31 protein-coding genes and 1 tRNA gene are annotated in these 47183 nt (G+C 68.6%); 15 read left to right on the plus strand and 17 right to left on the minus strand.

What is annotated here, in order from left to right; translation table 11 throughout:
- Positions 1-1236 (minus strand): heparan-alpha-glucosaminide N-acetyltransferase domain-containing protein (locus G6O54_RS28040; RefSeq protein ID WP_165230934.1); only part of this gene is annotated, 1236 nt, incomplete at its 3' end.
- A 218-nt stretch (positions 1237-1454) separates the two neighbouring features.
- Between G6O54_RS28040 and menC the strand changes: the two genes are divergently transcribed.
- The 3 genes from menC to G6O54_RS28055 are packed head-to-tail and all read left to right on the plus strand — an operon-like array spanning position 1455 to position 4627.
- A complete protein-coding gene (gene menC / locus G6O54_RS28045; RefSeq protein WP_165230937.1) occupies positions 1455-2579 on the plus strand; it encodes an o-succinylbenzoate synthase in 1125 nt (374 codons plus the stop codon).
- A gap of 33 nt (positions 2580-2612) precedes the next feature.
- Complete coding sequence (locus tag G6O54_RS28050) at positions 2613-3725, plus strand: M20 family metallopeptidase (RefSeq protein ID WP_250847130.1); 1113 nt, start codon at positions 2613-2615, stop codon at positions 3723-3725.
- Positions 3726-3736: 11 nt separating this feature from the next.
- The gene (locus G6O54_RS28055) at positions 3737-4627 is read left to right on the plus strand and encodes a hypothetical protein (RefSeq protein WP_250847131.1); all 891 of its coding nucleotides are present in this window, start codon (positions 3737-3739) and stop codon (positions 4625-4627) included.
- A gap of 28 nt (positions 4628-4655) precedes the next feature.
- On the opposite strand, the gene G6O54_RS28060 is transcribed toward G6O54_RS28055, so the two are convergent.
- On the minus strand, positions 4656-7052 hold the full coding sequence (locus tag G6O54_RS28060; RefSeq protein ID WP_165230943.1) for an arylsulfatase: 2397 nt from the start codon (positions 7050-7052) through the stop codon (positions 4656-4658).
- 191 nt (positions 7053-7243) lie between these two features.
- Between G6O54_RS28060 and G6O54_RS28065 the strand changes: the two genes are divergently transcribed.
- The 8 genes from G6O54_RS28065 (at position 7244) to G6O54_RS28100 (ending at position 17287) form a co-directional block, all read left to right on the plus strand.
- Entirely contained in the window at positions 7244-8020 is a 777-nt protein-coding gene (locus G6O54_RS28065; protein WP_165230946.1) for a hypothetical protein, read from the plus strand.
- A complete protein-coding gene (locus tag G6O54_RS28070) occupies positions 8017-9147 on the plus strand; it encodes a zinc ribbon domain-containing protein (protein ID WP_165230949.1) in 1131 nt (376 codons plus the stop codon). The genes G6O54_RS28065 and G6O54_RS28070 overlap by 4 nt, the downstream gene beginning before the upstream one ends.
- Positions 9148-9194: 47 nt before the next feature.
- Positions 9195-9268, plus strand: a tRNA-Val gene (locus G6O54_RS28075).
- A gap of 224 nt (positions 9269-9492) precedes the next feature.
- Positions 9493-11523 carry a primary-amine oxidase gene (locus tag G6O54_RS28080; RefSeq protein ID WP_165230952.1) on the plus strand — a complete coding sequence of 677 codons (2031 nt, stop codon included), beginning with the start codon at positions 9493-9495 and terminating at the stop codon, positions 11521-11523.
- A 26-nt stretch (positions 11524-11549) separates the two neighbouring features.
- On the plus strand, positions 11550-12671 hold the full coding sequence (locus G6O54_RS28085) for a family 20 glycosylhydrolase (protein WP_165230955.1): 1122 nt from the start codon (positions 11550-11552) through the stop codon (positions 12669-12671).
- Between the two features lie 39 nt (positions 12672-12710).
- On the plus strand, positions 12711-13799 hold the full coding sequence (locus G6O54_RS28090; protein ID WP_165230958.1) for a WD40/YVTN/BNR-like repeat-containing protein: 1089 nt from the start codon (positions 12711-12713) through the stop codon (positions 13797-13799).
- A 28-nt stretch (positions 13800-13827) separates the two neighbouring features.
- Positions 13828-14526, plus strand: a complete 699-nt coding sequence (locus G6O54_RS28095; RefSeq protein WP_205679068.1) for a glycosyltransferase family 2 protein — start codon at positions 13828-13830, stop codon at positions 14524-14526.
- Between the two features lie 166 nt (positions 14527-14692).
- Positions 14693-17287 (plus strand): beta strand repeat-containing protein, encoded by a 2595-nt coding sequence (locus tag G6O54_RS28100; protein WP_165230961.1) that lies wholly within the window; start codon positions 14693-14695, stop codon positions 17285-17287.
- Between the two features lie 4 nt (positions 17288-17291).
- Here G6O54_RS28100 and G6O54_RS28105 read toward each other — a convergent pair whose 3' ends face one another.
- From G6O54_RS28105 to G6O54_RS28115, 3 genes are all read right to left on the minus strand, one after another.
- Positions 17292-18803 (minus strand): hypothetical protein, encoded by a 1512-nt coding sequence (locus G6O54_RS28105; protein ID WP_165230964.1) that lies wholly within the window; start codon positions 18801-18803, stop codon positions 17292-17294.
- 301 nt (positions 18804-19104) lie between these two features.
- A complete protein-coding gene (tssH, locus tag G6O54_RS28110) occupies positions 19105-21801 on the minus strand; it encodes a type VI secretion system ATPase TssH (protein ID WP_165230967.1) in 2697 nt (898 codons plus the stop codon).
- A 159-nt stretch (positions 21802-21960) separates the two neighbouring features.
- Entirely contained in the window at positions 21961-22185 is a 225-nt protein-coding gene (locus tag G6O54_RS28115) for a hypothetical protein (RefSeq protein WP_165230970.1), read from the minus strand.
- A 139-nt stretch (positions 22186-22324) separates the two neighbouring features.
- Here G6O54_RS28115 and G6O54_RS28120 point away from each other — a divergent pair, with 139 nt between their 5' ends.
- Positions 22325-23590, plus strand: coding sequence for a hypothetical protein (locus G6O54_RS28120; protein ID WP_250847132.1), 1266 nt, complete (start codon positions 22325-22327; stop codon positions 23588-23590).
- 111 nt (positions 23591-23701) lie between these two features.
- Entirely contained in the window at positions 23702-27169 is a 3468-nt protein-coding gene (locus G6O54_RS28125) for a WD40 repeat domain-containing protein (RefSeq protein ID WP_165230973.1), read from the plus strand.
- Here G6O54_RS28125 and G6O54_RS28130 read toward each other — a convergent pair.
- The 10 genes from G6O54_RS28130 to tssA all read right to left on the minus strand — a co-directional run bounded on the left by G6O54_RS28130 (position 27166) and on the right by tssA (position 42966).
- The gene (locus G6O54_RS28130; RefSeq protein ID WP_165230976.1) at positions 27166-31596 is read right to left on the minus strand and encodes a WD40 repeat domain-containing protein; all 4431 of its coding nucleotides are present in this window, start codon (positions 31594-31596) and stop codon (positions 27166-27168) included. The genes G6O54_RS28125 and G6O54_RS28130 overlap by 4 nt on opposite strands.
- 51 nt (positions 31597-31647) lie before the next feature.
- Entirely contained in the window at positions 31648-34035 is a 2388-nt protein-coding gene (locus G6O54_RS28135; RefSeq protein ID WP_165230979.1) for a bifunctional serine/threonine-protein kinase/formylglycine-generating enzyme family protein, read from the minus strand.
- A 160-nt stretch (positions 34036-34195) separates the two neighbouring features.
- Entirely contained in the window at positions 34196-35407 is a 1212-nt protein-coding gene (gene tssG, locus G6O54_RS28140; protein WP_165230982.1) for a type VI secretion system baseplate subunit TssG, read from the minus strand.
- Between the two features lie 18 nt (positions 35408-35425).
- Positions 35426-37285 carry a type VI secretion system baseplate subunit TssF gene (gene tssF / locus G6O54_RS28145; RefSeq protein WP_165230985.1) on the minus strand — a complete coding sequence of 620 codons (1860 nt, stop codon included), beginning with the start codon at positions 37283-37285 and terminating at the stop codon, positions 35426-35428.
- A gap of 1 nt (position 37286) precedes the next feature.
- A complete protein-coding gene (tssE, locus tag G6O54_RS28150; protein WP_165230987.1) occupies positions 37287-37769 on the minus strand; it encodes a type VI secretion system baseplate subunit TssE in 483 nt (160 codons plus the stop codon).
- Positions 37770-37813: 44 nt separating this feature from the next.
- Entirely contained in the window at positions 37814-38602 is a 789-nt protein-coding gene (locus G6O54_RS28155) for a type VI secretion system accessory protein TagJ (RefSeq protein ID WP_165230990.1), read from the minus strand.
- A gap of 151 nt (positions 38603-38753) precedes the next feature.
- Complete coding sequence (locus tag G6O54_RS28160) at positions 38754-39248, minus strand: Hcp family type VI secretion system effector (RefSeq protein ID WP_165230993.1); 495 nt, start codon at positions 39246-39248, stop codon at positions 38754-38756.
- A 240-nt stretch (positions 39249-39488) separates the two neighbouring features.
- On the minus strand, positions 39489-40973 hold the full coding sequence (gene tssC, locus G6O54_RS28165; protein WP_165230996.1) for a type VI secretion system contractile sheath large subunit: 1485 nt from the start codon (positions 40971-40973) through the stop codon (positions 39489-39491).
- On the minus strand, positions 40970-41494 hold the full coding sequence (tssB, locus tag G6O54_RS28170) for a type VI secretion system contractile sheath small subunit (protein WP_165230999.1): 525 nt from the start codon (positions 41492-41494) through the stop codon (positions 40970-40972). Before tssB ends, tssC begins: the two co-directional genes overlap by 4 nt.
- A 410-nt stretch (positions 41495-41904) precedes the next feature.
- Entirely contained in the window at positions 41905-42966 is a 1062-nt protein-coding gene (gene tssA, locus G6O54_RS28175) for a type VI secretion system protein TssA (protein WP_165231002.1), read from the minus strand.
- 335 nt (positions 42967-43301) lie between these two features.
- On the opposite strand from tssA, the gene G6O54_RS28180 reads away from it, so the two are divergent.
- Both G6O54_RS28180 and G6O54_RS28185 read left to right on the plus strand, forming a co-directional pair.
- Positions 43302-44762 carry an AlkA N-terminal domain-containing protein gene (locus G6O54_RS28180; RefSeq protein ID WP_165231005.1) on the plus strand — a complete coding sequence of 487 codons (1461 nt, stop codon included), beginning with the start codon at positions 43302-43304 and terminating at the stop codon, positions 44760-44762.
- A 4-nt stretch (positions 44763-44766) separates the two neighbouring features.
- Entirely contained in the window at positions 44767-45279 is a 513-nt protein-coding gene (locus tag G6O54_RS28185) for a methylated-DNA--[protein]-cysteine S-methyltransferase (RefSeq protein WP_165231008.1), read from the plus strand.
- Positions 45280-45421: 142 nt separating this feature from the next.
- Here the strand turns inward: G6O54_RS28185 and G6O54_RS28190 are convergent, their stop codons facing one another.
- Complete coding sequence (locus G6O54_RS28190) at positions 45422-45763, minus strand: hypothetical protein (protein WP_165231011.1); 342 nt, start codon at positions 45761-45763, stop codon at positions 45422-45424.
- 255 nt (positions 45764-46018) lie between these two features.
- Positions 46019-47032: an IS630 family transposase gene (locus tag G6O54_RS28195; RefSeq protein ID WP_165231014.1), complete on the minus strand. Its 1014-nt coding sequence runs from the start codon at positions 47030-47032 to the stop codon at positions 46019-46021.
- Between the last annotated feature and the right edge of the window lie 151 nt (positions 47033-47183).

Consider the following 47183-nt stretch of genomic DNA (forward strand, 5'->3'; position numbering starts at 1 on the left):
CCTCAGGTAGAAATTGTGCTTTTCCAGGTATCGGACGAACGAATAGCTGATCGCGAAGAAGACGGCAAGCCCCACCAGACAGTACCAGAGCGGCGAGTCCTTGGGCACGACGGCGAGCACTGCGCCCTCGACCGCGTGATGCAGGATGTAGGCCGCCAGCGGATTCTGGCCGAGGGTCCGGAAGAGGCCGAGCTGCCAGCCCTTGACGTCGCAAAGCGGGATGAAGAACGCGTAGAGGGCCAGCGAGAAGCCCGAGGAGAAGAGGCAGAACGGGACGCTCACCACCTTCTTGTTCATCTCCCAGTAGTTGTCCGGCCGGATCTCGCGCGGCGGGGGCTCCATGAACGGGGGGGTGGCCAGGAGGGAGCCGATCGACCGCCCGGCCAGGTTCTGGAACGGCGGGATGACCGGGCTCGCCGCGACGTCCTTGCCCAGCACCTCCACCGTCCCCTTGTCCGTGTCGTAGAGCGTGGCCAGGCAGTTCAGCCCGTAGCCGGCGAGCATCAGGCCGACGCCCAGGGCGAACTGCAATCCGGCGGCTCGGCCGACCGATTCGCCGGTCATCCAGTCGTAGGTGAGCGTGCCGAAGAGCATGGGCACGGCCCAGCCGATGATGCCGAAGAAGCCGCCGTCCCAGGCCGACTTGCCGGTCAGGCCGAGCAGCGAGTCGAGCCCGTTCGGCTTGCCGTAGACGAACGCGAAGTTGAACCAGTACGAGATTGCCAGGTGCACGACCAGGCAGGCGGCGATCATCCCCACCCGCACCTTCGTGCCCTTCGCGATCACGGGCATGAGGAAGATCTGGGTCACGCCGATGATCGCCAGCGTCTCCCAGAGGTCGGACTTGAGCGTCACCAGCAGGAACCTCCAGACGCCGCCGTCGGCGAAGTCCGCCCAGTGCTTCACCTCCAGGTCCTCGTGCCCGTACATGATCAGGGAGATGAGCACCAGCGCCAGGCTGCGGATGAAGAACTTCCGGTAGGTTGCCGCCGGGCCGTCCCGGTCGAGCCTCCGGAGCACCGCCAGCCGATAGGAGAAGCCGGCCGCGAACATGAAGCTCGGCATGATGGTGTCGGCATAGCTGAAATAGATGCCGTGATGCTTGAGCACGGCCGGCATCGCCGCCAGCCCGCCCACGAAGTTGACCACGAACATCCCGGCGACGGTGTAGCCCCGGAACTGGTCCATGGAGACGATCCGCGGGCTCGACTTCTGGGGACCGGGGACGTCCGACATTCGTGGGCGCCTCATCGCAGGATTCGTGATGTCGCGGGCGGCCGGCGGACTTCGCCGGGAAGGGAACGCAGAGCGTAATCGGCGCGGCAGCCGGGGTCAACGTGGGCGCGGCCGAACACGAACCGCGCTCTTGATGGCGAGCGCCGCCGAGCCTAGCATCGAGACAGTCGGCGACGGATCGACCTGCACGCGTCTTCCTCCTCGGACACGTCCCCTCCATGCGAATCGATCGGATTGAGCTGCGACTGGTTCGGCTCCCCCTCGTGCGTCCCTTCCAGACCAGCTCGAGCCGGAAGGCCCACCTGGACCACATCCTGATCCGCGCGGTCATGGCGGACGGCCAGCAGGGATGGGGTGAATGCGCCAGCCCATCCGACCCCTTCTATTGCCCGGAGACCGTGGAGACCTGCTGGCACATCCTCCACGACTTCCTGGCTCCGATGTGCCTGTGGCGGGACTGGTCCTCGATCGAGGAGCTCGTCGGCCTCTACCGGAACGTGAAGGGGAACGCCTTCGCGCGATCCGGCCTGGAGATGGCCTGCTGGGATGCGCTCTCCCGCGACCAGGGCCGGCCGCTCCACGAGCTGCTGGGGGGCACCCGCGCCGAGATCCTCTCGGGGGTCAGCCTGGGTATCGAGCGGGACCTGCCCACCCTCTTCGATCGCATCGACCAGTTCGTGGCCGAGGGCTACCGCCGGGTCAAGCTCAAGATCGGGCCGGGGTGGGACGTGGAGGTGGTCCGGAAGGTCCGGGAGCGGCATCCCTCGCTGCCGCTCCAGGTGGACGCCAACTCGGCCTATACGCTGGACGACGTCGAGACGCTCCGGCGGCTCGACGACTTCGACCTGCTCCTGATCGAGCAGCCGCTGGCGCACGACGACATCGTCGACCACGCCCGGTTGCAGCGAGCCCTGAAGACGCCGGTCTGCCTGGACGAGAGCATCCACTCCGCGGCCGACGCGCGGAAGGCGATCGAGCTGGGAGCCTGCAAGGTGATCAACATCAAGGTGAGCCGGCTGGGCGGACTCCTCGAGGCGAGGCGGGTCCACGACCTTTGCCTCGAGCGAGGGATCCCCGTCTGGTGCGGCGGGATGCACGAATTCGGGATCGGCCGCGCGGCCAATCTCGCGATCGCCAGCCTGCCGGGCTTCACCCTACCGGGCGACGTCTCGGGCTCCGACAAGTACTATCGACGCGACCTCGTCGAGCCGCCCATCCTGGCGACTCGCGGGGCGATCGCCGTGCGCAACGTCCCGGGCCTCGGCGCCGAGCCGATCCTCGAACGAATCGACGAGGCGACGCTGCGAACGGCGATCCTGGACGCCGGACCAACCAAGGGCTGAAGACCGATGGACGACCCGACGATCCTTGAGGCGATGCGACGAAAAGGCACCTCGATCCTCGCCGAGCTGCGAGCCTTCGCCTCCTGGGAGACGCCCAGCGGCGACAAGGCGGCCGTCGATCACATGGGAAGCAGGGTCGCCGCCCGCTGGACGGAACTCGGGGGGGCCGTCGAGATCGTCCCCAACGAACGCGGCGGGGACCACCTCATTGGCAGGTTCTTCGGCGAGTCCGACGCCCCCCCCGCGCTCGTTCTGGGACACATCGACACCGTCTGGCCACTCGGCACGCTCGCCAGGATGCCGGTCGTCGGCTATGGGGACCAGCTCCGCGGCCCGGGCGTCTACGACATGAAGGCCGGCCTCGCCATGCTCCACGCCGCCCTCGAGTGGCTCCGCGAGTCGGCCATCCGGCCGCCCCGGCCGATCACCGCGCTCTTCACCGCGGACGAGGAGATCGGCAGCCCCACGTCTCGCGGCCTGATCGAGTCGCTGGCCCGCGAGTCCGCCCACGCCCTGGTGCTCGAGCCGCCGCTCGCCGACGGCGGCCTGAAGACGGCTCGCAAGGGGGTGGGCCGATTCACGATCCGCGTCGAGGGGAGGGCCGCGCACGCGGGCGTCGCCCCGGAACAGGGCGTGAGTGCGATCCTGGAGCTGGCCCACCAGGTCATCCGGGCCCACGATCTCAACGACGCGGCGGCCGGGACGACCGTCAACGTCGGCGTGGTCCGCGGGGGCACGACCTCGAATGTGGTCCCCGCCGAGGCGGAAGCGGTCGTGGACGTCCGGGCGACGACGATCGCTGCGGCCAAGGTCGTCGAACGGGCGCTGCTCTCGCTCCGACCGATCACGCCCGGCGCGAAGGTGGTCGTCGAGGGGGGATTCAACCGACCGCCGATGGAGCGGACGCCGGCGATCGCGGCCCTCTTCGAGCAGGCCGCGGAGATCGGCTTAGGGCTCGGCCTGAAGCTGACGGAAGGGTCCACCGGCGGGGGGAGCGACGGCAATTTCACGGCCGCGATCGGCCTCCCGACGCTGGATGGCCTGGGAGCATTCGGGGGCGGAGCCCACGCAGACCATGAGCACATCCTCATTTCATCCCTGCCCGAACGCGCCGCGCTCCTTGCGGCCCTGCTTTTGAAGCTCTGAGGGAACAAACCATGCCACAGCCCTGGTCCGGAAAGATGGCGGAAGAGTTCGTCCAGGAGATCGAGCTGGAGCCCGACGTCACCATCCGGCGCGCGGCCAGCCCGGAGGACTACCGGGAATGCCAGGCCGCGCAGCGAGCGGCCTGGGGGGTGAAGGAGGACAGCTACCTGGTCCCGATCGCCACGATGGTCGGGGCCAACCTGCACGGGGGGATCGTCCTGGGAGCCTTCCTCCCCGACGGCCGTGCCGTGGGGATGTCATTCGGCTTCCTCGGGATCGTGGGCGAGCGCGTCGCCCTCTACTCGCAATTGACGGGCGTCATCCCCGAGTACCAGTCGAAGGGGGTGGGCTACGCCCTCAAGATGGTCCAGAAATACATCGCCCTGGCCGAGGGCGTCGAGCGGATCGCCTGGGCGTTCGACCCGCTTCAGGCCGGCAACGCCCACTTCAACCTGGAGCGGCTCGGCGCGCGGATCCGGCGCTACGTCGACAACATGTACGGCCCCCGCACCGACGAGATCAACGCCGGCGCCCCCACGGACCGCGTGATCGCGGAATGGGAGATCGGCGCGAGCGCCCCGGCCCGCAAGCCGATCTCGGCCCCGGTCGCCGCCCACCTGCCGCGGGTCCTCGAGTCGTCCCGCCGCCCGGATGGCCTCCGCGTCCCCGGGGCCTTCCGGCCCGAGCCGCACGCCCCGATGGTCCTGCTGGAGATCCCCCGACGAATCGGCGAGCTCCGACGCGATCACCCGGAGCTTGCCGAACGGTGGAGGGGCGCCGTCCGCGAGGCACTCCTCGCCTCATTCCAGGCCGGCTACGAGGCGTCGGGCTTCTTCCGCGAGACCAACGGGGCGGACCGTCACGACTACTACATCCTGGACCGTCGCAAGCCCGGCTCCTGACGGACGAGGAGCCGGGCGTCCCGTTCGATCACCGGAGTTCGACCTCCACCCTCCCGATCCCGCCGGTGAAGGCGAAGGGGAGCTTGTAGTTGAAGTCGATCGCCGAGCCGGTGTCCATCCCGACGTCCACGCCCTCGCCGAGCGAGAACTGGAGCGGGATCGTCTTCGGCAACTTGCCCTCTCCGACCGGCTTACCGTTGGCCGTGAGGGTCACCGTCGCGGGCTTCCCGCGCTCGCCGGGCTTGCCTTCATAGGCCAGATGCATCACCAGGGAGAGCTTCCCCTTCGGCAGGTCCTGGGTCGAGATCGTGTACCGCTCGAGGGCCAGCATGTTGTAGACGAAGTGGGCCTTCCCGTCCTTCAGGTAGATGCCGTAGCCCCCCGTGAGTCCGCCGTGGGTGAAGATCATCCCCTCGGCACCTTGATCCGGGATGTCGATCTGCATGGTGACCGTGAAGGACTTGTTGAGCACCGGCGGAGCGGCACCGTCGGGCAGCGCGATCTGGCCGGGGTAATAGACGTAGCGATCCCGCTTGCCGGCCAGCCTGGGCCGGCCCTGAAGCTCGGCGTTCAACCTCTCCACCGCGCGCCAGTCGAGCGGCAGCACGTCGTGCGTCTCGGCTTCCTTCCAGAACAAGGCCTCGAGCTCCTTGATCTTCTCGGGGTGCTGATCGGCGAGGTCCTCGGCCTGGGAGAAATCCCTCGACACGTCGTAGAGCTCCCACTTCGCGGCCAGAGGGTCGAACTCGCCGCGAGTGGGGGCCCACGGGACGAAGCTCCGGCTCGACGCCATCCAGCCGTCGTGGTAGATCCCCCGGTTGACCAGCAGCTCGAAGTACTGGGTCGTGCGAGTCTCCGGGGCATCCTTCTCCGCGAAGGTCCCGAGGAAGCTCGTGCCCTCGATCGGCTTCTGCTCGATGCCGTTGAGGACCGTCGGAGGAGTGATCCCGATGGCCTCGTAGAGCGTCGGCACGATGTCGATGACGTGGAGGAACTGGGACCGCAACCCGCCCCGGTCCTTGATCCGCGCCGGCCATGAGATGATCATCGGGTTCCGGGTCCCGCCGAAATGGCTGGCGACCTGCTTGGTCCACTGGAACGGCGTGTTCATCGCGTGGGCCCACGCGCTGGGGAAGTGGTTGAACCACTTCGGCCCGCCGATCTCGTCGATGTGCGCGAGATTCTGCTCCCACTTCTCGCCGAGCCCATTGAAGAAGATGTTCTCGTTCAGGCTCCCCTCGAGTCCCCCCTCGGCGCTGGCTCCGTTGTCGCCCACGATGTAGATGATGATCGTGTTGTCGGCGCCGGGCAGTTGCTTGACGGCATCGACGACGCGGCCCATGTGGTGGTCGACGTGGGCCGCATATCCGGCGAACACCTCCATCATCCGGGCGTAGACCTTCTTCTGGCCGTCGCTCAGCGTATCCCACGCGGGCAGCCCTTCGCTGCGGGCCGTGAGCTTCGTACCCGGCGGGACGACGCCCTTCTCGATCTGACGCCGGAGCGTCGCCTCTCGATAGGCGTCCCAGCCGTCGTCGAACTTCCCCCTGAACCGGTCGATCCACTCCTGCGGCGCGTGGTGCGGCGAGTGATTCGCGCCCGGCGCGACGTACAGGAAGAACGGCTTGTCCGGCGCGATGCTCGTGGACCGTCGGACCCAGTCGATGGCCCGGTCCGCCAGATCCTCCGTCAGGTGATATTTCGGATCTTGGCTCTTCGGGACCAGGTTGCGGTTCTCGAACAGGATCGGGTCCCAGTGGTTCATGTCGCCGGCATTGAAGCCGTAGAAGTAGTCGAACCCCAGCCCGTTGGCCCAGCGATCGAAGGGCCCGACCGAGCTCGTTTCCCAGGCGGGCGTGTTGTGATTCTTGCCGATCCAGGCGGTCATGTAGCCATTCTGCCGGAGCACCTCGCCGATCGTCCCGCAACTTCGCGGCAGGACGCAGGTGTAGCCGTCGTAACCGGTGGCCGCCTCGGTGATGATGCCGGTGGCGGCCGTGTGGTGGTTCCGGCCGGTGATCAGGGCGGCTCTCGTCGGGCTGCACAGCGAGGTCGTGTGGAAGCGGTTGTACCTCACCCCTTCCTTCGCGAGTTTCTCGAGCGTGGGCGACGGCACGCCACCGCCGAAGGTCGCGTATTGCCCGAACCCGGTGTCGTCGAGCAGGATCACCACGACGTTCGGCGCCCCTTTCGGCGCGACGACCGGCTGCGGAAACCGGGGCGGGTCGGACTCCTTGTAGGTCTTCCCGACCTTCCCGCTGAATCGGAAATCGGGCCGAGGCAGTATCTTCGGGGTGGCCGCCTCGGGAGATCTCGCCTCGTGTTCCTGGGCGAACAACTCGGCGAAATGACCGGGCGGGGCCAGCAAACAGGCGGCCGCTCCGACCACGAGGGTCAGGGGCCAGGTGCAAATCGGACGTGTCATCCGGCGACTCCCGGGATGGGGAAAGATGAAGGCATCGATTGCTCGCGCTCCGAGCGTCTGATGGGTGGAACACGCGCACGGGTCTTCGATCGACTCGTCCTCGACAACTTGCACGAAGATCCTTCTCGTCGTCCTCGGTACAATGCGACGACAACAGCCTATTTACACCCGAGCGAAGAATCCAGCGCGTTATGAATGATCGAGCCCTCGATTCCGATCGATACGCAAACCTTCGCCGGGGAGGCGCCGGGCTTGGGCGGCTGGCCGCCTGGCTGCCTGTCGGGTTCATCCTGCTCGGAGCCGGCCTGTTCCTCGACCAGGCGCGCGACTTGGTCTCCGACGGCCAGTTCACGACGGGCGAGCGGCGGGTGATGGGGATCATCGCGATCGCGACGTTCGGCGGATGCGGGCTCGCGGGCTGGGTCCTGGCCCGGCTTTTCCGCACCGTCTCGGGTCTCCTCGAAGTCCTCGCCGATACGGCCGAGGCATCGTGGCGGACCGGTGACCTGATCGAGCAGAACCTCGTGCCGATCCTCGGACGGATCGCGCTGGCCATGGAGGAAGCCCGGGGGATGGCCGACCGATCGGGTGAGACCCCCGCCGATTCGACCACCGAGCAGCAGCTCCTGGCCGAGCTGGCGGCCGCCCGCGCGGCCGGCCGGGCAGGGCGGGCGATCGAGATCCGGGACGCGTTGACGCGCCACCTCCGGGGCGAGCGCTTGCACCGGCTCGATCGGGAGCTCGCCCTCTGGCTGCTGAAGCTCGTCGAGGCGAGGGTCCGGGCGGACTCCGTGGACCTCGAGCTCGCCGCCTGGGTGGCGCGGGCGGTCGATAGCTTCGGCGACATGCCCGAGGCCATGCCGCTCCGCCAGTCGCTCCCCGGGCTCAGGCGTCGCGGCGAGGAGAGATCGGCCGGGGCGACTTTCCCCCAGGCGAGACGCTCGAGCACGAGCCGGGAGCGACCATGAGCACGCGTGTCCGCTGTACCGCCTGCAAGACCGCCTTTCTCGCGGCCGACGAGCCGCCCGGCGGGGTCGTCGAATGCCCCAAATGCGGATCCCGCCACCGACTGCCGGGGACCTCGGCGCCATCTCCGACCCGCCCCGTCCAGCCGCCGGTGCCGCCCCCGTCCGCGGAGATGTCCAACGTTTTCGTCCCGTCGACCGAGGCGACGGGCCGGACCAGCCGCAAGCGATGGCTCCTGCTGCTGTTGATCCCGGCCATCCTCGTCCCCATCGCCGCGGCGGTCCTGGTGGCCTGGCCCCGGCTCAAGCCGCGCCCGCTGGATGCCGTCGAGCGCGTGGCCGACTCCTATCTCCGGGCGATCGCCAAGTCCGACGAGCCGGCGCAGCAGCGGCTCGGAGTCGTGGAAGATCCGCCCGCGATCCGCGCGTACCGCGATCTCCGGCGCAATCGTTCGCGCGATCGGACCCTCAAGGGCTCATTCGCCCCGCTCGGCCGGCTCCATGCGAAGATCGCGTCCAGTTACGCATACGATCCCGCGATCGGCCGGTTCACCCCGAAGAACCCGCTGGGCGCCGCGGGCGAGACGCTGGACGCCGTCCAGGCCGCTCGGGAGGACGCGGAGAAGTCCGGCCTCTACGACAAGATGGCCAGCGGCGATCCGGACGACATCTTCGACGCGGCGGAGGGCCTGGGGAAGGTCTTCACCAAGCTGGCCGACGGTGCCCTCGCCCCGAAGAAGATCCTCCCCACCTACAAGATGCTCGTCGAGGACGCGAAGCCCCCGATCCCCGCCGACGCGAAGGAGCTGGCCTCCGCGGTCGGAGACGACCCGAAGACCTGGGACGCCCTGCTCAAGCGCCCCTTCTCGACGCTCAAGTCGGACGGCCCATTCGTCCTCGACCGCGCCGAGGTTGAGGCCCTCGGCGAGGATCGCCTGTCCTCGCTCGGGGATCCGCCCACGCCCTTGAAGCTTTCGCTGATCCGGTTCCGCCTCGAGGGGATCGACACCGGCTGGCGCGTCGTGTCGATCCGCCGCGTTCTCCCAGGCGACGAGGCCAGGATGCCCCCGGACGCCCCGCCGGTCTCCCCCGGCGAAGCGGCCAGGTCGCCCGGCCAGCTCGACCACTGACATTCGCGAATCCGCGCGGTACAATCCCCCGCGTAACTCGATCTGTAGGGCGATTAGCTCAGTTGGTTAGAGCGTCTGCTTTACACGCAGAATGTCGGGGGTTCGAGTCCCTCATCGCCCATTGACGGCGGGCGGGCCAGGCCCGATCTTGCCGTGACGCCAGGTTCCGGTCCGCATCCGTGCCGCTCACGTCATAAAACCTGACGCCGAGGAGCAATCCTCGGCGGCGGAGAGCCGCTATACTCGCGCTCTCTCGTCGGGCCTCTCCCTTCCGCCCGGTTCCTCCCGAGAGTCATCCGAATCCCGGCGCGACGGCTCGCCGTTCCCACTCCAGGACGAATCGAAATGCTCAGGACCAGTCCCTCGGCAATCCTGCTGGTCGCATCGGTCTGGGTTGCGAGCGTCGCGTTGGAGGTCCCGGTCGCATCGGCCCAGGCCCCGTCGGCATCGGCCGAGCCGACGACCGGGAAGGACGGATCCAAGAAGTCCATCGAAGCGTCGCCGAGGCACCCCCTCGACCCGCTCTCGCCGGACGAGATCCGGGCGGCCGTCGCGCGGCTCCGGAAGGACAAGGACCTGCCGGAGTCGATCCGCTTCGTGAGCATCATGCTGGCCGAGCCGGCGAAGTCCGCGGTCCTGGAAGCCACCCCCGCGAAGATGCCGGCGAGGGAGGCCCGGATCGTCCTCCTCGACCGGGCGAAAGGGGAGGGCTACGAGGCCACGGTCGACCTGACGTCCGACCGCGTCGCGTCGTTCCGCACGCTGCCGGCCGGGATCCAGCCGCCGATCATGATGGACGAGTTTTCCGAATGCGAGGAGGCCGCGAGGAAGTCTCCCGCTTTCCGGGAGGCAATGAAAAAGCGCGGGATCGAGGACGTCAGCCTGGTCATGGTCGACGCCTGGTCGGCCGGCCACTACGGCAACGAGCGGCCCGAGGACAGGGGGCGTCGCCTCGTCCGTGCGCTGAGCTGGAACCGGAACAGCCCGCTCGACAACGGATATGCCCACCCGATCGAGGGGGTCATCACCGTGATCGACCTGAACCGCAAGGAGGTGGTCCGGGTCGAGGATCTCGGCGTCGTGCCGATCCCTCAGAAGCCCGCCTACTGGGCGCGGGATGCCGTCAAGCCGGCGAAGAGCGACCTCAGGCCCCTGGACATCCGCCAGCCGGACGGGCCGAGCTTCACCATCCAGGGGAGCGAGGTCCGCTGGCAGAAGTGGGGGCTGCGCGTCGGATTCAACGCGCGGGAGGGCCTGGTGCTGCACCGCGTCTCCTACGACGCGAGGCCGATCCTCTACCGGGCCTCGATCGCGGAGATGGTCGTGCCCTACGGCGACCCGAAGGAGACCGCCTACCGCAAGAACGTCTTCGACATCGGCGAGTACGGCGTCGGCATGCTGGCGAACTCGCTGGCCCTGGGCTGCGACTGCCTGGGCACTATTCGCTACCTGGACGGACACCTGGCCGACAATCATGGCCGCGTCGTGACGATCAAGAACGCCATCTGCATCCACGAGGAGGATTACGGGCTCCTCTGGAAGCACACCGACTGGCGGACGGGGCAATCCGAGGCCCGCCGCTCGCGTCGGCTCGCGGTCTCGATGATCGCCAACGTGGGAAACTATGATTACGGATTCTACTGGTACTTCTACCTCGACGGCACGATCCAGATGGAGGTGAAGCTGACCGGGATCGTCAACACCCAGGCCCTCCGGCCGGGCGAGACGAGCCGGTTCGGGACCGAGGTGGCCCCCAGGGTGCTCGCGCCGACTCATCAGCATTTCTTCAGCGCCCGGCTGGACCTCGACGTGGACGGACAGGCCAATCGCGTCCAGGAGGTCAACATGAAGGCCGCGCCAGAGGGGCCGGAGAATCCCCACGGGGGCGCGTTCTTCCTCGACGTCGCCCCGCTCTCCCGCGAATCGCAGGCCCAGCGCGGCACCGACCCGTCGTCGGCACGGTTCTGGCGCGTGATCAACCCGACCAGGACCAACGCGCTGGGCGGCCCGGTCGGGTATCGCCTCTGCCCGGGCGAGAATTCGCGGCCCTTCAGCCTGCCCGGTTCGGCGCTCCTGAAGCGCGCGGGCTTCCTGACGAGGAGCCTCTGGGCGACCCCCTATCGGAGCGACGAGCGCTATCCGGCCGGCGATTACCCGAATCAGAACGCCGAGGACCAGGGGCTCTCGAGCTGGACGCGGGCCGACCGCAACCTGGATGACGCCGATGTCGTGCTCTGGTATACCTTCGGGCATACCCACGCGCCTCGGATCGAGGACTGGCCGGTCATGCCCGTCGCCTCGATCGGATTCATGCTGAGGCCCGACGGGTTCTTCGACGGCAACCCCGCACTGGATCTCCCTCCTCCATTGAACTGAGCCGGATGACTAGACGGAGAAATGCAATGGCGCGAGTCCCGTTCGCCCTTGGGCTCTTCCTTCTCGCCGCGGTCGGTGCCCGGGCCGCGGACACACCCGGGTCGGGCCCGCCGGTCCGGGGGCTCTTCATCGCGGCGCCGAGCCCGGGCCGGGTCGATGAGTTCGTCAAGTTCATCGACGAGGAGCTTGCGCCGCGGGGCGTGAACACGCTGATCCTGGGCGTGAATTACGAATACCAGTTCGCCAGTCGATCCGAGATGGCCGATCCCCACGGGCTCTCGAAGGGCGACGTCGCCAAGCTGGTGGCGAGCTGCCGGAAGGCGAAGATCCATCTCATTCCCCAGATCAACCTCCTGGGCCACCAGTCCTGGGCGGATCACCTGGGCCGGCTCCTCTCGGTCCACCCGGAGCTCGACGAGACGCCCTGGGTGAAGCTGGCCCCGAACGTCAAGTGGCCCAATCCGGACCGGCTCTACTGCAAGAGCTACTGCCCCCGCCATCCGCAGGTTCACGAGATCGTCTTCCCGCTGATCGACGAGATCTGCGACGCCTTCGAGTCCGACGCCTTCCACGCGGGGCTCGACGAGGTCTTCTACCTCGGCGAGGAGAAATGCCCGCGGTGCGGCAAGGCCGACAAGGCGGAGCTGTTCGCCGACGAGGTGAAGGCCATCCGCGACCGGCTTGCCAGCAAGAACCGGAAGCTCTGGATCTGGGGCGACCGACTGCTGGACGGCGACACGACGGGACTGGGCGAGTGGGAGGCCAGCACCAATCAGACCTCTCGCGCGATCGACCTGGTTCCGAAGGACATCATCATCTGCGACTGGCACTACGAGCAGGCGGCACCCACGCCCTCTCTCTTCGCACTGAAGGGGCTGAGCGTGGTCGCCTGCCCCTGGCGGAAGAGCGACGTCGCGCTCCGCCAGCTTCGCGACATGCAAGACATTCGCGGCCAGTCTCCCGCCCCGACGCGCGACCGCCTGCTGGGCGTGATGCAGACGTCCTGGAACGGCTGCGACAGCTTCCTGGACGAGTTCTACGGCCGGAAGAAACCCGCCGCCACCGAGAAGCCCCGCAGGCCGAGGGGATCCGAGGTCGAGTGCTTCAAGGCCCTCGCCGACGCCTGGAAGTCGAAGCCGAGCTCGTAGGCGTCGCGTCCCCTCGTCTCCGATCTCGGGGAATCTCACGTGGACGAACCCAAGTCCTCCGCGATCCGATTCGCGGCGAGCCTGATCATGGTCCTCGCCGCGACGACCGTGGCGCGGGCCCAGCCCCGCTGGGAATCCCAGCGGTCGGGCACCCAGGCGAGGCTGCGTGGGGTCGCGGCCGTCAGCCCGTCGATCGCCTGGGCGAGCGGCGCGAAGGGGACGATCCTCCGGACGCTCGACGCCGGGGCCACCTGGACGCCGCGACGAGTCCCGGACTCCGAGGGGCTGGATTTTCGCGACCTCCACGCGATCGACGACCGGACCGCGTTCGTGCTCTCGATCGGCCCCGGGGAGCTCTCGCGGATCCTGAAGTCGTCCGACGGCGGAGCCACGTGGACGCTCTCATACGGGAACAGGGACCCTCGCGTCTTCCTGGACGCCATCGCCTTCTGGGATGAGGCACGAGGCATCGCCCTGGGCGATCCCGTCGACGGCCGGTTCACGATCCTGATCACCGACGACGGCGGCCGGACCTGGTCGGGCATCCCGCCGAACGGGATGCCGAGGGCGATGGAAGGGGAGGGGGCCTTCGCCGCGAGCGGCACCTGCCTGGTCGTCGGTCCGGGGGGACTCGCCTGGTTCGGCACCGGTGGCGCCAGGGTCGCAAGGGTCTTCCGATCATCGGACCGCGGGCGGACCTGGACCGTGGCGGAAACGCCGATCGTCGCCGGTACCGCGTCGTCGGGCATCTTCTCCGTCTCCTTCCGGGATGAGCGTCACGGGATCGCGGTCGGGGGAGACTACCGGGCCACGGACCGGGGGGGGCACGTCGTGGCGGTCACGGCCGACGGCGGCGGCACCTGGACGGAGCCGAAGGGGCCGGGGCCGCGGGCATTCCGGTCGGCGGTGGTCCATCTGCCGGGCGAGGGTCCCCCCGCCGCGATCGCCGCGGGGCCGTCGGGCTCCGAGATCTCCCTCGACGATGGCGAGTCGTGGCATGCCCTCCCGGATGACGGTTTCCACGCCCTCGGCCTGGCGCGGGGGGACCGCCGAGACCGGTGCGTCGGGTGGGGTGTCGGCGAGGATGGCCGGATCGCTCGGATCCGGATCGGCCCCGAATCGCCCTGAGCACCCCGTAAGGAGGCAGTCGCAAGCCATGGACAACTCCCGTTGCGTCGTGCTGGTCCCAGCCGGCCGGGCGATCGAGCCGCATTGCGATTATTCCCTCCGCCAGCTCGAGGGGGCCGGATACGCCGTCCGGCGGCTCTTCGGCTTCGCCCAGGTCGACGTCGCCCGAAATCGGCTCGCCTCGGAGGCGCTGGCGGACGGATTCGAGGAGCTGATGTGGATCGATTCCGACATCGCCTTCGAGCCTGCATCCGTGGAAAGGCTGCGCGGCCACGGCCTGCCGATCTGCTGCGGCGTCTATCCCAAGAAGATCGAGAAGGCCTGGTCGTCCCATTTCGCCGACGAAGGGGCCACAATCACGTTCGGCCAGGGGGGCGGTCTGGTTGAGTTGCGATACGCGGCGGCGGGATTCCTGCACCTCCGGAGGCAGGTCTTCTCGGAGATGGAGGCACGCCTGGGATTGCCCCGATGCCGGGAGGCGAACGGGGCGACCACGGTGCCCTACTTCCTGCCGATGGTGATCCCGTCGGAGTCGGGGCATGTCTACCTTGGCGAGGATTTCGCCTTCAGCGAGCGGGCCCGCCGATCCGGCTTCCGCATCATGGCCGACACCACGATCCGCCTCCAGCACATCGGGATCTACGGCTATAGCTGGGAAGACGTCGCGGGCGGCTTGCCCCGCCTCGCAACGGCCAGGATCCGCCCGGGCGGGCCGTCGGACGTTTAGCCGGGCCGGCACTCGTCGATCCTTGCCCCGGCCATCTCCGGAATAAAACCCGCTCATGATTTGACTCTGAGTGGGCATCGGCTAACCTTGGGTGACCCATCAGGCGCGGGCTCGTCTCGCCGGCGAGCGGTCACGGATGCAGAAACCTTCCCGGGGGAGGACGGCCGTGTTCGGAACGAGACCGCAGGCGCACCGGCATGCGCCACGTCGCCGGGGCTATCGCCCGCTCGTCCTCGATTGCGAGGCTCGCCTCCTCCTGGCCGTCATCCCGGTCACCACGACCGCCGACTTCGCGGAGCCCGGATCGCTCCGGTATGCCCTGAGCACCAGCGAATCGGGCGATGAGATCGTCTTTCAAATCCCGACCAACGACAACGGTTACAACCCCGCGACTCAGTCCTGGACCATCACGGTCCTGACGCCCCTCCCGACCGTCTTCACATCCTTCCTGACGATCGACGGGCTCAGCCAGCAATCGCAGACGGGGGCGAGCACGACCCACCCGGCCATCGAGATCACGCCGGGTCCGCTGGCGTCCGGCGACGGCCTGAAGCTGATCGGCGGCCACAACGTCATCCGCGGACTCGTCCTCAACGAGTTCTCCGGCCATGGCCTCTCCATGAGCGGGTCGGGAGCGGACGGGAACCTCGTCACGGGGAACTACATCGGGACCGACGTGACGGGCACCGTCGCGCGTCCCAACGCGGAGAGTGGCATCCTCGTCGCGTCGTCCAGCAACACGATCGGCGGCACCGCGGCGAGCCAGCGAAACGTTGTCTCGGGCAACGGAGGAGATGGGATCACCATCCAGAGGAGCGGGGGGAACTCGGCGACGAATAACACGTTGCTGGGGAATTTCGTCGGCACCAATGCCACCGGCACCGCGGCGCTGGGCAACGCGGTCGCCGGGCTACGCGTCCAGACCGACTCGAACACGGTGGGCGGGCTGGGGAGCGGGGGGGGCAACCTGATCGCGGCCAACCGCAAGGAAGGGGCCTTCGTCCAGGGGGGGGCGAACACCTTCCTGGGCAACCTCATCGGCACCAATGCCGCGGGCGCGACGGGGTTGGGGAACGGCCTTTCCGGCATCACTCTCCAGGATTCCGCGACGAACACGGTGCGAGGGAACGTCATCTCCGGCAACGGGGTGGACGGAGGATCGGGGATCGCGATCGTCGGTTCCGGAGCCCAGCAGAACGCGGTGCAGGGGAACCTGATCGGGCTCAACCCGGCGGGGACCGCGGCGGTGGCCAATGGCGGGCCCGGAGTGCTCCTCTTCGACCAACCGTCCCGAAACCTGATCGGCGGCACGGGGGCGGGCGATGGAAACGTGATCTCCGGGAATCAGGCCCAGGGCATCGACGTCGAATCGTCGAACCAGAACACGATCCAGAACAACGCGATCGGCACCGACGCCGCCCGGAAGTCGGCCGTCCCGAATTCCGTCCAGGGCATCGAAATCGTCGACTCCTCGGGGACGATCGTCCGCGGGAACCTGATCTCGGGGAACGGCACCTCGAGCGTGGCCGCGAACGGCATCCGAATCCGGGGCTCCGGCTCGACCAAGAATCTCATCGAATCCAACTTCATCGGCACCGACGGCACGGGCCAGGCGGCGATCCCGAACGCCAATGACGGCATCGTCCTGACGAGGGCGACCGTCGGGAACACACTGAGCGGCAACCTGATCTCGGGGAACGGACGACACGGCATCGAGGTCGACGGGGCCGACGTCCAGGGCACGACGATCACCGACAACAGGATCGGGCTCAACCTGGCCGGGGACGCGGCCCTCGGGAATCATCTCGACGGCATCCTGATCGGTGGTGCCTCGAACACGACCGTGGGCCCGGGGAACATCATCTCCGGGAATGGCACGAACGGCGAGCAGGGGGCCGGCGTGAACATCACGGGCTCCGGCGCATCGGGAAACGTCGTCCAGGGCAACCTCATCGGCACGGACGCGACCGGTACGCGAGCGGTGGGGAACTCCTCGATCGGCGTCTTCCTTGGCGATGGATCGGTCTCCAACATCATCGGGCCGGGGAACGTGATCACCGGCAACGGCGCCGGCACCGATGAAGGGGTCGGCGTCTACGTCTACGGCCCCAACTCCACCGGGAATCAGGTCCTGAACAACCGGATCGGGACCGATGCCTCCGGCCTCAACGGCTTGCAGGGATCCGTGATCGGCGTGCTGGTGAACGGCTCGCCGAGCAACCTGATCCGGGGGAACCAGGTCTCAGGGAACCGGATCATCGGCGTCGAGATCGCGGGCGCGACCGCCTCGGCGAACCGAATCCTGGGCAACTTCATCGGACTCGACTCGACCGGCGGGGCCGGCATCGGCAACGGATTCGACGGCATCTTCATCAACAACGCGCCCAGCAACCTGATCGGCGGGCCCGCCTCGGGCGACGGCAACTTCATCGCGGCCAGCGGCTCTGTCGGCGTGCAGCTCTTCGGGAGCGGGGCAACCGGCAACATCGTCCAGGGGAATGCCCTCGGGCTCAACGTTTCGGGGCGTCCCACCCTGCCGAATCGTCGAGGCGGGATCTTCGTGAACACGACGGTTCGCTCGAACACGATCGGCGGGCGAGACTCCGGCGAGCCGAACTCGGGCCAGGCGACGCCGATCGTGGGGGCGGTGGCGACGGGCCGGACGGCCAGCGTCGCGGTCACCGCGGTTCCTCCCGCGGCCAGGAAGTTCCGCCGGCTCGCCCGCTCTTACCGGACGGCCCCCCGTCCGCACCGAGGCTGAGCGATCAGAAGACCGGCGGCGTGATCGGCAGCGTTCGTCCCCGGGCACCGAACGGGATGTTCAGCATCAGGGCGAACTCGCCGTCGAAGGGGGTCGGTCCGGTGACCGGACGGACGTAGCCGGTCGAGATCGTGGCCCGGTTGGCGATCCCGACGTTGAGGCCGAAGGTGAGGTCGACGACCGTCGGGGTGCTGCCGACGTATTGCGGCTGGAAGCCTGCCCAGTTCAGCGGCTGGTTGAGGTGCGTCTCGAAGGCCGGCACGATGGCCGAGATCAGCGCCCGAGGATCCCGAGAGCGGTAGAGGAAATAGCCGATCGAGATGTCGAAGTAGTACATCGTCGCCAGCTTCTGGTGGGCGGGCACGGCGATCGAGGTGAAGCCCTGCACGTACGCCCGGTCCATCGTGTAGATGTAGCCGAGGAAGGGCTGGATCTCGAAGGCGTTGATCCCCTCGAGCGACGGATAGCCCGCGAAGGCCCTGGGCCCGGTGGGGAAGCTCAGGTCGAGCCCGCCGGAGAGCAAGTTGCCCCGATCGTCCGCATAGAAGGCGTACTTGACGAACGAGCTGAGATCGCCGACCGACGTGTGCGCCCCGTGGAGATTCTGCAGCCCGCTCTGGATGGTCAGCGTGTTCACGGGGAGGCGGAAGCCGATCGAGGCCTGCTGGTCCAGGAACGTCTTCTCGAAGCCGAAGGTCTCGTTGTAGACCTGCATGTTCTTGATCGGCGCCTGGAGGATGCTGTTCAGCCCCGAGTTGACCCCGTCGAAGTAGTTGAAGTTGACCCAGACGCGATCCACGGGGCGCGGATACTGGTTGTCGGCGATCTTGAAGGCGCGGACGGCGGGGACGATCGCGGCGACGGAACGACCGGCCAGGAATCCCGGGCCGGCGCCGGCACGCGGCACGCCCGGAGGGAGTGGCGTCGGGATCCCCGGGAACCGCGCGGCCTGTCGCGCGAAGAGCGGGCCCCGGTCGCCGAACATCGGGAACGAGGAAGCGGCGGCCTCGCTCCCGCCGCCGAACCCAGGCCCGGCCATCCCGGCCGCCGAGGCGAAGGCCTCCGCCGCGGCATTGGGAGCCGGCCCCGGTGCCGGTGTCGGCGATCCCGGCTGAGGGGCGGCCGGCGGCGCCGCGGCGCCGGCATCCGCCATCCCGGGCGCCACGCCCTGCGGCGGCAACTCGCCCGGGATGGGAGACGTGGAATAGGGACCCGCCGCAGGGGGCTGACCGGTGAGCCCCTGGCCGGCCAGGCCGGCCGGGCCGGCGGGAACCTGCGGTGAAGGACGCTGACTGATCCATCCCACCACGCCGCGTCTGGCGGCCGGGGCCTCCTGGAACGGATTCTTCAGGTCACCGATCGGTAACCGGGCCGGCCGGCCGCCGGCCGGGGCTGGCCCCTGAGCCTGGGGGCTGGGCCATGCCGGCCCTCCGTCCTGGGCATGAACAGAGGCACAGAAGTAGGCCGCCCAGGCCAGCGTCGCCAGCCCTGCGGGTGCTTTCCGGTCCTGTCTCATCTGAGTCTTCCCTCCGGTGAGATCGTCTGGCGATCCGATTCCGGCTCCGACCCGGGCTCTTCCCGGGCGTTCGGACATCCCACGCCACGACCGGACGGGCGGTGAGGGGATCGTCCCCCGCTGCCCCAGGGCGCGTCCATGCCGTTTCCGTAACTAGTATCGGATCAACACATCGCGCTCATGATCCGGAATAAACCAATATCGGGGAATTGCCGGATCATGACGAAACGTCCGAGCCAACCAGGATTTCGGGCCTGGGTGGTTGCGTGAGGCGGGGGGACGCTCGGACGGGGAGGTGCCCTCAATCGATCGCGTAGGTGAACGCCCCCTGGTCGTCGACCGAGACGTCGACGCGAGAGATGGTCCGGCCGGTGGCCATGCGGCCGAGGATCTCCTGCGAGATCTCCGGCAGGAGGGTCCGGGTCAGGATGTGGTCCACATTGCGGGCGCCGGTCTCGACCTCACGGCAGCGGCCGACGATGCTGTCGATGAGCGCGTCGGAGTAGTTGAACCGGGCGTTGTGGTTCTCGGCCATCCGCCGCGCCACCCGGCCGAGCTGAAGCTTGATGATCTGACGCATGACGTCGTCGGTGATGGGGTAGAACGGGATCACGATCAGGCGGCCCAGGAAGGCCTGCTTGAAGATCTGGACGCCCCGCTCCGACTTGGCGGCGAGCAGGTCCGGGCGAACGGCCTCCGCCAGGATCTCCGGCGTGGGGGTCGTGTCCGGGTCCTTGCAGAGCTTGATCAGGGTCTCGGTCCCCACGTTCGAGGTCAGCAGGATCACGGTGTTCTTGAAGTCGATCTCGCGGCCCTCGCCGTCTTCCAGGGTCCCCTTGTCGAAGACCTGGAAGAAGAGCTCCAGGACGTCCGGGTGGGCCTTTTCGACCTCGTCCAGCAGCACCACGCTGTAGGGCCGTCGGCGGACGGCTTCGGTCAGCACGCCGCCCTCGCCGTAGCCGACGTAGCCCGGCGGTGAGCCTTTCAGGCTCGAGACCGTGTGGGCCTCCTGGTACTCCGACATGTTGATCGTGATCAGGTTCCGCTCGCCGCCGTAGAGCGAGTCGGCCAGGGCCAGGGCGGTCTCGGTCTTGCCGACGCCGCTGGAGCCGACGAAGAGGAAGACGCCGATCGGCCGCCGCGGGTCCGTGAGGTTGGCCCGCGCCGTGCGGATCCGCTGGGCGATCGCGTCCAGGGCGTGCGACTGGCCGATCACGCGCTCGCCCAGCTTCTTGCCGAGGTTCAGCACGGTCTGGATCTCGTTCGCCAGCATCTTGCCGACGGGTATGCCCGTCCAGCCGGCGATGACCTCGGCGATGGTCTGCGAATCGACCGAGACCTGGAGCAGGGGAGTCTCACCCTGCAATCCCCGGAGCGCGGCGATCTTTTCCTGGAGGTCGGCCTGCATCGCGGCCAGCTCGGGAGAGGGCTCGAAGGGGGCGTCCTTGCCAGCGTGCTTGGCCCGCTCGTCCTGATCGGCCGCCTCGATCTTCGCGGCCAGCTCCTGGATCTCCTTGACCCGGGCCTTCTCATCCTCCCAGCGCTTCTCCAGGGCGGCCAGGCGAGAGCGCTCGTCCTCGAGCGACTGCTTCAGCTCGGCGATCCGGTCCTGGTTGGCGATGCCGGTGGCCCGTTCGCGCTCGAGGATCTCGATCTCCACCTGGAGGTGATCGATCTGGCGGCGGCTGTCCTCTACGGCCGGCGGGATGGCGTTCTGGCCGATCGCCACCCGGGCACATGCCGTGTCCAGCAGGCTGACCGACTTGTCCGGGAGCTGGCGGGCGGGGATGTACCGATGGGAGAGCTTGACGGCGCTGTCCACGGCCTCGTCGAGGATGCGGACCCCGTGGTGCTTCTCGAGGATCTTCGTCAGGCCGCGCATCATCCGGACGGCGACGTCCTCCGTCGGCTCCTCGACCTTGACGACCTGGAACCGGCGGGTGAGGGCGGCGTCCTTCTCGAAGTACTTCTTGTATTCGGCCCAGGTCGTGGCGGCGATCGTGCGGAGCTCGCCGCGCGCCAGCGCCGGCTTCAGGAGGTTGGCGGCGTCATTCTGCCCGGCGGCCCCCCCCGCGCCGATCATGGTGTGGGCCTCGTCGATGAAGAGGATGATCGGGACCGGGGACGCCTTCACCTCGGCGATGACCTCCTTGAGGCGGTTCTCGAACTCGCCCTTCACCCCCGCGCCCGCCTGGAGCAGCCCCAGGTCGAGCGTCCGGAGCACGACGTTCCGGAGCGACGGGGGCACGTCCCCCTCGGCGATCCGCCGGGCCAGGCCCTCGACGACGGCCGTCTTGCCGACGCCGGCCTCGCCGGTGAGGATCGGATTGTTCTGGCGGCGGCGGATGAGGATGTCCACCATCTGGCGGACCTCCGGCTCGCGGCCGATGACCGGATCGATCTGCCCCTTCTTCGCCTTCTCCGTGAGGTTCACCGTGAACTGATCGAGCGACGGCGTCTTCGAGACCGCGCCCGGCTGACCGGCCGGCGTGCCGGCCGGGGCGGCCACCGCGCCGGCCTCGTCCTCCGGCGAGCCCTGCACCAGGCGGATGAGGTTCGGCTGGAGGAGTTCGGTCTTGATCTTCGCCAGCTCGGGCGCGGAGTCGCGGGCGAGCCGTCCCAGCTCGTCGTCGTCGAGCAGGGCCAGGAAGAGCACCCCCGAGCGGATCTGACGCGACTGGTACTGGACGGAGGCCAGCACCCAGGCCGCGCGGAGCCACTGCTCGATCTTGTACGAGAGCGACGGCGTCCGCTGATTGCCCGTCCGCAGCTTGTTGAGGGCATTCGTCAACTCGGCCGTCAGCCGGGATGGATCCACCTCGAAGTGCTTGAGGATCCTCGTGACGTCGGTGTCCGGCAGCTCGACGAGCTTGAACAGCCAGTGCTCGGGCTCGACGCTCGGATTGGTCCGCGAGAGGCAGAGGCCCGCCGCGGCCTGGAGCGCGTTGAGGCACGTCTTGTTCAGAGTCTTCACCAGGGCCGACGACTCGACACCCATCGCGAACGCTCCTCGATGATCCCGGGCGACCTGCCAGTGAACGTGATGCCTGAGGATCGTAGACGGACGGCGCGAGCGATGCAATCAAGAAGCCGACGATGCAGAGGCCGCGACGACCCAATCCCCTGACGTCATATCCGGATTTCGGTCGCGGGACCGTCATGCCTTCGCGGGGGAAACCTCGAAGGGTGCGGTCGAGCGTGAACGCCAGACGCGGACGATGCCCCAGCCGGCTCCGAGCCAGGTGGGCGACTCGGTCGCGAAGACCGGCGGGTGGGCCACCGTGAAGTAGTCGAGGCAGATCCTCGCGGTGACCTGGTCGTGGAGAATCCCGTAGAGGACCGCCGTGGCGATGCAGACCACCACAACACCCAGTGCTTGCATGAGTCCGACCCCCGAATTTGCCCGGATCGTGCGATTTGTATCAAGGGTATCGATTTTTCCGCCGATAAGCAGGGATGTCCGGGCTCTTGCCCCGCGCCCGCGGAGTCGAGCCGGGCCCGTACTGTAACGGCGGGGACGCATGGTCGAGCGGCGGGGTCGGAGAGGGCGACGAGGCGGATGGGCGCGCGGGCTGATCGTCCTGCTGGCGGCGGCGGGTGCGTGTGGCTGTCTCGGGCCCAGGGCCGTCAAGTTCAGCCGGCTCCGCTACAACGAGGCCTATCGGGACACGAACGACGAGCAGCTCCTGCTCAACATCGTCCGGCTTCGGTACGCCGACTCGCCGGTCTTCATCGACCTGCCCAACATCACCAGCCAGTTCGAGGTCGCCGGCAGCGGGAACTATCAGGGCGGCTACGGCCTCCAGTTCCCGGGACGTACCAGTCTCGGTGTCGGGGGAGTGACCGCGCGCGACACCCCCACCCTCAGCTATCACCCCCGCGAGGGTCGCGAGATCGCCCGCGCCTTGCTGACGCCCCTCTCGGCCGACTTCTTCAGCCTGGTCACACTCGGGGCGAACATCGAGCAGCTCCTGATGCTGACGATCAACGACTTCAACGACGTCCGGAACGCCACCCAGGCGACGGTGCTCTCCCCGCGGACCCCGGATGACAACGCCCGGTTCCGCGAGGGTGCCCAACTGCTGGCCTCGCTCATCGAGCGGGACGCGATGGAGCTGCTCATCGGCACCACCGAGGATGACGAGGACTCCTCGGAGGCGGTCCCGTCCAGCTCGGTCCGCGGGACCGACCTGCTGAACGCGGCCAAGGACGGCTATGTCTTCCGCTCTCGCGGCCAGAACAAGGTGACGCTGGTCAAGCGCGAGCGGGGCCTCATCCTCAAGGTGCGCCCGAATTACGTCAATTCGCCGGACCTGCGACGGCTGGCGGAAATCTACCGATTCGCGCCCGGCCGCCGGATCTATCAGGTGAAGTCCGAGCTGAGCGCCGACGCCACCGCGCGCGAGCCGGGCCCGCTCGGTGAGGATGGCGCGACGATTTACATCAACCTCCGGTCCGTCCTCCAGGTCCTGACGTTCCTGTCCAAGGGGGTCTGCGTGCCGGCGGAGCACGTCGAGTGCGGGATCGCGCCCACGACGCGCGGGCCGGACGGGATGCCGTTCGACTGGACCGTCGTGACCCGCGGTTTCTTCTTCGTCCATTCGGATCGGCACCGGCCGAAGCGATCCGAGGTGGCCATCCAGTACCGCGGCTACTGGTTCTACATCGCCCCCAACGACGTGAGCTCTCGGGCCTCGCTGGCGATCCTGGAGATGCTCTTCGCCCTCGAGGAATCCGAGGAGAAGCCGGGTGGGCCGCTCCTGACCCTCCCCGTCGGCGGCGGCTGAGCCGGGTCGTGTCGGCCTCGATTCTGGACCGGAAGATGTCACAATTCCTTCCGGAACGAGTGAATCTGAGGCATGATAAGGCGATCCGTGTCGACATCCAGGAGCAAGACCATGCGCCGCGTCGATCTCGTGCGAAGGTCCTCTCCGCATCCCGGCCGGGGCTCGATCCCTCGAATCGCGGCGATCGGTCTCCTCGGCCTCGGGCTGGCGGCGGGCGCGGCGGTCGGCCAGGATGAGGTGAGGAACTATCGGAAGCCGGTCCTGGTGGTGGAAACCGGGGGGCATCACGCACGGGTCCGGAGCCTGCTCTGGCAAGGTGAGGCGACGCTCCTTTCCGGGGGCGAGGACAAGACGGTCAAGGTCTGGGACCTTCAGGACCGGCCTCGGCTGGCCCGGACGCTCCGCCCGATGATCTGGCGCGGGGCTGCCGGGACGATCTACGCGATGGCGCTGAGCCGGCCCGATCCCCAGGGCCAGTCCTTCCTGGCCGTGGCCGGGATCGGCGTCGAATCGCGCCGCGGCGACATGACGATCTTCCGCTTCCCCGGCTCCGACGGCGGCGGCGAGCCGGGTAGCGGCACGAGGCAATCGACGGGCGAGGTCTTCCGGCGGCTCATGCCCCCGCCCGAGGGCAACCCCGCGGCACGGGGTCATACCAGGCCGGTGCTCGGCCTGGCCTTCGATCCGGCGGGGCGGACGATGGCCTCGTGCGCCGCGGACGGCACGGCGATCCTCTGGGATGTGCCGGCCTTCACGCCCCGGGCGGTCCTTGCCGGCCACGAGGGGCAGGTGCGGGCGGTCGCGTTCAGCCCGGACGGCGGCCGCGTGGCGACGACCGGCGCGGATGGCACGACCCGCCTCTGGGACGCCGCGACGGGAGCCGCCCTGGACCGTTACCCCGCCAATGATCGGGGACCGTCCGCGATCAACACGCTGGCCTTCGGCCCGTCGTCCATCGTCATCGGCCGCGAGGCCGGAGAGGTCTTCCGATTCGACGCCCGCGGCCTGACGCAGTTCCCGATCGGGCAGATTCCGATGCAGGCCGGACGCGGGCCGATCGAGTTCCTCGCGTTCAGTCCGGACGGCACGCGGCTGGCGATCTGCCTCAAGTCCGACCGGGCCGATCCCATCGATCCGCCCGGGATGGCGTCGGTCGTCGAGATTCGCCAGATGCCGGCAGGAGACCTCCTCCGGAGCTTTCCCGTCCCCGGCCAGGTCCTCGCCTGCGCCTTCAGCCCGTCGGGGAGACGGCTCGCGTTCGCCGGCGGCCACTCCGCGTCGGTCTTCGTGCACGACATGACCAGGCTTGATGCCGCCCCGGCCGAGTTGAAGGGGACGGGCAGTACCCCCTTCGACCTGGCCTTCACCGCGGATAGCCGGACGATCACCTTCGTCCGCGACCGGGGGGGCCCGAATGCTCCCGCCCAACGGGTCGCATTCGACCTGGCCGGGCGGATCACCCGCCGGCTGGATCCCCGCGAGCCGCTCTCCGGTCCGATCCCGGCCGTGGAGGGCTGGAGCCTCCGCGGCAACCTCGGGACCTTCGTCCTCGAGGCCGTGAATCAGGACGGCCGCGTGAACCGCCTGATCATGAGCCGGGCCACGGATCGGAACTGGTGGTGCTCCACCATGATCCCCGCCGGCCCCGGTCATCCCCGGGCGACGGTGGCCGTCGGCTGCGAGGCCGGGGTCGCCGTCTTCGACCTGGCGACCGGCGAACGGACGCGGTACTTCGCCGCCCATAGCAGCCCGGTCGTCTCCGTCGTCCCGTCTCCGGACGGGAAGTGGCTGGCGAGCAGCTCCGTCGACCAGACGATCCAGTTCTATCCGCTGGAGGGCTGCGACGTCCGGCCGGCCCTTGGTGCGACCTTCGTCCCGCGACCCGACGGGACCTGGATGACGACCGAGGTCCAGCCCCGCGGCTTTGCGGCCGCCTTCGGCCTCCTCCGCGGCGACGTCATCAAGGAAATCGGCGTGCAGCGCCCCCCCGCGCCCGAGGAGATCAGCAAGCCGGACCAGATCGAGGCGTTCCTCGATCGGGCGAGGCTCGCCGTGCCGTCGCTGGACGTCGTGGCCTTCAAGGTCCGGCGACGGATCCTCCTGCCTCCTCCCTTCGGGATGGTCGAGGTGGAGATGCCCCAGCGCGGCACCAGCAAGCGGAACTCCGCGGCCCTCTCGCTGATCCTGGGGACGGATCGTGAGTGGGTCTGCTGGACTCCGCAGGGCTTCTACGATACGTCGATCGCCGGCGACGCGCGCCATCTCGGCTGGCACATCAACCCGGACTATCGGGCGAGCCGGTCGACGGATTTCGTCCCGATCGGCACCTATGCCGCGACGATGCTCCAGCCGAGGGTGCTGGAGCAGGTCTGGGGCCTGGGCAGCATCGATCGAGCGGCCGCCGCGCTCGGCATGCCCGCGGGCCTGCCGACGTTCGACCTGCTGGCGTTCGAGCGGCAGCCGCCCGCGATCGAATTCGCGCCCGTCCGCGGCGGCGTCCGGCTCCCCGCGCCGGGGATCCTCTGGACGTTGAGCCAGCCCGATCCGAGCGTGGAGGTCCGGATCGCGGCCCCGGCCTGGTCGCAGGTCACGGCGAGGCGGATCATCGTCGACGGCGAGGCGATCAACCTCCGGCCGCTCGCGGCCCCGGCGACCGTCGTGCAGGAATCGGTCAAGCTTCAGCTCCAGCCGCGGCGGCGGGTCAGGCTGGCGGTCGAGGCGACCAGCGTCGATCGGACGCGGCGGTCCGACTGGGTGGACATGATCTACCTGCCTCCCCCAGTCCCGCCGCCGGCCCCGCCCCGCCCGAAGCCGGGCCGGCTCGTCGTCCTGGCGGTCGGGAATGGGCTCACGAGGAACCCGGACCTCCTCCCCGCCGTCCCGTTTGCGGACTCGGACGCCGTGACCATGGCCGGGGCGATCTCCGGTCATCTCGTCACCCGGGATGGCGATCCGTGCGACCGCGGACGACCGGAGGACTCGATCATCCTGGCGGGAGCCGATGCGGATTCCCGGCGGGTCAACCAGTCGCTCCGGGGGCTCTTTCAACGGATCAACGCCAAGCAGCTACGCCGTGAAGACGTCATCGCCGTGGTGATCGCCTCCCACGTCCTGAGCTTCGGCAACGAAACGCACGTCGCCGTCGCGGATAGCGCCCTCAACGGCGGCGGAGCGATCCAGCCCTCCATCCCCGCGACCGAGATCTCCGACATCCTGGGCCGGTTGAGCGACTACGGCTGCCGGGTCCTGGTCTTCGTGGACGGCGTCCATCAGCTCCCCGAGGGGGCGCCCCGATCGGACGTGAAGGCCTGGATCCGCGACCTCCGCGAGAATCGCGGCGTCATCTGCTTCGTGGCCTCCAAGGAGGGCCCCAGCGACACCAGCCGGCTGTCCGGGCAGGGCGTCTTCGCGCAGGGGGTCGTCGCCGGCCTCCAGGGCGTGGGCAATGCGTCCTACTCGCTCGAGGATTTCCGGCTTCGCCTCGTGCAGCAGGTCAGGGACCTGAGCGAGCGCGTCCAGGAAGCCGACGGATTCTATCCCGACTCCGTCGACCCGCAGGACGTCCTCGGCAAGCCTTAACGGGCATCCTCGCCGGCCCGAGACGCGTTCGGCCGGTTCACGGGCACCAGGGCGAATGGGCTGCCGAATGTCTGGAGCAGGGGGTTCTGGACCAGCCGATCGCGACTCGTCCGCGGGCGGCCGCCGGACACGCGAGCCTCGCGGGTCGCGACGATCTCCGGGAAGACGCCGGAGATCTCCCTCAGGTGATCGTCCACGAACGCGATCAGCTCCGCGGTCGTGAGGACCTGGTCGCCGTCTCGATCGGCATCGGCGGGCAGATTCAGCTTCCGGATCTCGTCAGGATCGTCGGCCGTGTCCAGCTCGCCGAGCCCTCGGAGCAGCGTGTAGGTGAACAACCCGTGGCCGAGCGGATCCACCTCGAGGGCCGGCTCGTTCCGCCTCGCCGCCAGCAGATAGCTGGTCCGCGTCTTGCGGTTCTGGATCTCGCTCCACTTCTGGATCTGGAGCACCTGCGGGTCGTTGAGGATCGATTGCGCCTGGCAGGCGTCCACGATGACCAGGCGGTCCAGCGCATTGAGGCGCCCGAGGTTGAGGGCCAGGAAAGCATAGGGGAGGACGGAGTCCGGATCGGGTGCGGCACCGCTCGCGGGCCGGGGGGCATCGCCCCGCATGGCGACCAGCTCCGGCGCGTCGTCCGGGAACGGATACCTGGGCAGGAGCAGGCAGAAACGATCGTCGAAGACGCCGGTGTGGCCGGCCAGGAAGACGACGACCTTGTCCTGCGGCCTCTCCGCCACGACCTTCCGGATCTGGTCGAAGGCATCCTCGATCGTCGTTTCGTTGACCTCGGCGTCCGGCAGGTAGGCACGGACGCCCATCGTCCCCTTGCCGTCCTTGCCCCGCTTCTGGAGGACGTCCGCGAGACTCCTCGCGTCCGGCTTCGCGTACTTGAGCTGACGCTTCGAATACGCCCCCACACCCAGCGCCACGACATGAACCCGGCCCGGCTCCATCGGCCCGTCGTAGACGACCTTGATCGGATCGGAGATGCTCGCGTAAGACCCGTCGCGGCTCGCCATGACGCTGAATCGGTTCTCTCCCTTCACGAGCCGCACGTCCACCCGGAACTCGGAGGGGAACGGGCGCCTGGCCGGGTCCAGGCCGGTGGGGATGGGCCGATCGTTGTGGTAGAGGGCCAGCTCGCTCCAGTTCGCATCGCCGAGCGTCACCCGCAGGGTCGTCCGCTCGATCGAGGGGTCCGGTCGAGCCGGCTCCAGGATGGAGATCGGGGGCGCCTCCTCGAGCGGGTTGGGCCGGGGAGCCTGGCCGACCAGCAAGGACTCGCCGAGCCCGAACCGATAGAGCGTCTCCTCGTATCGCTCCATGGCGTCGGCCCTCGCCCCCCGGCGGAAATGGACGAGCTTCTGACCGCTCGTGGACGCGTCGAAGAAGCCGTCGGGCGTGTAGAAGACCCATTCCACCCGGGGAAGGTCCTTGCCCGTTTCGTCCGGACCCGGCACGCTCGCCGTGAAGGTCCCCCAGAGGGACTTCTGCTTCAGGTCCCAGAACCGAACCGTCGTGTCGTCGCTGGCGCTGATCAGGATCGAGGTATCCGGCCAAGCGATCAGGTCGTTGATCTGCTCGAAGTGGTGCGGGCGGAGAGCATTCAGGTCGTCGACGGCCCGGGGTGCTCCCTCCAGCGTCCCGAGCCAGATCGAGTTCCCGTCGCCGGCAGCCGCCAGCCGCGTCCCCTTCTCGGTAAAGGCCAGCGCGTGGACCTTGCCCGAGAAATAGAGCTCGACGAGCCGGGGGACCTCCAGGCGGGCCCTGCCGGCCTCCCAGCTCCAGAGGTCCACCTGGCCGTCCTGACGTCCCGTGACGAGCTGGCGCGACCCCGGCCGGATTGCGACGGCCGTCACGCTCGCGGAGCCGGCGTTGGGATCCTCGAACACGACCTCCGGCGTCTTCCTCTCGCCGGGCTCCGTCAGGTCCCAGAGCCTGGCGGCCGACGAGTTGCCGGCCGTTGCCAGATGCAGGCCGTCGGCCGAGAAGTCCAGGCTGACCGCGGCGTCCTGGAGGCCGGTGATCCAGTGGGTCAGCTCGCCGGACCTCGCATCCCAGACGCAGACGAGCGGGCGCTGGGCCGGATTGGCCGTCGCGGCGATCCGCTTCGCATCGGGGCTGACGACGATCCCCTCGAGCAGGACCCGCGGCGGGATCGTGAAGCTCCCTCGGGTTCGCGAGAATGCCGCGGGGTCGGTCAGGAAGCGGGATCGCTCCCGATCGCGACGGACGCGGACGAGCTTTCCCGCGGTCGACCGCTCGCCCGGGCCGGCCGCGAGGACCATTTCGTCATCGGACAGCATGGCACCCGACTTCCACGACCCGGGGAGCCTCCGGCTGGTCCGCTCCTTCAGGTCCCAGAGCGTCGCCCACCCAGCCCCGGAGACGAGGAGGAGGGACCGCCGCGAGCCGCTCGTGGAAACCTGGGTCACCTTCCCGGTGCTCCGTTCCACCGTCCATCCCCGTGGCGCGACGCCGCGATTCGCGGGCTCGATCTCTCGGGCGGCGACGCGGCCCGTGAGTCCCCCCACGACCAGGAGGTCGCCCTCGCCGGAGAGGGCCACGGACGCCGCCCCGGCCAGCGGGTCGGAGAGGACGACGCGAGGCGCATCGGCACCGTCCAGCCGCCAGACGTGGAGCGCCCCCGTCCCCGCATCGCAGGCGGCCAGGTAGCGCCCGTTCGAGGAGAAGGAGGTGCAGGCCGCGGGCCGGTCGCGGAGATCGATGACCCGGCGCGATCCGTCCGCGGCCGGCGGAGCGATCGCCCGCAGCCCCGCGTCATGGCCGACCGTCAGCCAGCCCGTCGAGGCGAGGCGGATCCGCCGGGCCGCGGCCCCGGTCGCGACCTCGGAGCGGCTCCGCTTCGCGACCTCGATCAGTACGATCCGACCGTCCGCGTCGCCGGTTGCTAGGACCTTGCCCGCGGGATCGACGGCGATGGCCAGCGGCGGCTTGCCCTCCTTTTCCAGCGGCCTTCCTTCGCCCCCCTGGGCGTCGAAGAGACGGATCGAACCGTCCTCCAGGAGGGCTGCCACGACGCCGGGAGCCGTGCCGCCACCGCCGCAGGCCACGTCGCGGACGCGGACACCCTCGGCCGGCCAGGGCGTTGTCGCAAGGGGCGATGTAGTGAGTTTGGTCAGGATGGCGTTCGCATCGCGATCGATGGTAATCACGGACTCCCCGTCGGGGAGCATGGCGAGGACCTCGACCCGCCGGTCGTGAGGCGGCCGGGCAGGGTCGACGACCTGAAACGAGGGCAGCTCGGCGACGTGCAGGCTCCCTCGTCCTCCGGCCATCGCGAGCCGCCGATCCCCGCGGCCGAGCCCGAGCGCGGTCGCTCCGACGGACATCCCGGTCCAGACGTTGAGCAGCGACCCGTCGGCCAGCGACCAGGCGCGGACCGTGGAGTCCATGCTCGCGCTGAACACCATGCCCTGATCCCCGGCGCAGGCCAGGGCCGTGATGCGATCCGCGTGGCCCGTCTGGAGGAGCATCTCGGGGCGGGGCGGCTTCGCCACCTTGCCGAACTCAACCTGCCAGAGGTTCACGTCCGCGGGCACGGCGCCGGCGGACTGGAATCCCTGGTTCGAGAGTCGGGCGTCCTGTCGGAGCTGCTGGAGGGCCTCGGCCAGGTTCGGCCGGGTACTCGGGTCGCCGAGTCCCTTCAGCAGGGCGTCGGTGAACGCCACCGAGGGCTCGACCGCCCGGCCGAAACCCATCGGCCGGTCGGAGGCCAGCCAGACCTGGACTCCCGGCCAACGGGTCAGGCGTCGCAACCAGGCCTTGCCGGCCGCCTCCCCGGGCTGGCGCGGGTCCGCGGGGGCCTGGGCTTGCCCCGGATCGACCCCGACCCCGGTCCCCAGGAAGCAGACGACCCGGATCTTCTTGAGGGCGCAGCGGTCGACCACGCGGTCGAGCGACCAGCCGGTGGTGTTCAGGCTCGCCTTGACTGCATCGTTGGGGAGGAGGAAATGCTCGACGATCGGCTCCGATCGCGGCGTCGGCCGCGAGACCACGCTCCCGGCCTGGCCCGCGAAGTAGAGGACCACGAGGTCACCCGCCGCGGCCCGCTTGTCGAGCCATTTCTCGATGGCCCAGTCCAGGTTCTTGCGGGTCGGCAGGATGATCGCCGACGGGTGGTCCACGGAGCCGGGATCCCTGGTCCCGAAGTCCTGCAGGAGCAACTGATGCTCCTCGTCCCAGCCCGCCTCGCGGAACCATTTGAGGACCCGGGCCGATTGCCGGTAGGCGGACTCTCCTTCCGGGATGGCCGGATCCGTGTACTTGCTCACCCCGACGATCACCGCCCAGACCTGCGGCGGACGCGTCCGTTTCGGTCCATCGGCCCGGGCCCGGGTCGCGACCGTGGCGAGCATCGCCGTCGCCAGCATCCACCCCGCCAGGGCCACGCGAGTCTTCATGGTCGGGTCTCCGGAACGTGCGAGCCCAGAAGGTTCAGAGGACTCCGGCCGTCAATCCCCCGACGTCGGATCGGGGGGGCATTCCAGGACGAGGCGGAAGCCCACCTCCGGCGAGGATTCGTCCGCCTTGAACCGGTCGCGAAAGAACGTCCTGGACATCGTCGCCGACTGCTGGAACGAGCTCCCCCGGACGGCCACCGAGACCGCGCCGCCTTCCCCGTCGCTGGACAGCGGCGAGCAAGGTTCGTCCAGGGGGTTCTCCTTCGTGTTCTCGGACACGATGAACTCCGAGTAGGGCCTGTAGCCGTCGCGGCAGAGTTCGCGGACATTGCCGGCCATGTCGAAGATGTGATCGGCGGTGACATCCTTCTCGAAGCTCCCCACGAACGCGGTCCCGGAAAGGATGCCCACGTTCGCCCTCGATCGATTGCCGACGCGTCGAGCTCCTTCTTTCCCCCACGGATAGATGTTCTCGTCCTGCCCCGACTTGGCCGCGAGCTCCCACTGCGCCTCGGTTGGCAAGAGGCCGTTCATCGTCCTCGCGAACCGGGCCGCCGCGTGATAGGCGATCTTGGCCGCCGGCAGGCGAGCGGCATCGGCCGCGGGCTTGATCCTGGTCTGCCCGTCGGTGGTGTACAGGTCTCGCCAGTCCGCGAACAGCTCACGCTGGTCGGGGTGCTCCATCACATAGGCTTCGATCTCCGCGTTCGTGACCTCCTTCTCCTGAATGTAGAACGATTTCACGCGGACCCAGTGGGGCTTGATCGGATTCCCGAGGCCGTCGGTGTCGGGCGGCGTCTTCAGGTCGCCCCGGCGGTAGGTCAGCCCGTGGATCCGGATGAACCGGACCCCGTCCGACTTGCGGATCACGACCCGGGGCCAGCGGCCCACGTTGTCGACCACCTTGTCGGGCTCGTAGCCCTCCGGCAGGTAGAGGCCCTCCCCGATCCGTTCGAAGACGATGCCCCCCTCGACTCGCTCGATCCGCGCGGGCTCGCCGCCATCCTCGGGGGCGGCCTTTCCGGGCAGGTTTCGGTAGCCGGCGGGCAGGCTCGATCGCGGCGCCGGCTTCACCGGCGGGGGCGTGGGTGGTGTCGGCGGTTCGGCGACGGGCGGGGAATCCACCTCGTCTCGTCCCGACCGCCCGGGAGAGGGCCAGAACGCGAACCCGAGGCCGCCCACCAGCAGGAGCACCGTCGCGCACGCGGCCGCCGGGACGATCCAGGCCGGCCGCGCGGGCGCTCCGCCAATCGCCTCGCGGAATCGGCGTGCGACTTCCTGGGCGCTCGACGGCCGACGGCTGGGGTCCTTCTCGAGGCACTGCATGACCAGCCGCTCGATGGCCGGCGGGACGTCGCGGCCGGGGTTGGCCTGCTTCATCGTCCGGGGGGTCTCGGTCAGGTGGGCGGCCATCATCCCGCGGGGATCGCGCGAGGTGAAGGGGATCTTGGCGGTCAGCAACTGGTAGAGGATCACCCCGACCGAATAAAGGTCGCTGCGACTGTCGAGCTCCTTCTCCCCGTGCTTGCCCCACCCGCCGCGGACCTGCTCCGGGCTCATGAACGCCGGGGTGCCCAGCACGTCCCCCACGTTCGTCAGCGTCGCCTCCTGGTTCGAATCGTCCTCGACCATCTTGGCGATGCCGAAGTCCAGGACCTTGATGTTCTGGCCGGGCGGCTTGCCGTCCTGGACCATGATGTTGGACGGCTTGAGATCGCGATGGATGATCGGCTTGGGCTTGCCGGTCTCCTCATCGAGGTGGCCGTGCGCCTGGTGGAGCACGGCGCAGAGCTGGTCCAGGATGGACGCGATCTGCTCGAGCGGGAATGGCTTCTCCTTGTGCTCGTCGATCAGCTTGTCCAGGCTCCGGCCGCGGACGTACTCCATCTCGATGTAGCCGATCGACTGCGACCGCTTGAAGTCGTGGACGACGATGGCGTTGGGATGCTCGAGCTTCGCCATCAGCCGGGCCTCGCGGCGGAACCGCCGCCAGCCCTTGTCATTGTGGGCGATCTGGGGCTTCAGGAGCTTGAGGGCGCACTTCCGGCCCAGCTCCACGTTGTCCACCAGCCAGACATCACCCATTCCCCCCTCGCCGAGCTTCTCCACGAGCCGATACTTGCCGAAGATCATCTGCCCCTTGGCGATCTTCGGCGGCGGCAGGAGGTCCCACTCGTCGGATCGGTCCGCCGACGGCCGCTTCAGGGTCTTCCCCTCGTCGCCGGAATCGGACACGTCGGCCGACGCGGAATCCTCGCCCGAGGGATCACTGTCGGCGCTGCCCGAATACTCGGAATCGGGCGGAGGGGTCGACAGGCCGATTGCAGCCGGGAGCGTCTGGTTGTTGAGGTCGGATTCGGGCGTCACGGCGACACCCTCGGGCAAGCCCTGCCAGGTGTTGTCCGACTGCTCGCCGCTGTCTTCGTCCGTGGGTCTCATTCTGGTGCCTCCCGGCGAGGGGATCGGCCGTCTTCCGGAGACGAGTCCGGCCAGTCGCCGGCCTCGTCCCCTGTCTCCCGAGAATCATGATATCATTTTATCCGCATTCCGCGCTTTACCGGAACGGGTAATCCACGCTTCTCGCCGACTCCTCCTGGACTTACGAGCTCTCTCCCAGGTGGATGACTTCCTCGCCGAAGAAGACGGCGTCGTCCGGGTCGCGATCGAGCGGGAGGCCGTGCAGCCAGGTGTTCCATCCCAGCCTGGCCCCGAAGCCGGCCCCCTCCTCCAGCCGGCAGTCGGGGACCTCCGATCGGCGGAGGACGAGCTGATGGTCGAAGTCGAGCTCGGCGCCGACGTACAGCCGGACGACCTGCGTGAGCAGGAAGAGGGTCTTCCGCTCCTCGACGGGCGAGCGATCCGGGAGCAGGTCGAGGAACCGATCATAGGTGAGGGGCCCGATCCGGAGCCGGAACCGGCTCTGGATGTCCCACACGCGGTCGCCGATGACGGCGGAGAAGCCGAGCTGGTTGTTGCCGTCGGGTTCGAGCCGGGTCCGATTCGCCGGCTCGATCGCCAGCCACTGCCCCTGGAACTGGCGAATCTCCACCGGGATGCGGAAATAGTCCTGGAGGATCGCCTGGAGGCCGACGGCGGAGCGAATCCGATTGGCGAACAGCCCCGAAAAGCGGAGCAGCGCGATGTCCTCCACCCTCGCCAGCGGCCGCTCCGCCTCGCCGGCCTCGTGCTCGCCGGGGAGGCGGACCGCAACCCGGATCCGCCCGCGCGAGCCCGCCTCACGCTGCCCGACGAGGCTGAAGAGTCCGGCGGTGAAAAGGTCGAGCTCGCCCCGGGAGGGCCTCCCGGCGGTTCGCTCGCGTTCGAACGGGATGTGGAAGCGGTACTTCTCCCAGGCCCGATAGAAGAGCGAGACGAGCCGGTGGTTGAAGACGTCCAGCCAGTCGCGGAGCGCCAGCTTCTCGGGATTCTGCGAGCTGCGGTCCCGCTCCAGTCGATAGGCGATCTCGGTGTAGTGGTGGGGGAGGACGCCGCTCGGCCCGATCAGCCCGAGGAACGCGTGCACCAGGATCGGCGGGGCCTGGGGCGCGGGCCGGATCACCTCGTGGATGGTGCTCGGCGGGAAGCCCAGCGAGACGTGGGTCCGGAACCTCACCGCCTCCGCGGAGGGGGGGCCCGCCTCGCCGACCCGCACGCTCCCCCGCCGTCGCTGGAGGAGTCGGACGGCCTGGAAGAAGTCGAAGACGTACCCTTCCCGGTAGAGCCGCCGTTCCAACCCCGTGGGGGCTAGCCCTCGCGCCGGATCGCCGGAGCCGTCCCGGGCCTCGCCCGGGTCGATCGTGGGGATGCTCATCGGTCTCCTCTCGGCGGCCTAGACCAGCGGCCGCTCGCCGGCCCGAGGCGGCCAGACGCGGAACGGCGGGCCCCCTCCGGTCGTCCGGCCGACGAGCTGCGTGAAGGAGTTGATCGTTGAGTAGAGCGCGAGGAATCGCTCGAGCACGCACGCGAAGAGGTAGGCCCCGGTGCCGACGTATTTCTCCTCCTCGAACTCCACGGTAACCTCCGTCCCGCGGCAGAACGCCCCGTCGTTCGACGGCGGCCGGGCGATGATCCGGCGGCTGGTGACCGAGGCGATCCCCTCGATCAGGTGCTGGATGACCTCCGCCGCCTGGCGGTCCACCGCGGCGTCCGAGAAGTCGTAGAGCCGGAGGATCTCGCGGAGCGTCTCCCGGCCCTCCGTCCCGTGCGAGATCGAGAGGTGATTGAGGCTCAGGTGCGACAGCAGCCTCCAGTAGAGCCCGCGCCGGAGCGGCGGCCGTTGCGGGGCCGAGGGGGACCGCACGCAGCGGACGGCCGCCAGCGGAGCCGCGGCCTCCAGCTCCAGGGTGAGCCGCTCGCCCGCCGCCTGGAGGGTCAGGGGCAGGTCACGATTCGTGCAGGTCGTCCGGACGACCAGGGTCGATTCCGCCGGCATGCTCGGATCGTAGCCGAGGTCCACGAGGCTCAGCTCCACCTCGGTGCCCCGGTCATCCGCCCTCATGGACGGGCGCCTCGTCGCATACCAGAAGGTCCGCTGGGCCTCCGAGCCGACGCCGTGCCGATACGAATAGAAGGGCTGATATCCGGTCGTCCTGCCCGAGATCGGGTCCACCCCGGTCACCTCGTCCACCGAGTAGATCTCCAGCCCCAGCGGGCTGGCCACGTCGGGGACGATCCGGTACTCCGACCGGGACTGGTCGAGGATGATCGGCTCCGCCGTTTTCTCGAACAGGTTCACGATCGGCGTGCAGCCGAGCTGGAAGGTCGTCGCCGTCACGTCCTGCTCGAGCTTCTCCGATCCCCGATTGAGGAAGACGACCACTTCCAGCCGCTTCCGGAACCCGGCCCGGCAGGCCGCCTCGAGGCCGTGGACGTCGACGAACAGGAACTTGGCGGGGAACGCGAAGAACTCGCTCAGCAGGCGGTAGCCCGGGAACGACGGCGCGGGATAGGGCAGGAGGCCGTCGGCCAGGTCGAAACCCACCGGGCGGAGGACGTCCCGGGGCGTCAGGAGGATCGGCTCGGGGTCGCCGTCGGCCGCCCGGTCGGCCGGCAGGAGGACCACCTGCAAGGCGTGGTTGAAGATCAGCTCGTAGAGCAGGGCGGTCGTCTCCGCCTCGCCGTGGAGGAAGAAGCGGAGCGACCGTAGGGAGAGCTCGGCGAAGCTCAGGCCGCCGATCGCGTCGAGCTGGATCCGGAGCGCCGCGACCGTCCCCCGCGGCGGCCGCAGGCCGGCGGGGTAGGGGGGGCGGGCGAATCGGGCGGCCGAGACCTGCACCGGCCAGAGGGTCGTCGGATAGCCGGTGCGGAACCGGCAGGGCTGATCGTTGATCCGCATGGTCCGCAGCCGGCTGAGCCGATCGATGAGGAAGCCGTCGGGGATCTGGGCCCGCGCGGGGTCCAGCACGAACTGGGCGATCGCCATCGAGGGCAGGGGCGCCAGGTAGTGGGGGTAGAGCACCCCCAGCATCGCCGCGGTGAGCTCCGGGAACTCGTCGTCGATCTTGGCCTGGACCCGCCCGGTGAGCAGCGCGAACGCCTCGATCAGCCGCTCGACGTGCGGGTCGGTGCTCCGGTTGGACTCCAGGCGGAGCCTGGCGGCGGCGGCCGGATACTGGTCCGCGAACTCCCGCGAGAGCTGGCGGATGAACGTCAGCTCCCGCTCGTAGTAATGATAAAGCGATTTGCTCATATCACGAATCCACCCGCTGAATCGAGGCCTCGCCGGTCGAGAGCTTGAGCACCGTCACGAAGGCGACGTCGGGAGAGGGCTCGACGCGGAGCGTCGCCTGGATCTGGAACTTCAGCTTCAACTGCTTCTCGTCGTGGTCGTCGATGAGGGTGGCGCGGATGTTGGTGAGGCGGGGTTCGAACCGCGCGATGGCCTGCTCGATCTTCTCCGCGACCCGGGAGGCCGCCCCGGCCTTGGTGGACTGGAACGCGGTCAGGTCGGGCATCCCGAAGGTCACGATCGACCGCCGGGTCTCGGCGTACTGGGGGGGCACGTCGACGCGGGTGCAGTGCGTGTTCAGGAGGTCTTCCAGGTCCCGGCGGACCGAGTCGATGATCTGCTCGATGGTGCAGCCCGGCCGGCTCGCGGTGCCGTCGGACTCCGGGTCGATCAGGCGGTCGAGGATCGAGGCATTGAGCCCGATCGGGATTTCGTTTCGAGCCATTTCCCGGAGTCCCTCGCCCGGCCCCCGCGGGGCATGACCTCACCTCACGGCTCTCCGGCCCGGAACTCGCGCCAGTCCAGGAGCGTGGTCGCGTCGTCGTCGCGGAGATAGGTATGGAGGCCGACACCCAGGGTAACGTCGCCCTCGAGCGTCTTCCAGTCGGTCAGGCGGCCGAGCCTGACCTGATCGTCGGCATGGGACGCCGAGCCGGGATAGAGGGCCGGCAGGAAGACCTCGCCGGACTCGGACTCGAGCTCGAGGCGGGCCGGGATGTAGAGCAGGTCGCGGGGGAAGCTCGGCGGGTTCATGGCCGCGACCCGGACCTGCTCCAGGCCGGCCCAGAAATAGCGGCCCTGGGCCATCACCTCGAGGATCCCGCCGAACAGGTCGTCGGCATCCCGCAGCACCTGGAACGGCTGGTCGTTGAGCGACCCGGAGACCGGCGGAGTCGCCTCATCGGCCCGCGCGAGCAGCTCGCCCGCCTCCCGGATCTTGCCGCCCCGAAGGCAGCCCACGGCCTCCAGGCGGAGCTTCAGATGGTCCGATGGCGGCCCGAAGAACGCCGGGCTCGTCCCCTTCTCGAAGACGTCGCGGCGGGCCTGCTCGGAGTCGACCAGGCGGCGGTAGTTCGCGGCCGCCCGCTCCAGGTCCGGGTCCGCGAAGTGGAGCGACTCGGCCTGACGGCGGGCCCGATCCAGCTCGCCCGAGAAGAGGAGCAGCTCGAACAGGAAGAGTCGTTTGGACTGGTCCAGGGGATGGGCCTTCACGTCCGCGACCTGGGCCTCGATCGCCTCCGACAGCTTCCCCGCCCTGTACAGCTCGCCGGCATTCATGGTCATCCGCTCCTCTTTCCACCGGAAGCCGCCGGAGACGGTCCGACCCGATCCAACGCGAGACGGCCCGGACGCCCTTCCGCGCGTCCAGGCCGGGGCATGGGCCCTCGCGCCGCCCCGCCCGCGAGACTCGGGGGGCGGCGCCGTGACCTCACTTCGCGACCTTCGTCAGGTCCCAGGTCGCATCGCCGGCCGGGGCCATGGCGCCGGTCGTCTCGTCCTGCTTGAAGTAGTTGATCGCGACCTTCGCGAAGGCGATGCTCAGCGACTCCGTCGGAGAGTCGTCGCCCCCCGTCGAGCCGGACCACTGGATCGACTCGATCAGGACGTCGGAGAAGACGTACTTGAGGAACACCTTCTGGCCGCCGTCGCCCGTGGCCTTGCTCATCTCCACCGTGGCATCCTTGAAGTGCTTGCCGGTGGCGCAGGCGGCGAAGAGCGTGGCCGAGGACGCCTCGGTCTTCTTCATGACGTTGAAGCTCGACACCGAGACGCGGCCGGCGGACAGGCCGCCCGAGCCCGGGCCCACCGTCGTCGGATTGGACGCCCCCCACGAGAAGGAGTAGATCTCGATCCACTTCTCGTGATTGGATTGCTGGGACTCGCCATCGACGCTGTCGATCTTCAGATAGGTATCGAATGCCATGGTCGTTTCTCCTTGACAGTCTGTGGACTTGAACGCCCCTCGAACCGGCGATCCGGGGCCGGCCGCCCTGCAACGCTCAGGGCAATCAGGCCGACCCAAGCCGCCCTTGATCTCGTGCGGCGGCCGGACGGACGAGGGCCCCGCCGGCGCGCACCTTCCTCCGCCGATCGTCACCGCGCCAGCGATCTCGCCGGTCGGGAGTCGGCGACTCCCGCGACCGGCCGACTAGAGGGCCACCGATCAGGCCTTCTTCGGGACCTCCGCCACCAGCCGCATCGAGGCGGATAGCGTCTCGAGCTGGAAGTGGGGGCGGAGATAGGCGACCGCCTCGTAGGAGCCCGGCTTGCCCGGGACCGCCCGCACATTCACCTTCGCCTCGGCCAGGGGCCTCTTGGCCTTCTCGTCATCGCCCACGAGTTCGGGATTGGCCAGCACATACTGGTTTATCCACTCGTTCAACCAGACGTTGCACTGATTCAGCTCCATGAAGGAGCCGATCTTGTCTCGCGCCATCACCTTGAGGTAATGGGCGAAGCGGGAGGTGTTGAGGATCAGGTTGAACTTGGCCGACAGCTCCGCGTTCGAGTTGGCCGCGGCGTCGAAGTAGGTCTTCGGCTTCTGGCACGACTGCGCCCCCATGAAGACGGCGAAGTCGTTCCCCTTGCTGTGGAGCAGCGGCATGAAGCCGAGGTTGGACAGCTCGAACTCGCGGCGGTCCGAGATGGCGATCTCGGTGGGGCACTTCATGGCCACGCCCCCCTCGTCGGTCGGGAAGGTGTGGACGGGCAGCCCCTCCACCTTCCCCCCGCCCTCGACGCCCCGGGTCCGCGCCAGCCAGCCGAACTGGGCGAAGGCGTCGGTGATCCGGGCCGCATAGGCCCACGCCGCGTTCATCCAGAGATAGTTGTTGTGCTCCTTGCCGTCGACCTGCTCCTCGAAGTTGAACTCGGTCACCCGCTTGAAGTTGTCGCCGTAGGGGAGGCGGCCCAGCACCCGCGGCATCGTCAGCGCCACGTATCGGGAATCCTCGGAGTCCCGGAACGACTTCCAGGTCGCGTATTCGACCGTGTCGAAGATCTTCGAGAGGTCGCGGGGGTTGGCCAGCTCCGTCCAGCTCTCGAAATTGAAGAGCTTCGGGCTGGCCGCCGCCACGAACGGGGCATGTGCCGCCGCCGCGATCCCCGAGAGGTGCTTCAGGAGGCTCAGGTCCTCCGCATTGCGGCCGAACTCGATGTCCCCCACCAGCATGCCGTAGGGATGCCCGCCGAGCTGGCCGTACTCCTCCTCGTAGATCTTCTTGTAGAGGTTGCTCTGGTCGAACTCGATCGCCTTCTCCAGGTCCTTCACCAGCTCCTGCTTCTTGATGTTCAGGACCCGGATCTTCAGCGTCGTGCTCGTCTCGGTCTGCATGACCAGGTAGTGGAGGCCACGCCAGGTCGATTCCAGCTTCTGGACGGCGGGATCGTGGAGGATCTCGTTGAGCTGCGCGGTCAGCTTCTTGTCGATCTCGCCGATCCATGTCTTGATGTTCGTCTCGACGTCCTTGGAGACCACCTGGCCGGGCTTGACGGCCTGGTCCAGGAACTGGCGGAAGTAATCCCGCGCCCGTTCCGTCTCCTTGTCGGTCTGCGGCCGGGTGGCCTTGATGACCTCGTCGAGTAGGCTCGGGGCCTCGGTCGTGCCCGCGGCCGGCGCGGCGGCCTGGACTTGTTCGGCGCTGCTCATTCCTTGGTCTCCGTGCTCGGTGCGGCGCTATCGATCCCCAGCTCTTTGGCGACGGCCTGGGCCTTGTCCGGATTGTTCAGGATGTCGGCGAGCAACTGGTCGAGCTTGTCGTTCCCCTCCATCTTGTTGAGCAACTGGGTCAGCTTCGTCCGCATCTCGAGCAGCTCCTTGAGCGCCGGCACCTGCTCGGCGATCCGGGCGGGCTCGAAGTCGTCGATGTGCTTGAACTTCAGCTCGACCGCGAGCTTGGTATCCTCGTCGGTCAGGCGGTTCTGGACCTTGGTCGCGACCCGCGGCGCGGCCCGCTGCATGACGTTGTTGAAATTGTCGCGGTCGATGTCGACGACCGGACGCTCCTTCAGCGACTTGAGCGGCTCGGTGGACTGGGCCGAGAGGTCGGCGATCACGCCGACGACGAACGGCAATTCCACCGCCCTCATCGCGCCGTTGGTCTCGACATCGTAGGTGATCTGGACCCGGGGGCGGCGGACCCGGTCCAGCTTGTGCTGCAGACTCGACATGGCACCCTCTTCGCAGTAAGCCTCGAGACGCGGAACGGAAGCCCTGACGTGGAACGGAAGCCTGCCGGAGGTGGACGGCGACCTGGCCTGCGCCGCACTCGCATGCCGGCGCCCGATCGTTCGCCCTTCTCTGGATCTCAACCCGGGGATGCCGCCCTGCGGAACTCTGCCCCGATGCACCGTCGTTGCGACCGCCTCATGCCAGAACGGCGAAAGTGCGGAATGTCAACGACTATATCAGATTCCGACGCGTAGACCGAAGAAAATCGACTCTGAATCCGATCCCCCCTCCGTCGCCCCCAAGCCGGCCGTTGTCCGTGCGTCTCGCCTGCGATCGAGGGCTCGTGAGTCGTCTCGCGTCTCGAATCGCCCACAATACGCGTATTGCCGGCAGGTCGTGTCAGCGGACATCATTTCTTTTCTGGTGTCTCCTTGATCCCGAGCTCCCGGTTCAGGAGCTTCAGGACGTCGGCGTTGAGGATCAGCGACCGGATCAGCTCCGGGAACGGCAGGTTGCCGAGGTCGACGGCGCGGTGGAGCAGGTAGGGGATCGGGCTATGGGGCTCGATCTGCATCAGCTTGTCCGCGGCCTCGCCGATCCGAGCATAGATCTCCGCGCGGGTCTCCATGCGAGGGGGAGCCGGTCCGTCCGCCTTGCTTTCCTCCGCCGGCGTTCCGGCCTCGGCGGCCGGCTTCTCCTTGGGCTTTCCGCCCCCCTTCTTCTCGAGCACCTGCTCGGCGAGGACCAGGCAATCCCGGAGCGCCCCGCGGATCCCGTTGAGGCTGGGGGCGTAGTTCTTGCCGCCGGCCGTCATCTTCGCGTTGAGCGCGGCGGAGAGGAGGTCGAGCTCCTGGAGCGCCCGCCGCAGGTCGTTCACCTGGCCCTCGATGGCGTCGCGGCCCGTGAGCTGCACCCCCTTCTCCACGTCGGCCTTGGTGACCTTGCCCTTCCCCCCCTGGCTGTCCTTCCATTGCTGCCAGTTCAGTCCGGAAGGCTCCGGGGGGAGGAGGGGGATCAGCCGGAGGCTGCTCGGGAACCAGGCCCCGCGGTCGATCTCGTCGAGCCAGTCGAGCCGGCGGGCCCGGGTGTCGATGTCGTCCTCCTCCGCGATCTCCGGATGCATCCGGTCCCAGCAGCCCTCCGTCATCAGCCGCAGCAGCCGGAGGCCGTCGACGAGCCCCGCATACCCCTGCAGCTTGGTGAGCGCCTCCACCAGGCGGACGGCGATCAGATAGTCCTTGGTCCCGTACCGGAGCGTATCCGAGGTGAGCTCGACGATCCCCCGCCAGTCGGCCCGCTTGGGCGCGTCGGGGCGGGCCGGATCGTTCTTGTCGAACTGGTCCGGATCCACCTCCTTCCGCAGCTCCTCGAGCTGCCCGCGGACGATCGAGACGTCGCGGGAACCGGCGGGATCCTCCCCCTCGATGGGCCCGAGCAGGGATTCGACATCCACGAGCGGCTGATGAGGCATCGGAGTGGGGAACTCGGAAGTCCATCCGGCTCTCGGAATCGGTCGAGGGCGGGCGAGGCGGCCGCCGAACCCCCGGGCGCCCCGGCGAGGGCCTCGCCCTCGCCGCTCTCCGTGCGAACCGCATCCGAATGCCAGGCTTACTTATAAAGGAGGAGCTTAATGTGACGGAGGTAGCCTAGGTCCACGCATCACCGAAAGCAAGCGAATTCGCCGCGATCCCGAAGCGGACGCCCCCGCGGACGGGGGGAATCGCCATTTTCGGTCATCTCAGCCCGACCCGTGCCGGCGGCCGAAAACGGCGAGACCTCCACCCCGGGGCCGGGTACATTTCCCTCATGGACACGAATCGGGAATCCTGCTATCGGGCCCTGGTCGCGCGAGATGCCCGCTACGACGGCGTCTTCTTCGTGGGCGTCACCACGACGGGCATCTACTGCCGGCCGATCTGCCCGGCCCGGACCCCCCGGGCGGATCGCTGCCGCTTCTTCGGCGGGCCCGCCGCGGCCGAGGCGGCGGGATTCCGCCCCTGCCTCCGGTGCCGCCCGGAGCTCGCGCCCGGGCTGGCCCCCGTGGACTCGACCGCCCGGATCGCCCGCCTCGCCGCGGATCGCATCGACGCGGGCGCCCTCAATGACGACGGGACCCTGCCCGAGCTGGCGGCCGAGCTGGGGATCAGCCCCCGCCAGCTCCGCCGGGCGATCCGCAAGGAATTCGGGGTGACGGCCGTGGCCCTGGCCCAGACCCGCAGGCTGCTCCTGGCCAAGCAGCTCCTCACCGAGACCGACCTCCCGTTGATCCGCGTCGCGTCGGCCAGCGGCTTCTCCAGCGTCCGACGGTTCAACGCCCTCTTCCTTTCGCACTACGGCATGGCCCCGTCGCGACTCCGGAAGGACTCGAACCGGGCCGCGTCCGGCGGCCTCTTGAAGCTCCTCCTCGGCTACCGCCCCCCCCTCGACTGGAGCTTCCTCCTCGAATTCCTCGGCTCGCATTCCACACCCGGGGTGGAACAGGTCGAGGGGAACAGCTACCTCAGGACGGTCGCCATCGGCCCGCAACAGGGCTGGTTCCGGGTCAGCCCGGTCGCCGGACGGGCCGCCCTGGCCGTTGAATTCCCCGCCACGCTCGCGCCGGCCTTGCCGCCGCTGCTCGGCGCCGTCCGCGGGCTCCTCGACCTGGATGCTCATCCCAAGGCCATCGCCGATCAGCTCGGCGCCCACCCGGATCTCGCCCCCCACGTCGCATCGCGGACCGGGCTCCGGATCCCCGGCGCGACCGACGGCTTCGAGCTGGCCGTCCGGACGATTCTCGGCCAGCTTGTCTCGGTCCGGGCCGCCACGACGCTGTCCGGCCGCCTGGCCCGGACCTTCGGCGAGCCGATCCAGTCCCCATTCCCGGGGCTCGATCGCCTCAGCCCAACCCCACATCGGCTCGCCGCGGCCGAGGAGACCTCGCTGACCCTCCTCGGGATCGCTCCGACCCGTGCCCGGGCCGTCATCGCTCTGGCTCGGGCCGTCGTCGAGGGCCGGATCCGTCTCGATCCGACGACCGACCCCGAGGCCGCCATCCGCCGGCTGCGTGAGCTGCCGGGCATCGGCGACTGGACGGCCCAGTCGATCGCCCTGCGGGCCCTCCGCTGGACCGACGCCTTCCCCGCATCCGACCTGGCCCTGGTCCGCGCCGCGGGTGCTTCGTCCCCCCGCGATCTGGCGCGGATGGCCGAGGCGTGGCGCCCCTGGCGGGGCTACGCCGCCATCGCACTCTGGCATTCCTACCTCCACCCCTCCCAAGAGGACTGAACCGATGAGCCTGACGACGTACTATCACCTGCTCGGCAGCCCGATCGGCCCGCTGCTCCTGACCTCGCGTGGCGGGGCCCTCACCGGCCTGCACATGACGGTCGTCGAGCCCGAGGCCGGCTGGGTCCGGGACCCCGCGCCGTTCCGGGAAGCCGTCCGACAGCTCGACGCCTACTTCGACGGCACGCTCACCGCGGGCTTCACCGTGCCCCTCGACCTCGGCGGTACGCCGTTCCAGCAACGCGTCTGGAAGGAGCTCCAGTCGATCCCCTTCGGCCGGGCGATCTCGTACGCCGAGCTGGCGAAACGGGTCGGCAACCCGCAGGCCAGCCGGGCCGTCGGCTCGGCCAACGGCCGCAACCCGGTCGGCCTCATCGTCCCCTGCCACCGCGTCATCGCCACCGGCGGCGGCCTCGGCGGCTATGGCGGCGGCCTCGACCGCAAGCGCTGGCTGCTCGAGCACGAGGCGGCCATCGTGGCCCGGGAATCGCGGTCGGGATCCGCCAAGACGTGTTAGCCGCGGATTCGCACCGATTCACGCTGATGATTCGAACGCGGGGCGTGAGACGGACAGGGATCGTCCGGCGGGCTCAGGATCATCGAGCGCCGACGTTTCCTTCGAACCCCGTTCGTCCCCGCACTGATCCCCCTGACCGTGTTCATCTGTGTTCATCCGTGGCGGAAATTCGCTTCCGCTCTATCGGATCCCGAGGCTCCGGCCCGAGCGGCAGCCACGGGCGAGATGCGGCCAGGCGGTATCGATCGGCCTGCGCCACGTGGTAAGCATACAACTCCTCGTAGATTCCTTCTCGATAGACTTCTGGGCGAAGGCAGGCCATCCCCCCCGGGCCGAAGTCAATCGCACGATCCGCTTCGACCGCGGCCCGCTCCAGGAAGTAGGCTCGTCTCCTCGCGAGCCGTTCAAATCCCATGCACATCGCGAGGACCGCCACCGCGAACATCATGAACCTCAGGCGAAACCGCACGCGGGGAAACGACATGGCTTCATCCCCTTTCACCGTCTTTGCCATCCCAGGTTGCTTGCTTCCTCCGGGGTGCCTTCCTGATCACATCAAGCCTATTCATGTATTCACCATGTCACCAATGCACAATTTGTCATGTCTTTGTCCTTGAACTCAAATGGACTCGAAGAACTTTCCGATTCTGGCCTCAAATCGATTCTATGCTTCATGTCTGCATCAAGAGAACGAAACCTGTTTTGACCTACTGACCGGCGCGCAAGTGGAGTTAAGTTTTCAGGTTGCCAATCCGGCCTGTGCAAAGAAGGATTGGACAAGGTGAGCTTTCTGTCGCAACCGCCCCACGGCGAGGTCCAGTTCCTGATGCAATTCGTCCAGGTCGCGGCACACCAGGTTCCGCATCTCGACGTTCTTCAAGTGATGCCACCCCCCCTCATCCCAGGGATTCAGATCCGGGGCGTAACCGGGCAGGGCCTCCAGCTCAACGCGGCCGCGCGTGCTGGACACGAAGTCCAGGACCGCCGCTCGCCGATGGATCGGCGAGCCGTCCCAGACCACCAGGAGCCGCTCCCCCGCCACGCGGAGCAGGTGCAGCAGGAATTCGACGCAGTGCAGCCCGTTGAGCGACTCCGGCCGGATCAAGGTGTAGACCCGGCCTTCCGGCGTCATCCCGCCCATGACCGAGAGGTGATCCCGAGTCTGCTTCTCGCGGAGCACCGGCGTGAGACCCTCCGGGGCGTATGTCTTGACCACCCCCGGGAGCAAGTAGAAGCCCGATTCGTCCTCGAAGACCAGGGCCCGACGCTCCCGGATGGCGCGCCGCCTCAGTTCCGGCCAGGCCCCTTCGCGCCACCTCCGGATGGCATCCTCGTCCCGCTGGATGGCGCGCTTGATCGGCTGCTGCGGGGTCCAACCCAGGCCTTCGAGGAGCCGGCCGACGTGGCCCTTGTGGTAGCGGACGCCGAATTCCCACTCGATGACCTTGGCGACCCGGGCGCGGGTCCAGACCCGGCCTCGAAAGCCATAGGATTCCGGCCCATGCCAGAGGAGCTCGGGGATCAACTGCTTCTGCTCGGGGGAGAGCCTGGGCGAGGCGCCCGCCGAGAGGCGAGCCCGGAGCGACTCGGGACCTCGAGCCACGGCTTCGGTCAACCAGCGGCTGACGGAGACCTCGGAGACGTCGAGGGCCTCGGCGATGTCGCGCTGATACCAACCCCGGCCCTTGAGGTACAACGCCCGAAACCTCCGCCACTCGAGACACTCTCGTGGGATGGGGTGAGTCGTATCCATCCCGTGATTTTACTGCAATCTACTTAACGCAACCTGCGCGCCGGTCAGTAGAACGTCAAACTCAAGACGTGGTCTGACATTATCTCTTTCATCCCCTTGTTCAAAGTAGGGAAGCCTCCGGGAAACGATGCGCACCTGAAAGGTGAGTTAG

Origin of the sequence: Aquisphaera insulae (assembly GCF_011064615.1) — a bacterium.
Taxonomy (GTDB): domain Bacteria; phylum Planctomycetota; class Planctomycetia; order Isosphaerales; family Isosphaeraceae; genus Aquisphaera; species Aquisphaera insulae.

Bases quoted from the DNA above. Each gene is read 5' to 3' on its own strand.
- menC (WP_165230937.1), top strand. From the start codon at position 1,455: ATGCGAATCGATCGGATTGAGCTGCGACTGGTTCGGCTCCCCCTCGTG.
- G6O54_RS28050 (WP_250847130.1), top strand. From the start codon at position 2,613: ATGCGACGAAAAGGCACCTCGATCCTCGCCGAGCTGCGAGCCTTCGCC.
- G6O54_RS28055 (WP_250847131.1), top strand. From the start codon at position 3,737: ATGCCACAGCCCTGGTCCGGAAAGATGGCGGAAGAGTTCGTCCAGGAG.
- G6O54_RS28060 (WP_165230943.1), bottom strand. From the start codon at position 7,052: ATGACACGTCCGATTTGCACCTGGCCCCTGACCCTCGTGGTCGGAGCG.
- G6O54_RS28065 (WP_165230946.1), top strand. From the start codon at position 7,244: ATGAATGATCGAGCCCTCGATTCCGATCGATACGCAAACCTTCGCCGG.
- G6O54_RS28070 (WP_165230949.1), top strand. From the start codon at position 8,017: ATGAGCACGCGTGTCCGCTGTACCGCCTGCAAGACCGCCTTTCTCGCG.
- G6O54_RS28080 (WP_165230952.1), top strand. From the start codon at position 9,493: ATGCTCAGGACCAGTCCCTCGGCAATCCTGCTGGTCGCATCGGTCTGG.
- G6O54_RS28085 (WP_165230955.1), top strand. From the start codon at position 11,550: ATGGCGCGAGTCCCGTTCGCCCTTGGGCTCTTCCTTCTCGCCGCGGTC.
- G6O54_RS28095 (WP_205679068.1), top strand. From the start codon at position 13,828: ATGGACAACTCCCGTTGCGTCGTGCTGGTCCCAGCCGGCCGGGCGATC.
- G6O54_RS28105 (WP_165230964.1), bottom strand. From the start codon at position 18,803: ATGAGACAGGACCGGAAAGCACCCGCAGGGCTGGCGACGCTGGCCTGG.
- tssH (WP_165230967.1), bottom strand. From the start codon at position 21,801: ATGGGTGTCGAGTCGTCGGCCCTGGTGAAGACTCTGAACAAGACGTGC.
- G6O54_RS28115 (WP_165230970.1), bottom strand. From the start codon at position 22,185: ATGCAAGCACTGGGTGTTGTGGTGGTCTGCATCGCCACGGCGGTCCTC.
- G6O54_RS28120 (WP_250847132.1), top strand. From the start codon at position 22,325: ATGGTCGAGCGGCGGGGTCGGAGAGGGCGACGAGGCGGATGGGCGCGC.
- G6O54_RS28125 (WP_165230973.1), top strand. From the start codon at position 23,702: ATGCGCCGCGTCGATCTCGTGCGAAGGTCCTCTCCGCATCCCGGCCGG.
- G6O54_RS28130 (WP_165230976.1), bottom strand. From the start codon at position 31,596: ATGAAGACTCGCGTGGCCCTGGCGGGGTGGATGCTGGCGACGGCGATG.
- G6O54_RS28135 (WP_165230979.1), bottom strand. From the start codon at position 34,035: ATGAGACCCACGGACGAAGACAGCGGCGAGCAGTCGGACAACACCTGG.
- tssG (WP_165230982.1), bottom strand. From the start codon at position 35,407: ATGAGCATCCCCACGATCGACCCGGGCGAGGCCCGGGACGGCTCCGGC.
- tssF (WP_165230985.1), bottom strand. From the start codon at position 37,285: ATGAGCAAATCGCTTTATCATTACTACGAGCGGGAGCTGACGTTCATC.
- tssE (WP_165230987.1), bottom strand. From the start codon at position 37,769: ATGGCTCGAAACGAAATCCCGATCGGGCTCAATGCCTCGATCCTCGAC.
- G6O54_RS28155 (WP_165230990.1), bottom strand. From the start codon at position 38,602: ATGAATGCCGGCGAGCTGTACAGGGCGGGGAAGCTGTCGGAGGCGATC.
- G6O54_RS28160 (WP_165230993.1), bottom strand. From the start codon at position 39,248: ATGGCATTCGATACCTATCTGAAGATCGACAGCGTCGATGGCGAGTCC.
- tssC (WP_165230996.1), bottom strand. From the start codon at position 40,973: ATGAGCAGCGCCGAACAAGTCCAGGCCGCCGCGCCGGCCGCGGGCACG.
- tssB (WP_165230999.1), bottom strand. From the start codon at position 41,494: ATGTCGAGTCTGCAGCACAAGCTGGACCGGGTCCGCCGCCCCCGGGTC.
- tssA (WP_165231002.1), bottom strand. From the start codon at position 42,966: ATGCCTCATCAGCCGCTCGTGGATGTCGAATCCCTGCTCGGGCCCATC.
- G6O54_RS28180 (WP_165231005.1), top strand. From the start codon at position 43,302: ATGGACACGAATCGGGAATCCTGCTATCGGGCCCTGGTCGCGCGAGAT.
- G6O54_RS28185 (WP_165231008.1), top strand. From the start codon at position 44,767: ATGAGCCTGACGACGTACTATCACCTGCTCGGCAGCCCGATCGGCCCG.
- G6O54_RS28190 (WP_165231011.1), bottom strand. From the start codon at position 45,763: ATGTCGTTTCCCCGCGTGCGGTTTCGCCTGAGGTTCATGATGTTCGCG.
- G6O54_RS28195 (WP_165231014.1), bottom strand. From the start codon at position 47,032: ATGGATACGACTCACCCCATCCCACGAGAGTGTCTCGAGTGGCGGAGG.